Below are 51759 nucleotides of genomic sequence, written 5' to 3' on the forward strand. Positions count from 1 at the left end.
GTCGGCGAGGGCGATCGCGGTCCCAACACCGGCGGGATGGGCGCCTACACTCCGCTGCCGTGGTTGCCGCAGGCGATGGTCGACCGGATCGTCACCGAGGTGTGCGAGCCGGTGGCCCGCGAGATGGTCGCCCGTGGCTGCGGCTTCTCCGGCCTGCTGTACGCGGGGCTGGCGATCACCTCGTCCGGGCCCGAGGTCGTGGAATTCAACTGCCGCTTCGGCGACCCGGAGACACAGGCCGTGCTGGCGCTGCTCGAGTCGCCGCTGGGCGAGACCCTGCACTCCGTGGCCACCGGCCGACTGGCCGACCTTCCGCCGCTGGTGTGGCGTGACGGCGCCGCCGTGACCGTGGTCCTGGCAGCCGAGCACTACCCGGCGACGCCGCGGCGCGGTGACCTCATCGAAGGCGCCGAACAGCCGGGCGTGCTCCACGCCGGCACGGCCCGCGACGCGGAGGGCCGGCTCGTCTCCGCCGGGGGCCGGGTCCTGTCGGTCGTGGGCACGGGGGCGGACCTGACAGCGGCCCGGGCCGAGGCCTACCGGATCCTCGACGGCATCGAGCTCGGCGGCGGGCATTTCCGCCGGGACATCGGCCAGGCCGCCGAGGAGGGGCGCATCAGCCTCCCCGGCTGACGCGCCCCGCGCGATCAGCGCGAGTAGAGCTCCATCCGGGGCACCTGCGCGACCAACCACGGGCTGAAGGCGAACGGGGTGGCGTCGACCGAGGTGCGGACATCCGCCGGACGGGCCCAGTGGTGCGCGCACACCTCGTCGGCCCGCGGGTTCACCTCGGCGCGGATGCGGGCGGTGAACACCGGACAGATCTCGTTCTCGACGATTCCCGAGTCGTCGACGGCCCGATAGCGGAAGTCCGGTACCGCGGGTTCGATCGAGTCCACTCGGGTTCCGAGCTCCTGCTCGGCCCGCCGGACTATCGCCTCGACCGGATCCTCGCCCGGACCGGGGTGGCCGCAGAACGAGTTCGTCCAGATACCGGGCCAGGTCCGCTTGTCCAGAGCTCTCCGGGTGAGGAGCACGTGCCCCTCGTCGTCGACGACATGGCACGAGAACGCCAGGTGCAGCGGCGTCTCCGTGGTGTGGACCGTGGCCTTGTCGGCGGTACCGATCGGGTTGGCGTCGTCGTCGAGGAGGACGACGAGCTCGGTCGGCACGGACGGCGACCCGGCGGCGCGGGACCCGGCGGTGGCGGGGGGCTCGGAAGGGGAGGACATGCCGCCCAGCCTAGGCATTTCCGGCGGGCCCGGCCGCCGCGCGCAGCCGGAGGGCCGCCGCGCGGGGCGCCGCCGGCAGTCGATCAGCCCGCGAGGCTGCGGGCGATCACCAGCCGCTGGATCTGGTTGGTGCCCTCGAAGATCTGGGTGATCTTGGCCTCGCGCATGTACCGCTCGACCGGGAACTCGCGGGTGTAACCCACACCGCCCAGGACCTGCACCGCGTCGGTCGTCACCTTCATGGCGGCGTCGGTGGCGGTGAGCTTGGCGATCGAGGCCTCCCGCGAGTACGGGCGGCCGGCGTCCTTGCGGCGGGCGGCGTCGAGGTAGGAGGCGCGGGCCGAGGCCACCGCGGCGGCCATGTCGGCGAGGAGGAAGCCCAGCCCCTGGTGGCCGATGATCGTCTTGCCGAACGCCTCGCGCTCGCGGGCATAGGCGACCGCGTCGTCGAGGGCGCGCTGGGCGATGCCGGTGGCCACCGCGGCGATCCCGAGGCGGCCGGAGTCCAGGGCCGAGAACGCGATGCGCAGGCCGTCGCCCTCCGCGCCGAGCAGGCGGTCCGCGTCGACCCGGGCGCCCTCGTACGAGGCGGTGGTGGTGGGGACGCCGTTGAGGCCCATCTTGTCCTCGGGCTTGCCGAAGTGTAGGCCCTCGGTCTCGCGCGGAATGAGCAGGCACGAGATCCCACGGGAGCCCTCGCCGGTGCGGACGAAGGTGTTGTAGACGTCCGCGATCCCGCCGTGGGTGATCCACGACTTGGTGCCGTTGACGACGAACACGGAGCCCGGGCCGTCGCCCTCCCGCTCCGCGCGGCACCGCAGGGCGGCGGCGTCCGACCCGGCCTGCGGCTCGGACAGCGAGTACGCGCCGATCTGCTCGCCGGCGAGCATGCCCGGCAGCCACTCGGCCTTCTGCGCGTCGGTCCCGGCGGTGGCCAGCGGGAAGCAGGACAGGCCGTGCACGCTGGTCGCCACGGCGACGGCCGCCCAGCGGGCGCCGAGCTCCTCCAACACCTGGAGGTACACCTCGTAGGGCTGGTCGCCGCCGCCGAACTCCTCCGGGTAGGGCAGGCCCAGCAGCCCGACCTCGCCGAGCTGGGCGAACAGGCCCTCGGGGTAGGTGTGGTTCCGCTCGTGCTCGGCGGCGATCGGCTCGAGGAGTTTGTCCGCGACGGAACGCGTCATCTCGAGCAGTTCGTACGCCTCGTCGCTGGGGAGCAGGCGGTCCACGGCCATGGGGGTCCTCCGGGTGCGGGTGGGGGACCGTGCGGTCCCCGGGGTCGGTCGACTCCCATTAGAGTGCACCGCCACCACACGGACCGCCCAGCCCCGATAGTGGGGGTGCCCGTTGGTGGGTGCTGCTGGTGCGTCGTGGGTCACGTGCGACACAATCTGGCGGTATGACCGAGAACACCGCGTCCACGCCCCTGTCGCCGGAGCAGTTGCTGGCGATCTACGACGTCCCCGGTGCGAGCGCCGCGGAGTTCCTGTGCGACCGCCACGCCCCCGAGGCGGTCGCCTTCACCGTCATCGACGCCGACCTGTCCGGGCGGGACATCACCTACGGTGAGCTGCGGACCGAGAGCGAGAAGGTCGCCGCGGCGCTGGCCGAGCTCGGCGTGGGCGAGGGCGACCGGGTGGCCACGCTGATGTCCAAGTCCGCGGACCTGGTGTTCACCCTCATGGGGATCTGGCGACTCGGTGCCGTCCACATGCCGCTGTTCACCGCGTTCGCGTGGCCGGCCATCGAGATGCGTCTCACCGGTGGCGACGCCAAGGTGGTCGTCTCCGACGCGGACCAGCGAGGAAAGCTCGAGAGCGTCGCCGTCCCGGTGGTCGTCGCCGGCCTGGCGGACTGCCCCGAGGCCCGAGACGGCGACCTCGACCTGGCCGCGATCACCGCCGCCCGGCAGCCCGGCCTCGCCGCGGCGGTCACCGGCCCGGACGCCGGCCTGGTCATGCTGTTCACCTCCGGCACCACCGGCACCCCGAAGGGCGTCGTCGTGCCGGTGCGCGCCCTGGCCGCGTTCCACCAGTACATCGAGACGGGCCTGGACGTGCGGGCCGACGACGTGTTCTGGAACGGCGCCGACCCGGGCTGGGCGTACGGCCTCTACTACGGCATCCTCGGCCCACTGGCGGTCGGCCGTCGGAGCCTGCTGCTGCACGCCCGCTACAGCCCGGAGCTGGCGTTCGCGGTCCTGCAGTACTTCCACGTCACCAACTTCGCGGCCGCGCCGACGGTGTACCGCACCATGCGGGCCAAGCGGGACATCGCACCGGCCGACGTCACGCTCCGCCGAGCCTCGGCCGCCGGTGAGCCGCTCACCCCCGAGGTGATCGAGTGGTCGACCGAGCAGTTCGGCGTCGAGGTGCGCGACCAGTACGGGCAGACCGAGCACGGGATGTTCATCATCAACCCGTGGCATGACTCGCTGCGGGAGGACGTGCGCCCGGGCTCCATGGGCGTGCCGCTGCCGGGCTGGTCGTGCACCGTGCTCGCCGCGGACTCCGACGAGCCCGCCCCCGTGGGCGAGCTGGGCCGCGTGGCGATCGACGTCCCCGCCAGCCCCCTCATGTGGTTCACCGGCTACCACCAGGCCCCGGAGAAGACCGCCGAGCGCTTCAGCGCGGACGGGCGCTGGTACTACACCGGCGACGCCGCCAAGCTCGACGCGGACGGCCACTTCTACTTCTCGAGCCGCGACGACGACGTGATCATCATGTCCGGGTACCGCATCGGCCCGTTCGACGTGGAGTCCGTCCTGGCCAAGCACCCGGACGTGCTCGAGTCGGCGGTCATCGGCGTCCCCGACGACCTGGCCGGGGAGGTCCTCGAGGCGTACGTGGTCCTGCGCGACGGCGTGGAGGGTGGCCCGGAGGCCGAGTCCGGCCTGCAGAAGTGGGTCAAGACGGAGTTCGCCGCCCACGCCTTCCCGCGCCGGATCCACTTCGTCCGCGAGCTGCCCAAGACCCCGTCGGGCAAGATCCAGCGGTTCCTGCTGCGCAAGGAGCGCGCCGGACAGGCCTGAGCGCGCCGGACAGGCCTGAGGCGGCCCGCGCCGCACGCTGCCACCGCCGGATCCGCCCCGGCCGAACGCGGTGAACGGGGTTCACACACCCCGTGGCGGGTCTACCCTCAGCACATGAAACCGGCGGCGGCTGCCCGTGCTCTCGTGTCCGCGGCGCTCGTCGTCGTCGTCCCTCTCGCCTCGGCGACCACCGCGGCGACGGCGGCGGCCAACCCGGTGATCTCCTCGGTCGCCCCCGACCCCTCCGTGCAGCGCGGCGCCGACGGGGCGTTCCACGTCCACGCGACCTCGGACGACTGGGGCGACGGCGCCGGGTCCCGCCTCATCCCGCACTTCCGGTCCTTCGACCTGGTGGAGTGGGAGTACGTGGGCGACGCGTTCGCCGCCCGGCCCTCGTGGGCCCCGCCCGGTTCGTTCCTGTGGGCGCCCGACGTTCACCTCACCGCGACGGGCGCCGTCATGTACTACACGACCGGGGGCGCCGCGCCCTGTATCGGCCGGGCCACCGCGCCGGGCGTCGACGGCCCGTGGACGCACGATCCGGCGCCGATCGTCTGCCACGGCGCCCCGGAGCCGTATCAGGACCTGGACCCCATGGACCCCGAGGTGGTGGTCACCGACGCCGGCCCGGTCATGCTCATGGGGAACTTCGAGGGCATCCACGCGGTGCCGATGAACGCCACCGGCACGGTGCTGGACGGTGACCCCGTGCTCGTCGCCGGCACCGGCGTGGAGGCCCCGGCCGTGGTCACCCGTCAGGGGCGCACGCACCTGTTCACCAGCGCCGGGCTGTGCTGCGACGGGGAGGCCTCGCAGTACCGCGTGCTGGGCGGCCGCGCCGACGGACTGTTCGGGCCGTACGAGGACAGGACCGGGCGCCCGTTGGTGCAGGCGCCGGGCGAGCCCCTGCCCGGTGACGTCATCCTGCGCGGCGACGACGACTGGGTGGGCCCGGGGCACGTGGACGTGGCCACCGACGACGCCGGCGGGGACTGGATGCTCTACCACGCCGCGCCCCGCGGCAACGCGGTGCTGCCCAGCGGCGTGCAGCGGCGCTACCTCATGCTCGACCGGCTCGACTGGGTGGACGGCTGGCCGGTCGTCGGGGACGGCACGCCGCCGGAGACGCGGCCCGCCGATCCGGTGGTCGCGCTCCCCGTCCGCCTCACCGCGGTGGGGCAGGCCGCGCTGCGACCGGGCGACGACGGCACCGCCGACGGCGACGAGGTGATCGACCTGTCGGTACGGGTTGCCTCCACCGGCACGGCGTATTCCGGCGAGGTCCGGGCCACCATCACCGGCCCGGACAAGCGACGGCTCGCACTGCCGATCGTGACCGGCACCGGGGACCTGCCGGCCGTGCCGGTGAGCGTGGGCGCCGGGGCGGCGGTGGACCGCCCGCTGACGCTGCGGCCGGCCGCACCGCTCGCCCCGGGCCGCCACGAGCTGGTCATCTCGATCGGTGCCGCGGAGGGCGGCGCGGCACAGGAACTGGCGGTGTTCGGCCTCGAGGTCGCCCCGGACGGCACCCTGTCACTCGGATCGGGCGCACTCGGATCGGGCGCACTCGGATCCGCCCCGATCGGATCGACCGGCTCCTGATCGGATGTGAGGCCGCCGTCCCGGGGTTACCGTGATCGCCAGAGCACCCCGCTGGGAGGCGTCGGGGTGACCGGCGGAGGGAGCGGGCCATGACCGGCGGGGGCACGGACGCGGGCGGCACCGACGACCGCAGGATCGTGATGGCACCACACCTGAGGGGTCTGGAGCCGGACCCCGACCGCGGGATGGAGATCGACCAGAAGTCGCCCGGCGAGCTCGACCCCGCGGTGCCGCGGGGTGAGTTCGTCCGCAGCGTGATCGGCACCGTCGCCGGGCTGGCGGCGGCCGTGATCGTGTACCTGGTCATGCCGGGCGATCTCGAACACAACGCGCGCCTCACCGCGGCGGTGGCGGTCCTGCTCGGCATCTGGTGGATGACCGAGTGCATCCCCATCCCGGCCACCGCGCTGGTGCCGCTCATCGTGTTCCCCGTCCTGGGTCAGGACGTCTCGGTCAACGACGTGGGCGCCGAGTACGGCAACAACATCATCTTCCTGTTCATGGGCGGCTTCCTCATCGCGATCGCCATGCAGCGCTGGAACCTGCACCGGCGGATCGCCCTGCTCACCGTGCGCGCGATGGGTACCCGGTCGACCCGGGTGGTCGCCGGGTTCATGATCGCCACCGCCTTTCTGAGCATGTGGGTGTCCAACACGGCCACGGCGGTGATGATGCTCCCGATCGGGGTGTCGGTACTGATGCTCGCCTCCGAGCTCAGTGGGAAGGACCGTGCCGGTGGGAACGGCGGAGCCGGTGGGAACGGCGGAGCCGGTGGGAACGACGACGAGGACGCGATCCCCCGGATGGACTCCTCGTCCGATCCGCGTTCCGATCAGGTGAAGCAGGCCGTGATCCGGTCGAACTTCGGCACGGCGCTGATGCTGGGCATCGCCTACGCGGCGTCGGTCGGGTCGCTGGCGACCATCATCGGCACCCCGCCCAACACCCTTCTCGCCGGCTATCTGGAGGGTGAGCACGACATCGTCCTGGGTTTCGGTCGCTGGATGCTGGTCGGACTGCCGCTGGCGGTGGTCATGCTCGTGATCACGTGGTTCCTCCTCACCAAGGTCCTGTTCCGTCCCGAGATCGAGCGGATCCCCGGGGGTCGGGCACTGTTCGACGACGAACTGCGCAGGCTCGGCCCGACCTCGTCGGGCGAACGGCGCGTCCTGGCGGTGTTCGTCGCGGCGGCCGTGGCCTGGGTGGCCGTGCCGCTGGTGTGGGAGGACCCGCCGATCTCGGACGCCGGGATCGCGCTCATGGCCGGGCTGCTGCTGTTCCTGCTGCCGGCCGGCACCGAGCGCGGGGTGCGGCTGCTCACCTGGGACGCCGCGCTGGGACTGCCGTGGGGCGTGCTGCTGCTGTTCGGTGGCGGACTGGCACTGTCCGCGCAGTTCTCAGGTTCCGGACTCACCGGGTGGATCGGCGAGCAGGCGTCGGCGCTGGACGCGCTGCCGACCGTCGCGTTGGTGCTCGTCGCGGCCGCCGGGGTCCTGTTCCTCACCGAGCTGACGAGCAACACCGCCACCGCCGCCACGTTCCTGCCGGTGGCCGGTGGCGTCGCCCTCGGCCTGGACCTGGATCCGATGTTCCTGGCCGTCCCGGTCGCGCTCGCCGCCACCTGCGCCTTCATGCTCCCGGTGGCGACCCCGCCCAACGCGATCGCCTACGGCTCGGGATACGTGACCATCGGCCAGATGATCCGCGGCGGGATCTGGCTCAACCTGATCGGGTTGATCGCCATCACCGCGGTCACCATGACGCTGTTGGTGTGGGTGTTCGGGCTGACCGGCTGATCGTCTGACCGGCCCGCTAGCGTCGGGGGCATGCCCGTCGCACGCGAACCCTCCCGCCGCTCGGCCGTCGAGCCCTTCCACGTCATGAGCGTCCTCGCCGCCGCCGCCCGCCGGCAGGAGACCCACGGCGACGTCATCTCGCTGTGCGCGGGCCAGCCCTCGACCCCGGCCCCCGGCCCTGTACTCGCCGCCGCCCGCCACGCCCTGGACACCGAGATCCTCGGATACACCGAGGCGATGGGCATCCGCCCGCTCCGCGAGGCGATCGCGGGGTACCACCGGCGGCGGGACGGGGTGGACGTGACGGCCGACGACGTCGTCGTCACCACCGGGTCCTCCGGCGGCTTCACCGTGCTGTTCCTCGCTGCGTTCGACCCCGGCGACACCGTCGTGATGGCACGCCCCGGCTACCCCGCCTACCGCAACACCCTCCAGGCCCTGGGCTGCCGGGTCCACGAGATCGTCTGCGGCCACGAGACCCGGTACCAACCCACGGTCGCGCAGCTCGAGGCGGTCACGGCGGAACTGGGGCACGCGCCCGCCGGCCTCATCGTGGCGAGCCCGGCGAACCCCACCGGCACGATCATCGACGCGGGCGAACTCGAGGCCCTCGCGCGCTGGTGCGAGGCCCACGGCACGCTGCTCATCAGCGACGAGATCTACCACGGCGTCGCCTACGGCCGGGAGTGCGCGAGCGCGTGGCAGACCAGCCGCGAGGCCGTGGTCATGGGCTCGGTGTCCAAGTACTTCTCCATGACCGGCTGGCGGATCGGCTGGATGCTGCTCCCGCAGTACCTGCGCGACCCCGTGGACCGCATGATCGGCAACCTCACCATCTGTCCGCCCGCCGATGCCCAGTTCGCCGCCGTCGCCGCGTTCACCGAAGCCGCTGCCGCCGAGCTGGACGGCCACGTCCAGCGGTACGCCCGAAACCGCGACCTGGTCCTGCGCAGACTGGGCGAGCTGGGCGTGGGGGAGATCGCCCCTCCGGACGGCGCCTTCTACGCGTACTTCGACGTCTCACGCTGGACCGACGACTCGGTGGCGTGGTGCGCGGAGGTCCTCGAGCGAACAGGGGTCGCGTTGACGCCGGGCGTCGACTTCGACACCGTCGACGGTGGCCACACCGTCCGGCTGAGCTTCGCCGGCGGCACCGAGGAGATCGCCGAGGCGATGGACCGGCTGGAGGCCGTGCTCGCCCCGTAGGTACCGGCCCCGCGGGCGGCTGTGATGTACGGCCCCCGCCGGCGCCCGCGGAGCGCTACGGTCGGCGCATGGGTTCCGCCGAGATCATCACCGCCATCGTCTACGTCACCCGGCCGTGGCTGCTGGCGCAGGCTCCGCTCACGGTGGAGCAGGTCTACCTCAACGCCCGGGAGATCCTGGCCGGGTCCACCGGCGGCTCGATGATCTCCTGACCGGGCTGCGATACTGGGGGGCGTGACCGCCCAGAGCAGCAAGCCCCGCATCTCCAACGTCCTCGCCTCGCGCTACGCGAGCGCCGACCTGGCCACGCTGTGGTCCGCCGAGCACAAGATCGTGCTCGAGCGGCAGCTGTGGATCGCGGTGCTGCGCGCACAACGCGACCTCGGCATCGACGTCCCCGACGGGGTGATCGAGGCCTACGAGGCGGTGATCGACCGCGTCGACCTCGGCTCGATCGCCGATCGCGAGCGCGTCACCCGGCACGACGTCAAGGCCCGCATCGAGGAGTTCAACGCCCTCGCCGGCCACGAGCACATCCACAAGGGCATGACGAGCCGAGACCTCACCGAGAACGTCGAGCAGCTCCAGGTGGTGCGGTCACTCGAGCTCGTCCGCGACCGGGGCGTCGCCGCGGTCCGGCGTCTGGCCGAGCACGCCGTCGCCCACCGCGACACGGTGATGGCCGGGCGCAGCCACAACGTCGCCGCGCAGGCCACCACGCTGGGCAAGCGTTTCGCCTCCGCGGCCGACGAACTGCTGGTGGCGTTGGAGCGCGTGGAGTCGTTGCTCGAGCGGTACCCCCTGCGCGGCATCAAGGGCCCGATGGGCACGGCGCAGGACATGCTCGACCTCCTCGGTGGCGACGCCGCCAAGATGACCGAGCTCGAGGGGCGGATCGCCGAGCATCTCGGCTTCGCCCGCACCTTCGACTCGGTGGGCCAGGTCTACCCGCGGTCGTTGGACCACGAGGTCGTCTCGGCGCTCGTCCAGCTCGGCGCAGGCCCGTCGTCGTTGGCGCAGACCATCCGGCTCATGGCCGGGCACGAGCTGGTCACCGAGGGCTTCCAGCCCGGTCAGGTCGGCTCGTCCGCGATGCCGCACAAGATGAACACCCGCTCCTGCGAGCGCGTGAACGGTCTGCAGGTCGTGCTCCGCGGTTACGGCTCCATGGCCGCCGAACTCGCGGGCGCGCAGTGGAACGAGGGCGACGTCTTCTGCTCCGTGGTGCGTCGTGTCGCGCTGCCGGATGCGTTCTTCGCCCTGGACGGCATGTTCGAGACGTTCCTCACCGTGCTCGACGAGTTCGGCGCCTACCCGGCCGTGATCGACAAGGAGCTCCAGCGCTACCTGCCGTTCCTCGCCACCACGAAGGTCCTCATGGCCGCGGTGCGCGCCGGGGTCGGCCGCGAGGTCGCCCACGAGGCGATCAAGTCCAACGCGGTGGCGGTGGCGCTGGCCATGCGCGAGGAGGGCCGCGAACCCGATCTGCTGGACCGGCTCGCCGCCGACGACCGGCTGCCGCTGGATCGCGCCGCGCTCGAGGAGGCGCTCGCGGATCGTGCCGCGTTCGTCGGCGCCGCCGGCGACCAGGTCGACGCGGTCGCCGCCCGCGTCGAGGCGCTCGTGGCCCGCCACCCGGAGGCGGCCGGCTATGCGCCGGGTTCGATCCTCTGACAGCCTGTCCGTAACCCGCCGGGCCCCCCGCCCGATAAGTCCTGTACACCGACGGAGGCGGGGCCCTCCCGTCGCCGAGTGACAGGGAAGGACCACAGCATGGTCACGAGGCCCAGCGGCTCCCTCGGGGGCGCACTGTACGACGTGTTCGGGATGATCCAGGCCGGGCTCGCCACCGCCAGTTCGGCCGTCGGGATCGACCCGGGGGCGTTCATGCAGCAGTTCTACGTTCCGATCGCGTTCTCTCTGATGCCGCTCGGCGCCGGCAGCCTCATCTTGGACCAGCTCGGGATCTGAGGTTTTTGCCCGATCGGCCCCAGGCGATCGGCCTCGGCCCCGGGCGGGCTGGCACTAGTCTGTGCAGCATGCGCCAGACCCCCATCCCCGTCCCCGGCACCTCCGGCCTGCAGGCGACCCTGCACCACGCTGACCAGCCCCGGGCGTTGCTGCTGCTCGTGCACGGCTTCGCCGAGCACTCCGGCCGGTACGGGCGGACGATCCGCTTCCTCACCGACCGGGGGATCAGTGTTGCCTCCTACGATCTGCGCGGCCACGGCACGGCTCCCGGGCCCCGCGCCAAGGTGTCGATAGAGACGCACATCCGCGACAACCTCGCGGTGCGTGACGCGGTGGTGGAGTGGAGCCGGTCCGCCGAGGGCGGCGGGGCCGAGTCCCTGCCCCGGCTGCTGATGGGGCATTCGATGGGCGGGTTGATCGCGGGGGAGTCCGCGCTCCGGCGGCCGTGGGACCTCAAGGGCCTCATCCTCTCCTCGCCCGGGCTCGTCGTGGGCGAGGGGACACCGGCACCGCTGCGCGTGGCGGCGCCCGTGATCGCTCGTCTCCTGCCGTTCCTGCCGGTGGAGAAGCTCGACCCGCACGATATCTCCCGAGTGCCCGAGTACGTCGAGGACTACACCTCGGATCCGCTGGTCCACCAGAAGGGCGTGCCCGCGGTGACGGCGGGGACGATGCTCGCCGGCGGCCTCAAGTTCATCGAGCGGTCGCCGGCACTGCGGTTGCCGACGCTGATCCTCAACGGCTCGGCCGACACCATCACCTACCCGTCGGGCGCGCGGCGCTTCGCGCAGATCGCCGGTTCGGACCACGACCCGCGCCCGGAGATCACCTACCGGGAGTTCGAGGGCGGCCTCCACGAGCTGTTCAACGACCTGTGCGCCGAGGACGCGTACGCGGCGTTGGGGGAGTGGCTCGAGGCCCGACTGGGCTGAGTCCGACCAACCTCGGTTGGGGGCCGACGGTCTCGACTCGGGACGTGGGCGTCCGGCTACGCTGGCCGTCATGCGACCCGATCTCTCCTCTTACCGCCATCTCGTCTCCGGAAAGGTCCGCGAGCTGTACGAGATCGACGGTGAGACGCTCCTCCTGGTGGCCACCGACCGCATCTCCGCCTACGACCACGTCCTCGGCACGCCCATCCCGGACAAGGGCCGCGTGCTCACCGCGATGAGCGCCTACTTCTTCGACGCCCTCGACGTGCCCAACCACCTGGCCGGGACGCTGGACGACGAGCGCATCCCGCTCGAGGTGCTCGGCCGCGCGATGGTGGTCCGTCGACTCGACATGGTTCCGGCCGAGTGTGTGGCCCGCGGTTACCTGACCGGGTCGGGGATGACCGAGTACCGGGAGTCGGGGACCGTGTGTGGCATCGAGCTGCCCGGGGGCCTGGTCGAGGCCAGCCGACTGCCCGAGCCGATCTTCACCCCGGCCACCAAGGCGGCGGTGGGGGATCACGACGAGAACATCTCGTTCGATCAGCTCACCGGGATCGTCGGGGCCGAGCTGGCCGAGCAGCTGCGTACGGCGACGCTGGACGTCTACGCGCGGGCCGCGGAGATGGCGGCCGAGCGGGGAGTGCTGCTGGCCGACACCAAGTTCGAGTTCGGCCTGGTCGACGGGGAGCTGATCCTGGCCGACGAGGTGCTCACCCCGGACTCATCGCGCTACTGGCCCGCTGACGAGTATTCGCCGGGCCGTGTGCAACCGAGCTTCGACAAGCAGTACGTGCGGAACTGGTTGACGGGCCCGGAGGCGGGCTGGAACTCCGATGCCGACACCCCGCCACCGGCTCTGCCGCAGGAGGTCGTGGACGCGACCCGGGCGCGCTACATCGAGGCCTACGAGCGCATCTCGGGCCGCTCGTTCGCCGACTGGATCGGGGGCGACGCAGCGTGAGCTCCGCCGAGACGACCGACACCGACACCGCAGCCACCGACACCGCCGCCGCCGCGACCGCCACCACAGCCACCACCACGGGGCAGACGCCCACGCCGCCGCAGGCCGAGCGCCGGCCCCACCGTCGCGAGCACCACGGCCGCGTCTTCGTCGACGACTACGAGTGGTTGCGCGACAAGGACGCTCCCGCGACCCGTGCCTACCTCGAGGCGGAGAACGCCTACACCGATGCGATGACCGCCGACCTCAAGCCCCTGGAGGACGAGGTCTACGAGGAGATCCGCTCCCGCGTCAAGGAGACCGACATGTCGGTCCCGGTGCGCGCCAGCGGCTGGTGGTACTTCTCGCGCACCGAGGAGGGCCGCTCGTACGCCAGGCACTGTCGGGTCCCGGTCCCGCAGCAGTTCGTCGACGACCCGTCGGACCCTGCGGGCTGGGTTCCGCCCGAGGTCTCCCCGGACGTGGAGTTGCCGGGTGAGCAGTTGCTCCTCGACGGAAACGCCGAGGCGGAGGGTCACGACTACTTCGCGCTGGGCGCGTTCTCGGTCAGCCACGACGGCCGCGCACTGGCGTGGGCCACCGATACCGAGGGCGACGAGCGGTACACGCTGCGTTTCCGCTCGCTCGACCCGGACTACACGGCCCCGGACGAGGAGATCTCCGGGATCGCCGCCGGCGTGACCTGGTCCCGCGATGGCCGGTACGTCTTCTATGTCACGGTCGACGACGCCTGGCGGCCGGACACGGTGTGGCGTCACCGGCTGGGCACGACGAGGGACGACGACGACAAGGTCTTCCACGAGCCCGACGAGTCCTACTGGATCGGGGTCGGCGAGACACGCAGCGAGAAGTTCCTGCAGATAGCGGCGGGGTCCAAGATCACCACCGAGGTGTGGTGCCTGGACTCGAACGATCCCGCCGGCGAGTTCTGGTGCGTCCGGCCGCGGCAGGAGGGCGTCGAGTACGACGTCGAGCACGCGGTCGTCGGTGGCGAGGACCGGTTCATCATCACCCACAACGACGGCGCCCCGAACTACGAGGTGGTCGAGGCGCCTGTCGGTCCGATCGAGGGCGAGCTGCGGGATCTGCGCACGCTGGTGGCCCACCGTGACGACGTCCGGGTGGAGGGCGTGGACGCCTTCGCGCGCGTGCTGGTGCTGGGGTACCGCGAAGCGGCGCTGCCGCGGTTCGCGCTGATGCCGCTCGAGCAGGGGTCCACGGCGGGAGTCGAGGCGTACGGGCGGTTCGAGCCCGTCGAGTTCGACGAGGAGCTGTACACCTCCGGTCCGGGGTCCAACCCGGAGTGGGACTCGCCGGTCCTGCGGTTCGGCTTCGGTTCGTTCGTCACGCCGGGCCGGGTCTACTCGCTCGACCTCGCCTCGGGGGAGCGGACGCTGCTGCGTGAGCAGGAGGTGCTCGGCGGGTACGACCCGAGCGGCTACGTCCAGCGACGCGACTGGGCGACGGCAGCGGACGGCACCCGGGTGCCGATCTCGCTGGTGATGTCCACCGGCACCGCCGCCCGCGTCGATGCCGGCGAGCAGGTGCCGACGCTGCTGTACGGCTACGGCTCGTACGAGACCAGCATCGATCCCGCGTTCTCGGTGGCGAGGCTCTCGCTGCTCGACCGGGGGATGGCCTTCGCCGTGGCGCACGTGCGGGGCGGCGGTGAGATGGGCCGGCTCTGGTACGAGAACGGCAAGACGCACACGAAGCGCAACACCTTCACCGACTTCGTCGACTGTGCGCGACACCTGGTCGACTCCGGGCTCACCGCCCCGGACCGGTTGGTCGCCGAGGGCGGAAGCGCGGGCGGTCTGCTGATGGGGGCGGTCGCGAATCTGGCCCCCGAGTTGTTCGCGGGCATCCAGGCCGTGGTGCCGTTCGTCGACCCGCTCACCTCGATCCTCATGCCGGAGCTGCCCCTGACGGTGATCGAGTGGGACGAGTGGGGCGATCCGCTGCACTCCGAGGAGGTCTACGACTACATGGCCTCGTACGCCCCGTACGAGAACATCGAGGCCAAGGACTATCCGGCCATCCTCGCGGTGACCTCGCTCAACGACACCCGGGTGCTGTACGTGGAGCCCGCCAAGTGGGTGGCCAGGCTGCGGGCGGTGTCCCCGTCGGCCAACTCGGCGGATCGGCCGGTGTTGCTGCGCTGTGAGATGAGCGCGGGTCACGGGGGAGTGTCCGGGCGCTACGAGCGGTGGCGTCAGACCGCGTTCGAGTACGCGTGGACCCTCCGCACGGCGGGCGCAGGCTAGACCCGCCCGGCCCGCCCGGCCCGCCCGCTAGACCCGCCCGGCGCCCACCCGGAGTCGCGCCCACCCCACCCCGAGGATCCGCTACTCCAATTCGGGATCCGCTAGTCCCATCGGGATAGCGGATCCGGAATCGGAGTAGCCGATCTCCCGGGGGTCAGGCGGTGTGGTCGGCGGCGGGCCCGAAGTCGTCCCCGCTCTCGGGGGGCATGGTGCGGGTCATCGCGGCTGCGGGAATGACCGCCCCGGCCAGGAACGTGAGGATGCCGAGACCTCCCATCACGTAGGCGAGCCGGTGCCCGTCGCCGTTCTCGAAGCTCGAACCGAAGATCAGCACCATCGAGATCACGAACAGTCCGCCCGTGACCAGCGAGAGCGACTGAGAGCGGGCCTGCAGGAGCGTCGCCAGCTCGAACTCGTCCAGGTATCGGGCGGGGGCGGTGTCCTTGGAGTCGATGGTGATGCGCAGCATCGTCCAGACCATGCAGATCACCACGGTCATGGGGAGCCAGGCCAGGATGATCGGGAACCAGAAGTACCCCGCCACCGCGATCGCGGCCATGATCGCCAGGCTCGCCCAGTTCAGGCGGACGAGCAGTCGGCGACGTGCCGGGGTACGCCACGACGGGAGTCTGCCCTCCGTCCGGGTCTGCATCTTCTCGAATCGCTGCTCGGATCGGGTGAGGGTGTCGACGCGGTTGGAGGTCATGATCGGTCCTCTCGGGTGGGGCGGTAGATCTCGGCAGACATCGGTCGGAACTCCTCGCGGGAGAACACGGCCTCGACCGGCAGGTCGAAGACCGCGCAGATCCGGAAGGCCAGATCCAGGCTCGGGTAGTGGTCGCCTCTCTCGAGCGCCCCCACGGTCTGGGGGTTGACCTCGATCTGCTCGGCGAGCGCCGCACGGCTCAGGCGGCGCTCGGCCCGCAACACGGCGATCCGGTTGTGAATGGGGAGCTTTTCTCCCCGTCGGACTGGGCTCATGTATCTAAGTGTTGGGAAAACCCAACGATTTGTCAATGGTTCGTTGTGGGTAGGCTGGATCACATGAGTAGCGGAAGCATCCACGACATCTCGTTCACCACCATCGAGGGCGAGCAGGCCAGCATGGGCGACTACGCGGGCCACGCGGTCCTCGTGGTCAACGTCGCCAGCGAGTGCGGGCTCACCCCGCAGTACGAGGGGCTGCAGGAGTTGGCGGACGACTACCGCGACCGCGGCCTCTTCGTGATCGGGTTCCCCTGCAACCAGTTCATGGGCCAGGAGCCGGGTGACGAGGACGCCATCAAGGAGTTCACCTCCGGCAAGTACGGGATCACCTTCCCGCTCGCGGCCAAGGTCGACGTCAACGGGCCCGACCGACACCCGCTCTACGTCGAGCTCACCAAGGTGGCCGACTCCGACGGTGAGGCGGGGGACGTGCAGTGGAACTTCGAGAAGTTCCTGCTCTCGCCCGAGGGGGAGGTCGTCGGACGGTTCCGTCCCAAGGTCGAGCCCGGAGCCCCCGAACTGGTGGACGCGCTCGAGGAGGCACTTCCGATCTGACCGCGCCGGCGGGGATATCGGTCTCGGCACTGTGTCGCGCCGGCACTGTGTCGGTCTCGGTGCTGTGTGGGGCTCGGCAATCTGGAGTACACCTCGCCGTCGTCACCGCGTCATCACTCCCTGACACGATGCCCCCATGACCCCGCGCCTCATCGTCTCGGTCTCGGGACTCCGCGACACCACCCTCGACCACGCCGTCGACCTGGTCGGCGACCTCGAACGTCGATCCGTGCCGGTCTCGCTGCTCGTCGCCCCGCGGCGGGGGCGCGAGTACCGACTCGCCGACGACGACGGCACCCAGGAGTGGCTGCGGCATCGCCGGCGGCGCGGCGACGCCATCGTGCTGGGCGGTTACGACGACGCGGCGACCAGGCCCCGTAGGCCCGAGTTCGCCTCGATCGGACCCGCCGAGGCCGCCGTGCGTCTCACCGCCGCCGACCGGCTCATGGCGGAGATGGGCCTGCGGACCCGGGTGTTCGCCCCGCCGCGCTGGAACGCCTCCCCGGGATGCCTCAGGGCACTCCCCGGGGCGGGCTTCCACGTCTGTGCCGCGCTGACAGGAATCCACGACCTCCCGCGCGGCACCATCGAGCGGGGTCGGGCGCTCTCGATCGGCGAGGGGTTCGTCGCCGACGCCTGGTGGTGCCGGGCCCTCGTCGCCGCGGCCGGGCGCACCGCCGAGGCCGGCGGGACGGTCCGGCTCAACGTCGCGGCCGGGCAACTCTCGCGCCGGGCACCCCGGTCGGCGCTGCTCGACGCGGTCGATGCGGTGGTCGGCGAGCACGGTGCGCGGCCCGCCCGCTACGAGTGGTCTCCGGTCGCCCTCGTGGGTGCCGCGTGAGCTTTCGGTCCGGCGACCAGCGGCGGGTAGGATCGACCAGTGAGTCCCGGCCGGTCCGGGATCGTCCCGCGTAGCCGTCCGATCGAGGAGTTCCCACCGTGGCCCGAGTCGTCGTCGAAGTCATGCCCAAGGCCGAGATCCTCGATCCGCAGGGTCAGGCCATCCACCGAGCCCTCGGCCGTCTGGGCCACGGCGGAGTCACCGACGTCCGGCAGGGCAAGCGGTTCGAACTCGAGGTCGCCGACGGCGTGACGGAGGCCGAGCTCGAGGAGATCGCCTCGTCCCTCCTGGCTAACACCGTGATCGAGGACTGGAAGGTCGTCCGCGTGGACACCGCGGAGGCGGCCTCGTGACCGCACGGATCGGCGTCATCACCTTCCCCGGAACGCTCGACGACATCGATGCCTCCCGTGCCGTCACCCGGGCCGGGGCCGAGGCCGTCTCCCTGTGGCACGACGACGCCGACCTCAAGGGCGTCGACGCCGTGGTGGTCCCCGGCGGCTTCTCCTACGGCGACTACCTGCGTTGCGGTGCCATCGCGTCGATGGCCCCCGTCATGGGTGAGGTCATCTCGGCCGCGAAGGGCGGCATGCCCGTGCTGGGGATCTGCAACGGTTTCCAGATCCTGTGCGAGGCCGGTCTCCTGCCCGGCGCCATGGGCCGCAACCGCGACATGCACTTCATCTGCCGCGACGAGTGGCTGCGGGTGGAGAACAACGACACCGCCTGGACCTCCCGGTTCGAGCAGGATGCCGAGATCCTCATCCCGCTCAAGTCCGGCGAGGGCCGCTACATGGCCACGCCCGAGACCATCGAGCAGCTCGAGGCCGAGGGGCGCGTGGTCTTCCGCTTCTCCGGTGACGCCCCCAACGGCTCCACCAACAACATCGCCGGCATCAGCTCCGCCGACGGTCGCGTGGTGGGTCTCATGCCGCACCCCGAGCACGCGATCGACCCGCTGACCGGGCCCTCCGACGACGGACTGGGCCTGTTCCTGTCCGCGCTGGACTCGATCGTCAGGGTCTGATCAGCACGCTGCGCTCAGAGCGAAGGGCCCGCCGGGATTGCTCCCGGCGGGCCCTTCGGTGTTGCAGGGGTGGATCAGCCGAGCGGGCTGCCGAGGGTGCTGCCCAGGTCGCCACCGATGCCGGCGACGAGGCCGAGGATCGTCAGGGGCAGCTCGAGGACGAAGCCGAGGATGGTGTCCACGGCGGAGGAGCCGACGCCGTCGAAGCTGCCGAAGGTCTCGATGCTGAAGGGAACGGTGGCGTCTGCGATCGAACCGGTGAGGTCCATGGGGTCTCCTTTATGAAGTTTGCCCCGGGATAGCCGGGGCACGGTGCGGCGACCCGGGTGGTCGCGCGCGCGAGATGATTTTGCCCTTATCTGGTGGACAATGGTTCAACTTTCTTCACATTAGTGACAAAGGTCACTCGCGCCACTCGTGGTCGGCTGTGCCCCGTGCGTCGCCCGCCGACCGCGGCCGATGCGGTAGAACCGTGGGATGAGCGAAACCAGTAACCAGCCCGTCTCCGCCTCCGACAAGGCCGACCGGCCGTTCGACATCGTCCTCTACGGTGCGACCGGGTTCACCGGGGGACTGGTGGCCGAGTACCTGCTGCGGCACATGCCCGAGGGTGGTTCCTGGGCGGTCGCGGGCCGGAACCGGACCAAGTTGGACGCGATCGTCGCCCGACTGGCCACCGAGATGCCGGACGTCCCCGCGCCCGGGGTCGTCGTCGCGGACACCGACGACGCGCGATCGCTGGCGGAGATGGCGCGGTCGGCGCGCGTCATCATCACCACGGTCGGCCCGTACCTCGAGTACGGCGAGCCGTTGGTGGCCGCCTGCGCCGAGGCCGGAACCGACTACGTGGACCTGACCGGGGAGCCCGAGTTCGTCGACCGCATGTACCTCGAGTATCACGACGTGGCCGTGGCCTCCGGCGCACGGATCGTCCACGCCTGCGGTTTCGACTCGATCCCCCACGACCTGGGCGTGTTCTACACCATGAAGCAGGTGCCCGAGGGCGTGCCCGCGGTGGTGTACGGGGCCGTCCATGCGGACGCCCAGTTCTCCGGCGGAACCTTCCACTCGGCCATCGGCCAGTTCGCGCGCCTGCGGGACGCGGCGAAGACCGCCAAGCTCCGGCGACAGAAGGAGGGCAGGGTCTCCGGTCGGCGGATCAAGTCGGTCCAGGGCAAGCCGCACCGGGACAGCGTGCTGGGCCGGTGGCTCGTGCCGCTGCCGACCATCGACCCGCAGATCGTCCTGCGGTCGGCCGCAGCCCTCGAGAGCTACGGGCCGGACTTCACCTACTCGCACTACGCGTCGGTCGGCTCGCCCGTCACCGCCACGGCCGGCATGGTCGGTGTCGGCGCGCTCGCGCTCGGCTCGCAGGTCGGCCCCATCCGGTCGCAGATCCTCAATCGGATCGACCGCGGGGCCGGGCCGAGCGAGTCCCGCCGGGCCCGGTCCTCGTTCGACGTCACGTTCGTCGCGCTCGCCGGAGGACGTCGGATCGTCACCCGGGTCTCGGGGGGCGACCCGGGGTACACCGAGACGTCGATGATGCTCGCGGAGTCGGGTCTGAGCCTGGCGTTCGACGACCTGCCCGCGCTCTCGGGTCAGCTCACCACGGCCCAGGCCATGGGTGACGCCCTGCTGGACCGGGTCCAGCGCGGCGGCCTGACGTTCGAGGTCCTGTCGACGTAGGGCGGGCCCCGGGTGGCCCCGCACGAGGTGGGGCCGAAGGCGTCGATTCGCCACCCGGACGGGGCCGACTAGACTCGGCCCCGTGACCTCTCACGTGGACTCCATCTCGCACGCCTCCGACACCCCCGAGCTCGCCCAGCCGTGGGCGGAACTCGGACTCAAGGAGGACGAGTACGCCCGCATCCGGGAGATCCTGGGGCGCCGCCCCACGGACGCCGAGCTGGCCATGTACTCCGTCATGTGGTCGGAGCACTGCTCCTACAAGTCGTCCAAGGTGCACCTGAAGTACTTCGGGGAGACCACCACCGACGAGATGCGCTCGTCGATGCTCGCCGGCATCGGTGAGAACGCCGGCGTCGTGGACATCGGTGGCGGCTGGGCCGTGACGTTCAAGGTGGAGTCCCACAACCACCCCTCGTACATCGAGCCCTACCAGGGCGCCGCGACCGGTGTCGGCGGGATCATCCGCGACATCATGGCGATGGGTGCGCGGCCGGTGGCCGTGATGGACCAGCTTCGTTTCGGCCCCGCCGACGCCGACGACACGCACCGCGTGCTCCCCGGCGTCGTGGCGGGCGTCGGCGGCTACGGCAACTGCCTGGGCCTGCCCAACATCGGTGGCGAGACCGTGTTCGACGAGTCCTACGCCGCCAACCCTCTGGTCAACGCCCTCGGCGCGGGCGTCATGCGCGTCGAGGACCTGCACCTGGCGTTCGCCTCCGGCACTGGCAACCGGATCATCCTGTTCGGTGCCCGCACCGGCCTCGACGGGATCGGTGGCGTGTCGGTGCTCGCCTCCGAGACCTTCGACGTGGATGAGCACGGCGCGCCGGTCAAACCCCGCAAGCTCCCGGCCGTCCAGGTGGGCGACCCGTTCACGGAGAAGGTCCTCATCGAGTGCTGCCTCGACCTGTACCGCGAGGAACTGGTCGTGGGCATCCAGGACCTCGGCGGAGCCGGCCTGGCGTGCGCCACCTCCGAGCTGGCGGCGGCCGGCGACGGCGGCATGCACATCGTGCTCGACAACGTCCCGCTGCGTGCGGAGGGCATGACCGCCGCGGAGATCCTCTCGAGTGAGTCGCAGGAGCGCATGTGCGCCGTGGTGACGCCGGAGAACGTCGAGGCCTTCATGGAGGTGTGCCGCCGCTGGGACGTGCTGGCCGCCGACATCGGCGAGGTCACCGACGGCGACCGGCTCACCATCGAGTTCCGCGGCGAGACCGTCGTGGACGCCCCGCCGGAGTCACTGGCCGACGAGGGACCGGTCTACGAGCGCCCCGTCGAGCGCCCCGCCGACCAGGACGCTCTGCAGGCCGACACCACCGCGAACCTGGCCCGCCCGGCCACCGGTGACGAGCTGCGTCAGACCCTTCTGGACATGATCTCCAGCCCGGCGCTGTGCTCGCGCAAGTTCATCACCGAGCAGTACGACCGGTACGTCCGCGGCAACACGATCCTCGCGGAGGCCGCCGACGGCGGCGTCCTGCGCATCGACGAGGAGTCCGGTCGCGGCATCGCGCTGTCCACCGACGCCTCCGGTCGCTACACCAAGCTCGACCCGTACACCGGTGCCCGGCTGGCCCTGGCGGAGGCGTACCGCAATGTCGCCGTCACCGGCGCCACCCCGGTCGCGGTGACCAACTGCCTGAACTTCGGCTCCCCCGAGGACCCGGGCGTGATGTGGCAGTTCCGCGAGGCCGTCCACGGCCTGGCCGACGGGTGTGCCGAGCTCGGCATCCCCGTCACCGGCGGCAACGTCTCGTTCTACAACCAGACCGGCTCCACGCCGATCCTGCCGACGCCCGTCGTGGGCGTGCTCGGCGTGCTCGACGACGTCGCCCGCCGCACGCCCACCGCGTTCGGTGACACCCCCGGTGAGAGCATCTACCTCCTCGGCGAGACCCGGGACGAGTTCGACGGGTCCATCTGGGCCCAGGTCGCCCACGACCACCTCGGCGGACTGCCGCCCACGGTGGATCTGACGTGGGAGGCCACCCTGGCCCGCATCATGGCGACCAGCTCGAAGGACGGCCTCATCACCGGCGCCCACGATCTGTCCGAGGGCGGCCTCGCGCAGGCTCTCGTGGAGTCGGCGCTGGCGGGCGAGTGCGGCATCCGCGTCGTGCTGCCCGAGGGCGCCGACCCGTTCGTGTGGCTGTTCTCAGAGTCCTCCGGACGCGTGATCGTCTCCGTGCCGCGGGGCGAGGAGATCCGCTTCCAGCAGATGCTCACCGCGCAGAACATCCCGCACGCGCGGGTCGGCGTGACCGACCCCGACTCGGGCACGTTCGAGGTGCAGGGCCAGTTCACCCTCACCACCGACGAGTTGCGCGCCGCCCACGAGGGGACGCTGCCGGCACTGTTCGGCGTCGACCCCGTCTGAGTCGTCGGGGAGGACGGCCGGACCGGGGGCAGGCGGGCGGATGCGCGACCTGCGCGGGCGTGAGCGGGTCCTCGCGGTGGTGCTCGCCGCCACCGCGGGGTTCGTCGACGCCGTCGGCTTCCTCGTGGTGGGCGGCTACTTCGTGTCCTTCATGAGCGGGAACTCCACCCGCATGGTCGTCGATCTCTCGGGCGGTGACCTCGCAGGTGCCGCCATCGCCGCCGTCGTGCTGGTCTCGTTCTTCCTGGGGGCGGTCGGGGGCGCGGTGGTGACCCGACGCCGCAACCTCGACGACCGACCGGCGGTCCTGTCCCTCGTGGCGTTCCTGCTCGTGCTCTCGCTCGTCCTGCACTGGGCCACCACGGCCACGGTGCTCGGGGCGCCGGTGTCGGTCGCGGCGGCGGCGGCATCGATGGGGGCCATGAACTCCGTCTTCCACTCCCGTGGCGAGGTCTCGCTCGGCGTGACGTACATGACGGGCGCGGTGGTGAAGTCGGCCCACCGCCTGGTCGACGCGCTGGCCGGGGGATCGTGGGCCCCGTACCGCCAGCAGGTGGCCCTGTGGTCCGCGCTCGTCCTCGGTGGTGTCGCCGGCGCACTGCTGCACGTGGCCATGGGCGCCACCGCGCTCGCGCTGGCCGCGGCGGTCGTGATCGGCGCGGCGGTCGTGACCGTCCTGCTGCGCGCCCGGGACTACCGCACCCCCTGACGGCCCGTCAGGGCCCCGGGCCTACGGCAGCCCTCGTCGTCGTGCCCCCAGGTAGGCCTCCCGCGCGGCGAGGCCACGGACCACCTCGTCGAGCATAGGACGTACGAACCGTTCCTTGTGCGCGGCGTCGGAGGCCGCCGCGGCGGCCAGGTTGAGCGCGGAGAACGTCGCCAGCATCAGCGACACGCGCACGAGGGTGACGCTGACCGGGAGTCCGAACAGCAGCCCGCCCGGCTCGTCGGGAGGACGCAGCGTCCACCGGGTCTCGGTGATCTCGGGGACGGCGATCCACCCGAGGGTCACGAAGAACAGGAACACGAGCGTGGCGAACAGCGCCGCCTGGATCAGGGTCGCCAGCACGGGCACCAGCACCAGGTTCACCCGCTCGCCCGGACGCAGCGGGCGGTCCGGCGCGCGCCCGCCCAGGTCCTGGATGATGTCGTCGCGGGTGGAGATGCCCACCAGCAGCACGGTGAGCACCACCATGACGCCCAACACGGCGAACGTCCGCGGCCAGGACAGTTCGACCATGACCTGCCAGATCTCCACGCTGAAGAACAGGAACAGCACCGCCAGCATGAGGATCGGCAGCACCCTCGCCACCATCGGCCCCATGGTGGCCAGTTCCCGCCGCACGCGCCGCGCCGACCAGCGCATCAGCGAGCCCAGCCCCGTGTAGGTGCCCACCAGGACGCCCACCGCGAGCAGGACGGTGGTGCGGTACGAGGGGCCGTCGTGGGGGTCGAACACGACGTGGGGGACGACGACGAGGGCGATCAGTGCCCCGAGACCGATCGCCGAGCCGACCACCGGGCGCGCGCGACGGGCCGCCGTCGACACCAGCCATCCCACGAGTGGGGCGGCGACCCAGAGCGCGACCGCCAGCAGGAGGAGTTCGGCGATCGGCTCCGGGGCGTCGAGCAGATCCGGCTCCGCCCCCGGCCCGGCCCGCTCGAGCAACGCGATCATGTAGTCGTTCGACCGGTCCACGGCGGCGATCCCGGTGGCGGCCACCGCGAGCCCGGCGCCGAGGCCGGCGGAGCGGGGGAGCACCTCGCGGCGCCGCGTGGCCGGGGCGATCACGAGCGGCAACCCCAGGGCGCGCAGGTGGTCCTCGTGGGCGGTCAGACTGCTCGCGGGGGTGGGGTCGGGCGTGGGCACGCGCACATTCTCGCAGTGATCGGGCTCCGCACGGGACGGACCGGCGGCTATCGTCGATCCATGTCCACCAGCGAGCGCACGACGCCCGTCGCGGGCGGCGGCGCCGACCCGGCGGCTCCGGCCGTGACGGGAGTCCCCGTCGCGCCCGGCCGCCCGACCGAACCGCCCGTCTACGTCAGCCCGCCGACCAAGGTCCGCGACGACACGGTGCGGCCACCCCTGCCCGGGCTCGCGGTGGACACCGTGTTCTTCGCGGTCGCCACCCTGTCGGCGGGCTGGCTGGGCTGGCGGTTGCTGGGCGACGTCTGGCACCACACCTGGTGGCATCTGTTCCTGCTGATCCCGTTCTGGGCGCTGGTCGCCTACCTGGTGCTGCCGCGCCTGCAGACGCTCGTCACGTCGGTGTACGTGCCCGGGTACTTCATCGCCCGCACCCGCACCTCCGACGGGCTGCTGGGGGATCCGGTCAACCTCGCCGTCGACGGCACGGCCCGCCAGATCCACGAGGCGATGACCGCCTGCGGCTGGGTGCTGGCCGACGACATCACGGTCCGCTCCTCGTGGGGGATCATCATGTCCTCGGTCCTGCGTCGGTCCTACCCGTCGGCGCCGGTCAGTCCGTTGCGGCTCTTCGGTCGCCGGCAGTGCCTGGCGTATCAGCAGGAGGTCGAGGGCAACGCCGCGCAGCGCCACCACGTGCGCTTCTGGCGGTGCCCGGACGGGTGGCTGCTGCCCGGCGGGCACCGGGTGCAGTGGCTCGGCGCCGGCACCTACGACCGCGCGGTGGGCCTGTCGCTGTTCACCCTCCAGGTGACCCACAAGATCGACGCGGACATCGACGTCGAGCGCGACTACATCGTCGAGTCGATCCGGTACCACGTCCCCGGTGTGGGGGTCCGGGTGTTGGAGAACTTCTCGACCGGCTACCACTCCCGCAACGGCGGCGGTGACGCGATCCGCACCGACGGGGACCTGCCCGTGCTGGACCTGCGCACCGTGCCGGTGCCCGAGGCGTCGGCGGACGACCTGCCGCCGGGCGTGGTGCGCGCGGCCCGCGGGTTCGACGACCCGGTCGCCGAGGGCGGCGTCGCCTCGGGGGATCCGGACCGTCCGGCCGACGACGTCGCGCCCGACCCCGGCCACCTGCCGCGGCCGGCGGCGCTCACCGCGGGGTGCGCACTCGTCGCCGTCAGCGTCCTCGTGTTGACCGTGCTGGCGTTGCGCGACCTGCTGGGTGGGACGGACCTGGAGGAGTTCGCGGGGCTCGAGCAGTCCGAGGTGGTGCCGGCGGTCGTGGCGCTCGCGCTGTTCATCGGCGCGACCTACGGCGCGATGGGGGTTCTGGCACTGCTCACCTACCTGGGGTATGCCCGGCCGCGCGTGTGGTTGCTGACACTGACCGTGGTGAGCACCGTCTCCACCGAGTACGGGCGCGTGTCCACCGATGCCGAGCAGGACACGTTCCTCGGCGGGTACCCGGTCCTGGCGGTCAACGTCCTCATCATGTTGTTGCTCACGAGCCTGGCCGCGCGGACGTGGAGTCGGCGCACCGCCCAGGACCGTCGCGACCGCCGTCGGGGCGTGCGCACGGGCGCGCGGGGACTGCCGGCTGCCGAGGGCCCGGTCACCGTGGCGGCGGGGGATCCGACGTGAGCCGCGTCCCCGACGCCGCGGCGGTGCGCGCGGCCGTCGAGGCGGTGACACCGTGGCTCGACGACGACGACGAGGTGGCCGCCAGACCTGGTCGGTCCGCGTTGGCGGCGGCGGTCCGCGGCACCGTGGAGATCCTCGCGGCGGAGCTGCCGGGACGGTCGGTCGAGGTCCGGGTGCCGCCGTTCGCCGCGGCGCAGTGCGTGGAGGGGCCCCGGCACACCCGCGGCAGCCCCCCGAACGTCGTCGAGACGGACCCCCGCACCTGGCTGGAGTTGGCGACGGGCCGGCTCGACTGGGACTCGGCGATCTCCGAGGGCCGGGTGCGCGCCTCGGGGACCCGGGCGGCGGCGGTCGCCGCGGGGCTGCCGGTCGTCCGGCCGGGGTGAGGGGCCCGACCGGGTGCGGGGCTCAGCCGGGGGGTGGGGCTCGGTCGGGTGCCTCGTGACGGGGCGGGCGCGGACGCCCGGCGGAGGGGGGCTGCGCGCCGGACTTTGGGGCCGCGGGGGTCGGTGACCGTAGACTTGCAGGCGCACCGCCGGGGTCCGTCCGGGCGGACCGCCCCGAAAGTCGCGAGGGAGCACCAGCAGGTGGAGAGTACGTCGTCACGACCGGCACCGTCCGGGTCACTCCGCCGTCCCGGTGGCAGCTCCGCCGTCGGGCTCGGGCTGCCCGATCCGTCCGCCCCCGGCCCCGCAGGCCTGCCCGTCGACGCCGAGCGCATCGGCCCGGTCGAGGAATGCGGCGTCTTCGGCGTGTGGGCCCCCGGCGAGGACGTCGCCAAGCTCACCTACTACGGCCTGTACGCACTCCAGCACCGTGGCCAGGAGGCCGCCGGGATCGCCGTGGCGGACGGTGAGCAGGTCCTGGTCTACAAGGATCTCGGCCTGGTCAGTCAGGTCTTCGACGAGCAGACCCTCGAGTCGATGCACGGTCACGTGGCGATCGGCCACTGCCGCTACTCCACCACCGGCGCGGCGAGCTGGGACAACGCCCAGCCGATGTTCAGGCCGATCATCGACGGCGGTTCCGTCGTCCTCGGCCACAACGGCAACCTCGTCAACACGCAGGAACTCAAACGGCACGCGACGGACCTGGGGATCGGCGGGTACTCGGAGGAGAGCACCCACTCGGACTCCGACATCGTCTCGACCCTGCTGGCCCACGAGGCGCGCGACGGGGGACTCGAGGAGGCCGCGGCCCGTCTGCTGCCCCGGCTGCGCGGTGCCTACTGTCTCACCTTCTCCGACGAGAACACGCTCTACGCGGCCCGAGACCCGCACGGTGTCCGCCCGCTGGCGCTCGGCCGCCTCGAGCGCGGCTGGGTCGTCTCGTCGGAGACGTCGGCCCTGGACATCGTCGGCGCCTCGTTCGTCCGCGACATCGAGCCCGGCGAACTCATCGCGATCGACGCCGACGGCGTACGGTCCCGCAAGCTCTCGCCCCCGACCCCCAAGACGTGCGTGTTTGAGTACGTCTACCTCGCCCGTCCCGACTCGGTGATCAACCAGCGCCTGGTCAACTCCGCGAGGGTGGAGATCGGGCGCCGCCTGGCCCGCGAGCATCCCGCCGAGGGCGATCTGGTGATCCCGGTACCCGAGTCCGGCACCCCGGCCGCCGTCGGTTACGCGCAGGAGTCCGGGATCCCGTTCGCGCAGGGGCTGACGAAGAACGCCTACGTGGGCCGTACGTTCATCCAACCCAGCCAGACCATCAGGCAACTGGGGATCCGGCTCAAGCTCAACCCGCTGCGTGAGGTGATCCGCGGGCAGCGGCTCGTGGTGGTGGACGACTCGATCGTTCGGGGCAACACCCAGCGCGCCCTGGTCCGCATGTTGTACGAGGCCGGAGCCCGTGAGGTGCACGTCCGGATCGCCTCGCCGCCGGTGCGCTGGCCGTGCTTCTACGGGATCGACTTCGCCAGTCCCGCCGAGCTCATCGCCAACGGCGTCGATGCCTCGGACGGGATGCTCGAGGGGGTGCGCCGCGCCATCGGTGCGGACAGCCTCGGTTACGTCTCCGTCGAGGGGATGATCGAGGCCAGCGGCCAACGCGGCGACGAACTGTGCGCAGCGTGCTTCGACGGGCACTATCCCATCGAGCTTCCCGACGACTCGCCCATGAGCGCGGCCGTGCGCGCGCTGGCAGCCGAGGTCGACGGCCTCGAGGCCGATCGCTTCCCGGTCCGCAGTGACATCGCGGACCCCGTCCGCCGACCCTGAACGGGCGCCCGACCAGGGGCGCCGACGAGGAGAAACCACATGACCGACAACTCACACCCCCCGACCGGCGCCTCGTATGCCGCCGCGGGCGTCGACATCGACGCCGGCGAGCGCGCGGTGGAGCTGTTCGCCCCCCACGCCAAGCGGGCGACCCGGCCGGAGGTGATGGGAGGCCTCGGTGGATTCGCCGGCCTGTTCTCGCTGAAGAACACCTACCGGCAACCGCTCCTCGCGTCGTCCACGGACGGCGTCGGGACCAAGATCGCCGTCGCGCAGGCGATGGACGTCCACAACACGGTCGGTATCGATCTCGTCGCCATGGTCGTCGACGACCTCGTGGTGTGCGGTGCCGAGCCGCTGTTCCTGCAGGACTACATCGCCATCGGCAAGGTCGTCCCCGAGCACGTCGCGGACATCGTCGAGGGGATCGCGGAGGGCTGCGTCCGGGCCGGGTGCGCGCTGCTGGGCGGGGAGACGGCCGAGCACCCCGGTCTCATGGCCCCGGGGGAGTACGACATCTCCGCCACCGGTGTGGGGATCGTCGAGGCCGACGAGATCCTCCAGGCCGAGAAGGTCCGCCCCGGCGACGTGATCATCGGCATGGCCTCCTCGGGGCTGCACTCCAACGGGTACTCGTTGGCCCGGCACGTCCTCCTCGAGCTCGCCCGACTCCCGCTCGAGGGGCACGTCGAGGAGTTCGGACGGACCCTGGGTGAGGAGCTGCTCGAGCCGACGCGTATCTATGCGCTCGACTGCCTGAGCCTCATCGCGGAGACCGACGTCCGGGTCTTCAGCCACGTCACCGGCGGCGGGCTCGCCGAGAACCTCGCCCGGGTGATGCCCCGCGGCCTGGTCGCGCGCCTCGACCGGGGGCGCTGGCCCGTTCCCGCCGTCTTCGGCACCATCGCCCACCACGGCCGCGTCGAGCAGGCCGAGATGGAGCGCACGTTCAACATGGGGGTCGGGATGGTCGCCGTCCTGCCCGAGGAGGACGTGGACCGGGCCCAGGCCGTCCTCACCGCACGCCACGTCGAGAACTGGGTGATCGGGCGCGTGGAGAAGGCCGGCGAGGACGCCGACGCCCCCCGCGTGACACTCGAGGGTTCACACGCCCGATTCTGACCGTTCGCAGACGACAGCGACCCGGCCGGGGCAGTTCCGGCCGGGTCGCTGTGTCGTAGTGCGGTGTCCCGGCCAGTGTGACACGCGTGAGCCGGGCATCCTCGGGGATGCCCGGCCCACGTGGGTCTACCGGGAACGGGGGATGATCAGTACCTGGTGTCGCCGTCGGACCATGACCCGTAGGGGTCATCGTCCTCATCGGTGCTGAGCCGCGTCGGCGACCCTCCACCCGACAACTCCTGCTGGAGACGTTCTAGGTCCGTCTGCGGAGTGTTGTACTTGAGTTCGCGAGCGACCTTGGTCTGCTTCGCCTTCGCGCGGCCTCGGCCCATTGACCTGACCCCCTCGGAAACGGTGCTGGGCCACCTCGGGGGTGCCCATTGCAAGTGTGAGTATCTGCCTGTCCACAGGATAGCGTGCCCGGCGCGGAATGTCCGCCCGGGTGTCGAGGGAGTCGTCTCCGGCAGTGACCCGCGGGGGTGATCCGACCCCCGCGGGGGTGTCAGGCCTGGCCGCGGAGTCGGCGGATGGCCTCTCGTCCGGCCTGGGTCCCGGTGTCCTCCGGGGCGCTGTCCGGGTCGACGGCGGCGAGGACCCCGTCGATCTCGAGGGCGGCGTCGACGGCCACGGACCGCTTGAGCAGGGCGAGGGCCACCGGGCCGTCCTCGTGGTGCTGGACCACGGTCCCGACGCGTCCGACGGGGCGGCCGGCGGCGCGGACCTCGGCGCCCGGCACGGGCAGTTCGTCGCTGGCGGAGCCGTCCAACTGGAGTCGGACCAGGACCCGGGGCGACCGTCCGAGGTTGTGGACCCTGGACACGGTCTCCTGGCCGCGGTAGCACCCCTTGTCCAGGTGCACGGCGCCGCGCTGCGCCACATCGCCGATCCAGGTGGGGAGCTCGTGGGGGATGGTCTTCTCGTCGGTGTCCACCCCGAGGCGGCCGCGCGGCGGGGTCGTCCCCGCCGCCCGTAGGGCCTCGAACGCCCACGAACCCGCCGGACGCGCTCCCGCGGCGACCGCCGCGTCGAACCACGCGCTCAGTTCGGAGCGCGGGACCAGCAGGTCGATCGATCCGGTCAGGGGCCAGGGCATCCGCCGGGCCACACCGCCGCCCGGCAGCGGGATGCCGGCGTAGTCCCCGACCGGCAGGGTCACCTCGGTGCCGTCCGGGGCCTCGAGGGTGGCGGGGAGGGCGGCGCCGGTGAGGGTGAGGACGGCGAGGTCCGCGGTCTCCGGTGTCGCGTCGGCCCAGAACACCATCTTGGTGAGGAACTGCAGCAGGTCCGCTCCCCGGCCGGGTTCGGTGTCCACGACGAGCGTGCCGGCGACGTCGGCGAGGACCGCGTGGTGTTCCACCCGCCCGTTCGCGTCCAGCACCAGCGTCTCGGCGCCGCCACCGTCCGGGATCTCGGACACGTGCTGGGAGACGAAGCCCTCCAGCCAGGTCAGCCGCTCGCCGCCACCGATGGTCAGGACGTCCCGGTGGGAGCGGTCGACGACCACCGGCGCGGAGTCGGCCGCGCGCTGCTCCCCGAACGGGTCGCCATAGTGGTACGGCACCCCGACGTCGGGGGAGGTGTCGGCCTGGTTCACTGCTCCGGGGCGGGTCAGGATCGGGCTGCGGTAGCCGCTGTCGGTCCGCTCGGGCACAACTGGGTCGGTCACGATCGCGAGTCTACGTACCCCGCCGTAGTGTTGGGCGGCATGGGCACAGCAGTGGAAACGGGTACCGATCGGACTGACGACGCACGGGTGGTCGTCCTCGTCGCGGGCGGTCCGGAGGGGCCGCGTCCCCGGGTCCACCCGTCCGATCAGCCACTGTTGTTGGCCGACGACCTGGCCGCCGTCCGTGGCGACGGTTGCTTCGAGACACTCCTCGTCGTCGGTGGCCGCCCCGCCAAGCCGGAACGTCACCTGGCGAGACTCGCCAGATCAGCGGCCTCGCTGGGGCTGACCGGGCCGTCCCCGGAGCAGTGGCTGGCGGGCATCGACCTGGCCGCGCGCCGGTGGGGGCGGGACTCGGAGGCGATGCTGCGGTTGGTGCTGTCCCGCGGGCCCGAGCGCGGCGGGCGGGAGACGGCCTACATCACCGTCGCGCCCGTGAGCGGGGTGGCCCTGCGGGCGCGGGCCGAGGGAATCGCGGTGACGGCCCTCGGTCGGGGGTATGCGTCGGACGTCGCCGCGTCCGCCCCGTGGCTGCTGCTCGGATCCAAGACGCTGTCGTATGCGGCCAACATGGCGGCGCTGCGGCACGCCGCCGCGGCCGGGTTCGACGACGTGGTCTACCTGTCCTCCGACGGTGAGGTGCTGGAGGGCCCCCGTTCCACCGTGGTGATCGCCCGCGGCGGTGAGCTGGTGAGCCCTCCGGCGGAGGTGGGGATCCTCGAGGGCACCACCCTGGCGGCCATGGCGGAGATCGCCGGGGCCGAGGGTGTGCGCGTGCGGCGGGAGCGGCTGCTGCTGACCGACCTGTTGGCCGCGGACGCGGTGTGGCTGTTGTCCTCGGTGACCCTGTGTGCGCGGGTCCGCAGGGTCGACGATGTGACGCTGTCGACCGGGGACCCCGGGATCGATGTCGTCGGCATGGTCGACCGCGCGGTCGGCCGCGGGTGACGGGCCCCGCCACCCGGGCGGGGAACCGCTAGCCGGCTATCCGACGCAGTCGCGCGGACATGTGGGGCACCAGGCCCCGCTCCGGGTGGACGCGCTCCTCGACCCAGCCCAGGTCGCCACCCTCGACGATCCCGTAGATGCGCTTGGCGCCGCCACGCTTGGGTCCGGTGGGGGACGCGAGGACCACGTCGGTGGTCATCTCCCAGGCCGACTGACTGATCGGTGCGCCGTAGTACATCTCGATCACGCCGGACGCGTGGGCCACGAGGAACTCGAGCTGGTCATCCGCGGAGATCCGCCAGAATCCCGTCTCCCGGTAGGCCGCGTCGTCCACGGCGCCACCGGCGTCGAAGGTCCAGGCGCGGGAGGTCCAGGTCAGGTAGTTCTCGCCGTCATGGGCGACGATGAGTTGTTGGCCGAACCGGTGCTGGCCGCGGTCCTCGGTGTCGGCCTCGCCCTCACCCTCCCAGACGCCCACGAGCGGCAGCAGGGCCAGCAGACCCGGGTGCAGATCGGGGCCGAAGCGCAGGTTGGCGGTGTCCTCGGGGACCGGGAGTTCGGAGAACGGGGCGATGTTGCGACGGGCGGTCTCCTCCGACCGCTCCGCCGCGGCGTCGACGGCCGCGTTTCCGGATCCGGGCACGACCGACCGGCCGCCTCCCCCTGAGGGGGTGGGCGGCGCGGGGTCACCGGTGTTCGGCTGGTCGCGTTCCGTCACGACTCGTCGGTGACCGTGCGGTACACGATGTAGCAGGTGGCCCACAGGATGGCCAGCGTGCAGAGGACCAGGAGGATCTCGAAGAAGAGCACCATGGCCCAATCCTAACCCCGAGCCTCTCAGCCGAGTGAGACGCGGGCCTCGATCGAGTGGATGAGGCAGTCCTCGGAGGGCACGACGAAGTCCTCGCTGACCCGCGCGGTGACGCCCACGACGGTCGCCAGGGTGAAGTCCGCGTGCACGACGCCCTCGCGCCCCGGGGGGTCGACGGTGATGACGATGTCGCGGACCTCGCGGATCACCGAGTACTGCAGGTGCAGGTGGAGGTCCCACCGGAGCTGGTCCGCCCCGAACCCGGTCTTCAGGCCGTTCTCGCGACGGACACAGTCCTTCGCGAACGGCACACGGAACGCCGCGGCCGGGACCGTGAGCGCGGTGAGGTACATCCGAACGGCTGCCTCCCGCTCCTCGGGGGAGTAGGGGCCGGGGTGATCGGGCACGGCCGGGGTCGCCCCACGGCGTTGATCGATTCCCACGAGGACGGTGGAGGCGACCGCGGCGCCGACGGCGACGACGGAGGCTCGCCCGGCCATACCGAGCGCACGCGACAGGAGAGACATGGGATCGAGATTAGCCAGTCCCGCCGGCCGCCGGGGTGAACACGCGGCTCACCGCTCGACGGGGACCCCGATGAGGGAGCCGTACTCCACCCAGCTGCCGTCGTAGTTGACGACGTTCGGTTGATCGAGGAGCTCGTGGAGGACGAACCAGGTGTGGCTGGACCGCTCGCCGATCCGGCAGTACGTGACGACGCGCTGCCCGGGGGTGCCGAGAAGATCGGCGTAGATCTCGCGGAGCTCGGCGTCGGGCCGGAACGTACCGTCGCGGGTGACGGCTCGGTTCCACGGAATGCTCACCGCGCCGGGGATGTGCCCGCGCTGTCGGCCGCCCTCCTGGGGCAGGCCGGCCGGTGCGGCGAGCCGGCCGGTGAACTCGTCGACCGATCGCACGTCGACGAGCGCGTCACTGCCGAGGCCCGAGAGCACGTCCTCGCGGAACGCCCGGATCGACAGGTCCTGGGGCTCGGCGACGTACTCGGTCGCCGGGCGCTGCGGCAGCTCGGTCTCCAGTGGCAGGCCGTCCCGTTCCCAGCGCATACGGCCACCGTCGAGGAGGCGGACGTCGGGGTGCCCGTACAGCCGGAGGTACCAGTAGGCGTAGGCGGCGAACCAGTTGTGATTACCGCCGTAGACCACCACGGTGTGCTCGCGGGTGATGCCCCGAACGGACAGGAGTTCGCCGAACCGCTCACGGTCGACGAGATCGCGCGTGTACTCCTGCTGGAGTTCGGTTCGCCAGTTCAGCGCGACGGCACCGGGGATGTGCCCGTCGGAGTGGTAGGCCGTCACGTCCTCGTCGACCTCGAGGAAGACCACCGAGTCGTCGGCCAGGCGCGAGGAGGCCCAGCGGGTGCTGACCAGTACGTCGTCGCGACTCATGGGCCCGAGTCTAGAGGTCCGTCCGTGCGAGGCCGTCGAGCGGCGCGGTGCCGGGCCCGCCCTCACCGGCGGCGGTGATGGTGCCGCCCGTGATGCTGAGGGTCTCGACCGCCACGCCCAGCGGGAGGACGTCCGGTTCCAACGTCAGTGCCGTGCGGCGCAGGGCCAGCTCGCCGTCGCCGTCGGGGAACCCCGCCGGCCCGGTGGCGGGTGCCACGGGGACGAGGCGCGCGCCGAGGTCGTCGACGACGAGGTCGACGAACGCCGAGATGCGGACGTCGGATCCCTCGAGTGTCCCGGTGACCCGGGCCCGGGTCTCGGTACCCCCGGCGAGGCTCGGATCATCGGCCGCGCCGACCAGCACGTCCCGCATCCCCAGGGCCGGGCCGAGCGAGGCGCCGGTGATCTGCACCGAGACCGTCACCTCGCCGGCGGTCAGCGGTCCGGACGGGTCCTCCGGCACGGAGACGTCGGTGGCCACGGCCTCCACCGCGACGGGCCCGAGCCCGGGCCGGTCGACGCCCTCGACGCGGACCATCGCCGAGACGAGGGTGTCCGGGCCGGACCACCGCGATCCCGGCGACCCGCCGATCGTCACCGACGGGGGCCCGACACCAGCGGTTCCCGGGTCGATCCGGCCCGACAGGTCGGCCTCGATCCGTGAGGCGGACACCGTCTCCACGGTGAAGGCGCTGCCGGCCACGACGGCCACGGCGACAGCCGCGATGACGACGGGGCGGGGGAGTCTCATGGCCTTCAGGTGTACTCCAATCCCCGTTTCGGGGGTGCGGGTCGCTAGTATCGTCTCGGCCCCCGGACGGAGAGGAAGCGACATGGACGTAGTGCTCCTCGCAGCTGAAGCAGACCCGGAGGCGGTCATCCCCGCGCTGCCTCTACTCCCCCACTCGGTGCGTGTACTCCCACCGCTGGCGTCCTCGCTGGGGGATCTCTCCGGTGCGGCACTCGCGCTGGTCGACGCGCGGAGTGATCTCGCAGCGTCGCGGGCACTGTGCAGGCTGCTGTCCGGTGGCGGGGACCTCGCCGTCATCGCCGTCGTCTCCGAGGGTGGACTGATCGCCGTCAGCGGGGACTGGGGCCTCGACGACATACTCCTGCCGACCACCGGGCCGGCGGAGGTGGACGCCCGGTTCCGCCTCGCCGCCGCGCGACACTCGTCCCAGGGCGAGGCGGACGGTGGCCTCCTCACGGTCGGCGAGCTCGTCATCGACGAGGAGACCTACGTCGCCCGCGTCAAGGGGCGACCCCTGGATCTGACCTACAAGGAGTTCGAGCTCCTCAAGCACCTGTGCCAGCATCCCGGCCGGGTCTTCTCCCGCGCGCAGCTGCTCCAGGAGGTGTGGGGTTACGACTTCTTCGGCGGCACCCGGACCGTCGACGTCCACGTCCGACGACTGCGCGCGAAACTCGGTCCCGATCACGAGTCGCTCATCGGCACCGTCCGTAACGTCGGGTACAAAGCGGTCCGGCCGTCGGATCGCAGGGAGGACGGAGGCGACGCATGACAGTCACCGAACGCGCACCGGACGCGGGCGCCGCCGACCTCATCGAGGCGATGGCCCGGCAGGCGGAGTGGGTCGACGGGGTCGCACCCCTCGGTGAGCAGCCCCTCCGGGCCCTCCGCGGGTCGACCGACGGGGTTCGTCACTTCCTCGCGACCGCCGCCGACTCGCCCGCCGCCGACTCGGCCGGTGCCGCCACGGGCGGGGGTGCCGTCGACCCCGTGATCGTCGGCTACGCCCAGCTCGTCGGCGCGGGGGACGAGGCCACGGCGGAACTGGTCGTGGACCCCTCGCACCGGCGCCGGGGGCACGGGAGCGCCCTCGTCCGCGCGGTCCTCGAAGCCGAGCCCGGCGCCGCGATGTGGGCGCACGGTGACATGCCGTCCGCGCGGGCCCTGGCAGAGGGCCTCGGGCTGGCGCGGACACGCGAACTGCTGAAGATGCGCCGGCGCGCCGCCGGCGGGCCCGCGCTTCCGGATCCGCACCCGCCCGGGGGGATCGAGACCGGAACCCTCGCCGAGGCCGCGTCGGAGGGCGGGTCGCGGTGGCCGGGGATGGACACCCGGGAGGAGTTCCTCCGCGTGAACAACGCCGCGTTCTCGTGGCATCCGGAACAGGGGGGCTGGACGCGAGAGCAGCTCGACGACCGGCTCGGCGTCGACTGGGTGGATCCCGGCGCGGTCTTCCTCGCCGTGGATGCCGCGGGCGAGACGCCGCGGCTGGCCGGGTTCCACTGGACGAAGACCGTCGCCGAGCCCGGGCAGCCGGTCGAGGGCGAGGTCTACGTGGTCGCCGTGGACCCGTCTGACCAGGGCAGGGGCCTGGGCGGTCTGCTCACCGCCGTCGGGGTCGAGCACCTCGAGGGCCGGGCCGGGGCGGAATCGGTCGTCCTCTACGTGGAGGGCGACAACCTCCCGGCCATCCACACCTACGAGAGGCTCGGTTTCGCCGTCGAGCACCGAGACGTGACGTACGCCTCACGCTGAATTCCGCGGCGGTCCGGAGACGAGATCTCAGGATCACCCCAGGTGGGGTACCGCGGGGGGGAGAAACGTCTGTCCGGGTGAACAACCCATGACCAGGGAGTTCATCTCGGGTTCACCTACGTCCTCGGCGTTGTTCACGTCCGCACCCTAGGTTCTCTCCACGTCGGATCGGCGCGTCCCGGTCCGGCCCTGCGACCCAGTCGCCGACAACGTGACCCGGTGGAGGTCTCCACCGGATGAACCAAGGAGATTTTGTGGACCTCAAGCGCACCGGTGCCCTGCTCGGGCTGGCCGCCCTGACGACGGCCGGACTGGCCGCCTGCTCCGATGACAACGCGGGGACCAACGACACCGCCCAGAACGTCGCGGGCGTCGAGTGCGAGGGGAAGCCCAACCTCAATGCCTCGGGATCCTCGGCGCAGAACAACGCCATGACGATCTTCGCCAACTCCTACGCCACGAGTTGTGAGGGACAGACCATCGACTACAACTCCAACGGCTCCGGCGCCGGCGTGAAGGAGTTCATCGGTGGACAGACCGACTTCGGCGGTTCCGACTCGGCGCTGAAGGAGGACGAGTACCCCCGGGCCGAGCAGCGCTGTGAGAGCCCCGCGTGGAACCTTCCGGCGGTCTTCGGTCCGATCGCGGTGGCCTACAACCTCGACGGGGTCGAGCTCAGCCTGTCGGGCTCCACCATCGCCCAGATCTTCAACGGCGAGATCACCACGTGGAACGACCCGGCCATCGCCGCGGAGAACGAGGGAGTGGAGCTCCCCGAGCAGGACATCACCGTGATCTTCCGCTCCGACGAGTCGGGTACGACCGACAACTTCCAGAAGTACCTCGTGGCCGCGTCCGACGGCGCGTGGACCCAGGAGGCCGGCAAGACGTTCAACGGCGGCGTCGGCGAGGGCGCCAAGGGCAACGAGGGCGTCTCGGCCGCGATCGGCCAGACCCCGGGGACCATCACCTACACCGAGTGGTCCTACGCCAAGAACCAGGGCCTGTCGATGGCCAAGGTCATCACGCCGGCGGACGCCGAGGGCGTGGAGCTCAACGCCGAGACCGCGGGCACGACCATCGACTCCGCCAAGCTGCAGAACGAGGGGACCAACGACCTGGTGATCGACACCTCGTCCTTCTACGTCCCGGAGGCCGCGGGGGCCTACCCGATCCTCATGCCGACCTACGAAATCGTCTGCTCCGAGTACCCCGACGCCGAGACCGCTGCTGCGGTCAAGGCCTTCCTGAACGTCGCCGTCTCCGAGTCCGTGCAGGGTGAGCTCGAGGGCGAGGGTTACATTCCGGTTCCCGACGCCTTCCGTGGCAAGCTGACTGACGCGATCGACGCGATCAAGTGATAGCCCGGTCGCTGTCCCCGTCCGCGGACGGGGACAGCGACCGACCTCATACAGACCCCCGGAAGACTGAAGGTCCCATGACTGTGCACGACTCCGTCGAACGAGACGTCGACAAGACCGCCGGCCGCCGCGGTGAATGGTCGGAGGACGACCACCCGGGGGCCGGGGGCCGGGGAGACGGCCCACGGGGCCTGCTCACCAACGGGTCGTCCCGGAATATCGACTCCGTCTTCCGGTCGGTCACGGTCGCGGCGGGCGCGATCATCGTCGGGCTCATCGCGCTGATCGGCATCGTGCTGGTCCTCCAGGCGGTGCCCTCCATCCTCCAGGACCAGGTCAACTTCTTCACCAGTTCCGAGTGGAACACGACCGATCCCGACAACCTGAGGTTCGGCATCCTCGACCTGTTGAAGGTCACGGTCCTGAGCTCGGTCTTCGCACTGCTGCTCGCGGTGCCCGTCGCGATCGGGATCGCGACGTTCCTCGTCCAGTACGCGCCACCCCGGATCTCCCGGGCGCTGTCGGCGATGATCGACCTGCTGGCGGCCGTCCCGTCGATCGTGTACGGGATGTGGGGACTCATCGTCCTCGGCCCGTGGATCACCCCCTTCGCCACCTGGCTCAACGAGAACCTGGGGTGGTTCTTCCTCTTCGCCGACGGGAACGTCTCGATCGCCGGAGGCGGGACCATCTTCACCGCGGGCATCGTGCTCGCGATCATGATCCTCCCGATCATCACCTCGATGTCCCGCGAGACGATCCGTCAGACCCCGTCGTTGCACCAGGAGGCCGCTCTGGCACTCGGCGCGACGAAGTGGGAGAAGATCCGGATGACGTGCTTCCCCTACGCCAAATCGGGCATGATCGCCGGGTCGATGCTCGCCCTCGGCAGAGCGCTCGGTGAGACGGTGGCGGTGCTCATCATCCTCCGTGCCTCGAGCTCGGCCAGCGGCCTCTCCCTGTTCGACGGGGGCTTTACGTTCGCGTCCAAGATCGCTTCCGGGTCCGCGGAGTTCAACAACCCGATGTCGACCGGGGCCTACATCGCCGCCGGGCTCGTGCTCTTCCTCCTCACGTTCATCGTCAATCTCATCGCGCGCTCGGTGTCCGGTGGAAAGGTCAACGGCTGATGTCCCAGGTAACCCCCGACCTCGCACGGCCGGCCAAGCCGTCCGAGACCTTCCTCCCCGTCTCCGGTGGGCGGAAGGCGAAGAACTCCGTGGCGACGGTCGTGTTCACCCTGTCGTTCATCGTCGCGGTGATCCCGTTGATCGCGCTGCTCTACAAGGTGGTCTCCGCGGGGGCCGAGGCGATCATCAACCCGAACTGGTGGACGAACTCGCTCTTCCTGGTATCGCCGTCGTCGCTCGCCGGCGGCGTCGGTCACGCCATCTACGGCAGCCTCGTCCAGGCGCTCATCGCGGCCGTCATCTCGATCCCTCTGGGTATCGCCGCCGGCATCATGCTCGTGGAGTATCCCGACTCCACGCTGGCGCGACCCACCACCCTCATGGTGGACGTCCTCGCCGGCGTCCCCTCGGTGGTCGCGGCGATCTTCATCTTCGGCATCTGGATCACGATGCTGCAGTTCGAGTTGAGCGCCTTCGCTGTGGGACTCGCGTTGGTCCTGCTCATGATCCCGCTGATCGTCCGCTCCACCGAGGAGATGCTCAAGCTCGTCCCGGATGAGTTGCGTGAAGCCTCGTACGCGTTGGGGGTGCCCAAGTGGAAGACCATCACCAGCGTGGTCATCCCCACCGCGCTGTCGGGGATGATCTCGGGCATCTTCCTGGCGCTCGCCCGGGTGATGGGGGAGACCGCGCCCGTGCTGATCCTGGTGGGGTACACCGCGAGCTACAACTACGACCTCTTCCAGGGCAACATGGCCTCGCTGCCACTGCTGATCTACAACCAGCTGTCCAACCCCAACGACGCCGGTCAGTACCGCATCTGGGGCGCGGCCCTCACGCTCATCCTCATCATCGCGCTCGCGAACGTTCTCGCGGCGTTCGCTTCCAAGGCGCTCGCGCCGAAGACCAAGTAAGGACACATCGGTTCAGATGGCAAAGCGACTCGACCTCGAGAACGTCGATATCTTCTACGGTGACTTCCACGCGGTGAAGGACGTCGACCTCCACGTCCCGCCCCGGTCCGTGACCGCGTTCATCGGCCCTTCCGGATGTGGCAAGTCCACCGTCCTGCGCTCCCTCAACCGGATGCACGAGGAGATCGCCGGGGCCTACGTCAAGGGCTCCATCAAGCTCGACGGTGTGGACATCTACGACAAGAAGATCGACCCCGTCGCCGTCCGGCGGACCATCGGGATGGTCTTCCAGCGCCCCAACCCGTTCCCCACGATGTCGATCAAGGAGAACGTGGTCGCGGGGCTCAGGCTCCAGGGCGTCAAGAACAAGAAGACCCTCGACGAGGTCGCCGAGAAGTCGCTGCGCGGTGCGAATCTCTGGAACGAGGTGAAGGACCGCCTCGACAAGCCCGGTGGTGGGCTCTCCGGCGGCCAGCAGCAGCGTCTGTGCATCGCCCGCGCGATCGCCATCGAGCCGCAGGTACTGCTGATGGATGAACCCTGTTCCGCGCTGGACCCGATCTCGACACTGGCCGTGGAGGACCTCATCGCCGAGCTCAAGAACGAGTTCACGATCGTGATCGTCACCCACAACATGCAGCAGGCCGCCCGCGTGTCCGATCAGACCGCGTTCTTCTCCCTCGAGGCCACCGGCATGCCGGGTCAACTGGTCGAGGTCAACTCCACGGAGAAGATCTTCTCCAACCCGGACAACAAGCAGACCGAGGACTACGTGTCCGGCCGTTTCGGCTGACCCGTCCCGGCGCTCACACGGACGTCACTGCCCCGGTACAGGCCTTGAGGCCGGCACCGGGGCAGTGACGTTCCCCCACGTCAGGTCGCGGTGTGTCAAGAGTCCCCGGCGGTGCCGTCCCGGCCCGTGGCCTCGTGGCGGGCGATGCGCTCCTTGAAGGTCCGGTCCGTCTCGTTGAACTGGCGCACCAGTTCCTCGCTGGAGGGGGAGGGGCGCTCGGGGTCGTCCTCGGGGACGGTGGCGTACTCGCCGGTCGCCAGGAAGATCACGCGCTGGGCGACCTCTACGGCGTGGTCGGCGAAGCGCTCGTAGTACCTGCCCAGGAGGGTGACGTCGACCGCGCAGGCGACGCCCCACTTCCACTCCCGGACGGTGAGCAGGGTGAACAGATGGCGCCGGAGGTCGTCGACGGCATCATCCTGCCGTGCCAGCGTGGCCGCCTGCTCGGCATCACGGTTGAGGAGGACCTCGGTGGCGGAGCGCCCCAGTGAGACCGCCACCCGGCCCATCTCGGCGAGGTAGCCGTTGACGGGCTCCGGCAGGACCGGCTCGGGATGGCGACGGCGGACGATCTTGGCGACGTGTCCGGCGAGGGTGCCCATCCGGACGAGGTCCTGCACGAGCTGGATCGACGTGACCACCTGTCGCAGGTCCCGCGCGACGGGCGCCTGGAGGGCGAGCAGGGCGAAACCCCGCTCCTCGTTCTCGGTCGCCAGCCTGGACATCTCCGTCGCGGACTCCAGGACCTTCTCCGCGGCGACGAGGTCGACCTGGAGCAGGGCGTGGGTCGCCAGCTCCATGTCATCGGTCGCGAGGGAGCACATCCGGGCCATGGACGTGGCCAGGCCCGCGAGTTCTTCGGAGTAGACAAGACGCATGTTGCCAGAATACGCGCATGTCAGGGCGGTCACCGCCGGTGCGGTGAACGACCGGTGAACATTCGTCCGCGGCGGGCTCAGCCGCCCGAGTTCTCGGCGTCCGCGCCCTCGAGCGCGGTGGCGTCGTCTTCCGGGTCATCGAGCCAGCCCTCGGGCAGCAGCACCTTGGAGGGGGAGCCCTGACGCCCCCGCGGTCCGTACCCGTCGGCCGGGAAGGGCTCGTCGGCGGGAAGGTCCGCGAGCAGCTCGGCCAGGTCGTCCAGGGTGCGGACGGCGGACAGGCCGACCCGTTTCTCCGATCCGGCCGGGAAGCCCCGGAGGTACCACGCGACGTGCTTGCGGATGTCGCGCATCCCCTTGTTCTCGCCGTGGTGCTGCGCGAGGAGTTCGCCGTGGCGGTACATGATGCGCGCGACCTCGCCCAGCGCGGGCGGGGTCGGCGCCTCACGACCGTCCAACCGTGCGGCCAGTTCGGAGAAGAGCCACGGACGGCCGAGGCAACCGCGGCCGATCACCACGCCCGCGCAGCCGGTCTGTTCACGCATCCGCACGGCGTCCTCGGCGGAGAAGATGTCGCCGTTCCCCAGCACCGGCACATCCGAGACCGCGCCGACGTGCTCGACGAGCCGGGAGATCTGCGACCAGTCCGCCTCCCCGGAGTACCGCTGGGCGGCCGTCCGTGCGTGGAGCGCGACGGCCTGCGCGCCCTCCTCGACGGCGATGCGGCCGGCGTCGAGATGGGTGTGGTGGGCGTCGTCGATGCCGACGCGCATCTTCACCGTCACCGGGATGTCGGTGCCCTCGGTGGCGCGGACCGCCGCGGCGACGATCGAGCGGAACAACCGGCGCTTGTAGGGGATGGCGGACCCGCCACCGCGTCTGGTGACCTTGGGCACGGGGCACCCGAAGTTGATGTCGATGTGATCGGCCAGGTCCTCGTCGACGATCATCTTGGCGGCCGCGTAGGTGTACTCGGCGTCGACCGTGTACAGCTGCAGACTGCGCGGCGACTCGTCCGGGGCGAAGGTGGCCATGTGCAGCGTCCCGGGCTGGCGTTCCACCAGGGCGCGGGCGGTGACCATCTCGCAGACGTACAGGCCGGACACCGAACCCTGCTGGTCACGCTCGATCTCGCGGCAGAGCGTGCGGAACGCGACGTTGGTGACCCCGGCCATCGGCGCCAGGACGACGGGGGACGCGAGCTCCAGGGGGCCGATGCGCAGTGCGGGGGCCGCGGCGGCGGTGGGTGCGGACATGACCCCGATTCTCCCAGCGGGGCGCGAGCAGGTCCAATGGGCCCGCGCGCCGGGCGGTACATGGTGCCCCCAGTCGGGCTCGAACCGACGACCTGCGGATTAAAAGTCCGTAGCTCTACCAACTGAGCTATAGGGGCGAGGGTCACGATACCGTCCTCGTGTGCGGTTGGTTTATCCGCCCGGTGGGCGGTGCCCTACACTGGACCCCGCTGCGGACCGGGGCACCCGGACGTGGCGTGGGCCCCCTTCGTTTAGCGGCCTAGGACACCGGCCTTTCACGCCGGCAGCGCGGGTTCGAATCCCGTAGGGGGTACACATGGTCGAGGTCCCGGTCACCGTCAGGTGGCCGGGACCTCGTGCATTCATGGCCCGCGTGCTTCTGTCGCGACTCTGACGTGTTCGGATACGGCTGGCAGGGGGCCGATTTGCGCAAAGGTCGGGCGGTCCACTAGTGTTCTTTCTCGTGCGAAGAGCACGGCCCTGTGGCGCAGTTGGTTAGCGCGCCGCCCTGTCACGGCGGAGGTCGCGGGTTCGAGTCCCGTCAGGGTCGCCAGAGACATACCGGCGCATTCGGTGTTCACCGGGTGCGCCGGTGGTCTTAGGGCCAGGTAGCTCAGTTGGTACGAGCGTCCGCCTGAAAAGCGGAAGGTCGTCGGTTCGATCCCGACTCTGGCCACAACACCGACGAACGCGTCGGAGGGAACCCCCTCCGGCGCGTTCGTCGTTTCGGGGAACGTCCTCCCCTCGTTATAGCGTGGACGCCATGCCATCGACTGCCGCCGAGGTCCCTGACGTGCCGGAAAAGTCCCGTAGGGGACCTCGGTGGGGGATCGTCGCCGCCGTCAGCGGACTCGTCGGCATCCTGCTCGCGATCATCGTGCCGCTGCTGCCGGTCACGCAGACCACCTCCACCGTCAGCTGGCCCGAGGCGGGCACCCTCGAGCCGGTCACCGCGCCGCTCGTCGCGTACTACCCGCTCGACCTCACCGTCGAGGTGCCGTGCACGGCCGTCGGGCAGTTGCCCGACGGCCGCGAGGACGGCGTGCTGGTCTCGACCGCGCCCCGCGAGGCGGGGGAGAACGCGGCGGCCCGCGCGCTCATGGTGTCCGTGGCCGGCCCCGACGTGGAGGTCCGCAGCCGCAACGCGCTCGTCGCCTCCGCGCCCACCGACGCGGTCGCCGCGCCCGGCGCGTGCTCCACGATCCGCGTCACGGCCGACTCCGGCTCGATCGGTGCCGAGTTCGTCGGCCTGGAGATCGACGGGCAGGGCGTCGGGGGCCGGATCGACGCGGACCTCCGTCCACAGGTGGTCGGGGTGTTCACGGACCTGGAGGGCGCGGCACCGGAGGGCATGGCCGTCGACATCACGGTCGACTCGCGCTACACCACGCAGGCGACCGCCATCAAGCAGATCGCGATCGTCGTGGGCATCCTCGCGATCCTCGTGGCACTCGTCGCGTTGCACCGGCTCGACCTGCGGGACGGGCGGACCGCGCGACGCATCCTCCCACCGGGCTGGTGGAAACCGCGTCCGCTGGACCTGCTGGTCGTGGCGACGCTCCTGGTGTGGCACTTCATCGGGGCCAACACCGCCGACGACGGCTACATCCTCACCGAGGCGCGCGCTGCCGTCTCCAGCGGCTACATGCCCGAGGTGTTCCGCTACTACGGGGCCCCGTACGCGCCGTTCGGCATGCCGTACTACCTCTACACAGCGATGAGCGCCATCTCGCTGGGCAGCGTCTGGCTCCGACTGCCCGCGCTGCTGCTCGGCATCGCCTCGTGGATCCTGCTGTCCCGGGAGGTCATCCCGAGGCTCGGCATCGCCGCCCGCCGCGCCGCGGCCGTGCGGTGGAGCACCGCCGCGGTCTTCCTCGCGTTCTGGCTCACCTACAACAACGGCCTCCGGCCCGAACCGATCATCGCCTTCGGTGTCCTGGCCACCTGGGTCTCGCTCGAGCGGGCACTCGCGACGGGACGGCTGCTACCCGCGGCGACCGGGTTCATCATCGGTGGGCTCACCCTGTCCGCAGCGCCCACGGGAACGTTCTGCATCGCGGTCATCATCGCCGCGTCCAGGCCACTACTGCTGCTCGTCATCCGGCGCGCGAAGCGCGACGGCTGGGTACCGACCGTCGCGCCGCTGCTGGCCGCCGGACTGGGCGTGCTGCACCTCATCTTCCTCGACCAGCCGCTGGTCACCACGCTGCAGTCGTCGGCGCTGCTCGGGGATGTCGGCCCCTCGGGCAGCTGGTACGAGGAGGTGTGGCGCTACGAATGGCTGATGAACCCCACCCCGGACGGCTCGCTGGCCCGCCGTTTCGGTGTACTCGCCATGCTCCTGTCCCTCATCACCTGCGCGGCGATCCTGTTCCGTAAGGGCCGGATCCCCGGGGTGTCGGTGGGCCCCGCCCGCCGCATCGTGGGATTGGCGGCCATCTCGATCGCGTTCATGGCGCTCAACCCCACCAAGTGGACCCACCACTTCGGCGCCTTCGCCACCATCGGCGCGGCGCTGGCGGCGCTGGTGACCATGGCGGTCCTCCCGGCGGCGACCAGGTCGCTGCGCAACCGCATGCTCTTCCTCGCCGGCGTCCTGTTCGTCCTGGCGCTGAGCTTCACCTCCACCAACGGTTGGTGGTACATCTCCATCTACGGCATCCCGTGGGGCGGCACCCAGCCCACCATCGCCGGGATCACCCTGTACTCCGTGTTCCTCGGGCTGATGCTCGTGGCACTCCTCGCCGCCCTGGTCTTGCACTACCGGGAGCCGTTCATGACGCGCACCGGGCAGGAGCGGGACGGTGGCGACCGCGGCCCCCTGCTCCGGTTCGCCCGTGAGGTCTCCCACGCCCCACTCGGGCTGGCCGCGGCCCTCGTCGTCGTCGTCATCGTCGCCTCCATGGCCGCAGCGGTCCGCAACCAGTACCCCGCGTACTCGGTGGGTCTGCAGAACCTCCGCGCTCTCTCCGGCGAGCCGTGCGGTATCGCCGACGTGGTGCTCGCCGAGCCCGACGCCAACGCCGGCCTGCTCGCCCCCGTCGGCGAGCCCCGGGACCAGCTCGAGGCCGGCGGCGAGACGGTCGTGTTCGACCCCGACGGGATCCCGACCGACCTCACCGCCACGCAGGCGGCCGATACCGACACCCCCGGCACCGGCGAGGGCTCCGACACCACGTCGACCACCGCCGGCACCGAGGGCGGCGTGCGCATCGGGGAGGGCATCAACGGCAGCCACGCAGTCCTGCCGTTCGGACTCGACCCCGCCCGCGTGCCGGTCCTCGGCAGCCACCAGTCGGGTGCGCAGTTCAACGCGGAGACGACCACCGACTGGTACCGGCTCCCCGAGGGGGCGGGGGAGAACGACCGGAAGAGGGAGGACCCGCTCGTCACGATCGGCGTGGCCGGGTCCTTCGCTCCCGACGCGGTGCTCGTCGAGTACTCCACCGGTGGCGGGGAGTTCGAGGTGGCGGGCTCGGTCCTGCCGATCGACATCGGGCCGGCTCCGTCCTGGCGCAACCTGCGCGTACCGACGGACACCCTGCCCGACGACGCCACGGCCATCCGGTTGGTCGTCCGCGACCTCGACCCGGACCCGTCGCGGTGGATCGCGTTCACCCCGCCGCGCATGCCGGAGCTGGTCACCATGCAGCAACTGGTCGGCGACTCGAGGCCGGTGCTGCCGGACTGGGCGGTCGCGTTCCACACCCCGTGCCTGCGCCCGTTCGACGAGTACGCCGGCGTCCACGAACTGCCCGAGTACCGCGTCCTGCCCGATCGGGGACTGGCCGTGAGCTCCACCAACACGTGGCAGGCGTGGGACGGCGGCGGCCCCATCGGGTTCATCGAGCTACTGCTCGAGGGCGAGACGGTGCCGACCTACCTCGAACACGACTGGGACCGCGACTGGGGATCGCTCGTGCGGTACACCCCGCTCGTGCCCGAGGCGCGCGAGGCGACCGTCACCCACGACCAGGCCGTACGGTCGGGACTGTGGAACGGTGGGCCGCTCGCGCGGTGACCGGCTAGCATCGGCCCCGGAGCTATTACAAGGACTTCCAAGTAATGGCGCACAGGCACCTGACGACGACAGACTGGAGACACGCATGTCCGTGACGGAGAAGCAGTTCGAGAACATCCTGGTCGAGCAGACCGACCGGGTCGCGACCATCACGCTCAACCGCCCCAAGGCACTCAACGCGCTGTCCAGCGGCATGGAGAAGGAGGTCGTCGAGGCCGTCGAGGCGTTGGACGGCGATCCCGGGGTCGGGTGCATCGTCATCACCGGGTCGGAGAAGGCCTTCGCGGCCGGCGCCGACATCAAGGAGATGAAGGACAAGAACTACCCGGGCATCTACCTCGAGCGGTTCTTCCACGACTGGAAGCGCCTCACCGCCGCGCGCACGCCGATCATCGCCGCCGTGTCCGGTTTCGCCCTGGGCGGCGGCTGCGAGCTGGCGATGATGTGCGACATGATCATCGCCGGCGACAACGCCAAGTTCGGCCAGCCCGAGATCACCCTCGGCGTCATCCCCGGCATGGGCGGTTCGCAGCGCCTCACCCGTGCGGTGGGCAAGGCCAAGGCCATGGACCTGTGCCTGACCGGCCGCCAGATGGACGCCGACGAGGCCGAGCGCTCCGGCCTGGTCGCGCGCGTCGTCCCCGCGGCCGAGCTGCTCGACGAGACCATGAAGGTCGCCACCACGATCGCCTCCATGAGCAAGACCACGGCCATCGTCGCCAAGCAGGCGGTCAACCGTTCCTTCGAGACCACCCTCGAGGAGGGCCTGCTCGCCGAGCAGAACGCCTTCTACGCGCTGTTCGCCACGGAGGACCAGACGGAGGGCATGTCCGCGTTCGCGGAGAAGCGGAAGCCCGAGTGGCGTCGCTGAACGACGGACTGAGGCACGGGCACCTCGCCGGGGGCGGTGGCGGGACGCACGACGCGCACCGCGCCCCCGGTGAGCCCCTGCCCGTGCTCGTCCTCACCGGGTACCTGGGCGCGGGCAAGACCACCCTGCTCAACCACCTGCTGTCCGGCGCGCCGGGGCTGCGCATCGCCGCGATCGTCAACGACTTCGGCGAGATCGACGTGGACGCCTCCGCCGTCGCCGGGCGGGTGGACTCCATGGTCTCGCTCGCCAACGGCTGCGTGTGCTGCGAGGTCGACGCCGGTGAGCTCGGCGAGACCCTCACCCGGCTCGCGGGTCCCGAGCTGGGCCTGGACCTCGCGGTCATCGAGGCCAGTGGCCTGGCCGAGCCGCCCGTCCTGTCGCGGATGGTCCACGACGTGCCGCGGGACGTGGCGCGCCACGCGGGGATGGTCCAGGTGGTCGACGCCGAAGGTCTCGACGACGCCCTGACGCGTCACCCGCGACTCGCGTCGCACCTGGCAGAGGCGGACCTCGTCGTCGTCAACAAATGCGACCTCGTCACCCGCGAGCGGTTCGGTGAACTACGCGCGACGATCCGCACCCACGCCCCGCGCGTGGCCGTGCTCCCGGCGGTTCGCGCCGCGGTCCCGGCCGGGTTGCTCCTGGACATGGCCCCCGACGGCTCACCGACCGCCGCGCCCGCCGCGACGTCCGGCGGCACCCACCGGCACGGCGAGCACGGACACCACGAGCACGGACACGGTGACCACGGACACGGCGAGCACGGACACGGTGACCACGGACACGGCGAGCACGGACACGGCGAGCACGGACACCTGCATGACGGCTACACGGCTGTCACCGTGACGCCGGCCGGTCCCCTGCACCCGCGCCGCTTCCTCACCGCGGTCTCGGCGCCGCCGGCCGGCGCCTACCGCGCCAAGGGCACGTTGACCCTGGCAGGCGCGGACGGCCCCCGCCGCTACGAGGTGGCTCTGGTGGGTCGCCGGTTGGAGCTGCGCGCCGGGGGAGAGGGGCCGGAGGGTCTGGTGGTGATCGGCGTGGAGATGGACGACGACGAGGTGGTCCGCTTCCTCGACGAGGCCGTGCTGGACACCGGGGAGACGGTTGACGCCTCGGCCATGCTGGGCCTGCACCCGTACCTCGTCGGCGACCCGGACTCCAGCGACGTCGAGGAATGGATCTACGACGAACAGCGCGCGGCGCCCGTCACCGGGGTCGCCGCGATGTTGGCCGATCCCGAGGATCCGGAGGCATTCGATCCAGCTTTCACCCCCTGACCGCGGTGCGGGGACGAAGCTGCGGCCGGTACCCCCGACGACCTGACGCCTCTCTCATGTTCTGGTTCGGCGTCACCCCGACCACGTGCGTATAGTGGCGCTGACGACGCCGAAGTGTCGCACCGGCAGGGGGGCCAACCGCCCGCGGCGGGGGTGCTGCACGGACGAGGGAGGAGACCTCGTGGACGAGGACAACACCGGCCACGGCCCGAGCGGCGCCGGGGACTCCCAGCGACGCAAGCGTGACCTCGCCTCGGTGCGTAGCGCGATCGCGGCGCTGCGGGAGGCCACGGGAATCCCCGTGACGATCGGTGGTGTCGTCGGGGAGGGCCACACGTTGGTCCTGTCCGAGTCCCTCGGGATGCGGACCTCGGCGATGAAGGACCTCAAGGTCCACTACGGGGCCGGCGTGGGCGGTCGGGTCATGGCCACCGGCAAGCCGGTCGGCGTGGCGGACTACCCGCGAGCCGGGGTCATCACCCACGAGTACGACCTGCCGGTGCTCTCCGAGGGGCTGCGGTCGATGGCCGCGATCCCCGTCGTGGTGGGCAAGGACGTACGCGCGGTGATCTACGCCGGTGTCCACTCCTCGGTCCGGTTCGGCGAGAAGGTCCTCAACCAGATGGCGGCCACCGCCCGCGCCCTGGAACAGGAGATCGCGGTCAACGACGCACTGGCGGCCCGCGGCGCCGCCCCGGTCGGGCCCGGCTCCGGCGAGGGCCGGTGGGACGACGTGCTTTCCAACGAGCGGATGCGCGAGACCCACGCCCGCCTGCGGATGCTCGCCTCACGCACCGAGGACCCGGACGTCCGCGTGGAGCTCGAACGCATCTGCGCCGAGATGGTCTCCCCGCCGCCCGAGATGCCCACCGCGCGGTTGTCCCGCCGCGAACTCGACGTGCTGGCGTGCGTCGCCCAGGGAAAGACCAACATCGAAACCGCCGCCGACATGGGCATCGGTGCCGAGACGGTGAAGAGCTACCTGCGGTCGGTGATGCGGAAACTCGACGCGCACACCCGGTTCGAGGCGGTCAACGCAGCGCGCCGCATGGGCGCGCTGCCCTGACCCGCCCCGCTCCGGCCGGTCGCGGTCCGGTCAGCCACGCTCCGTCCGCTGAGCTCCGGTCAGCCGCGCTCCCCGCCGGGCACCCACAGGACGTCGCCCTCCGGGTTGGCGACCCGGCCCAGGACGAACAGCAGATCCGACAGCCGGTTGAGGTACTTCGCCGGCAGGACCGAGGTCGTCTCCGGGTGCGCCTCGACGGCCGCCCATGCCGAACGCTCCGCCCGTCGGGTGACGGTGCGGGCGACGTGCAGGTACGCACCCCCCGGGGTCCCGCCCGGCAGGATGAACGATGTCAGGTCCGGCACCTCGGCGTTGAACTGGTCGATCCAGCTCTCGAGGCGATCGATATAGGCCTGCTCGATGCGCAGCGGCGGGTACTTGGGGTCCTCGACCTCCGGCGTCGACAGGTCCGCGCCGGCGTCGAAGAGGTCGTTCTGCACGGTCCGCAGTACCGCGACGACACGGTCGTCCAGGCCTCCGAGCGTCACGGCCACGCCGATCGCCGCGTTGGCCTCGTCGCAGTCCGCGTACGCCACCAGTCGGGGATCGTTCTTGCTCACGCGCGAGAAATCGGAGAGGCCCGTGGACCCGTCGTCGCCGGTCCGGGTATAGATCTTGGTCAGGTGAACAGCCATGTCGGCCAACCTACGCTGCCGCGGGGCCGCAGCCGGAGCGGATCCCTCCCTCCTCTCGCCTAGGGTGGAACCGTGAGCGCTAATCCCACGTCCCGCGAGGAGAGCTTCCTCGTCCGCGGCGGTACCCGACTGTCCGGCGAGATCTCCGTATCAGGCGCCAAGAACAGCGTGCTCAAGCTGATGGCGGTGGCGCTCATGGCCGAGGGGCGGACGACGCTGACCAATTGCCCGACGATCTCCGACGTCCCCGCGATGGCCGATGTGCTGCGCCACCTCGGGTGCACGGTCGAGGTCTCCGGCGACACCGTCGTGATCGACACCCCGGCCGAGTTGGGGCACGTGGCCGATGACAAAGCGGCCCAGCGCCTGCGCGCGTCGGTGTGCATCCTGGGACCACTGGTCGGCCGCCATCATCGCGCCGTGATCGCGATGCCCGGCGGAGACGCGATCGGAAGCCGTCCCCTCAACTGGCACCAGAACGGACTCAACCGGCTCGGCGCCCGCACCCGCATGGACCACGGCCGACTCGTCGCCGACGCGACCGAGCTCCGGGGCGCGGACTACGAATTGAGCTTCCCGTCCGTCGGCGCGACCGAGACCTTCGTGACCGCGGCGGTCCTGGCGGAGGGCACCTCGGTTCTCAAGAACGCCGCGCGCGAGCCGGAGATCGTCGACATCTGCGACCTGCTCAACGAGATGGGGGCACAGATCAGCGGCGCGGGGACGAGCACGATCACCATCCGCGGCGTCGATGAGCTGACGCCGGTCAGTCACCGGGTGGTCGGGGACCGGATCGTCGCGGCCACCTGGGCCATGGGTGCGGTGATGACCCGGGGCGACGTCACCGTCACCGGCATCGACCCCATG

The 51759-nt window shown here is 71.2% G+C and carries 49 protein-coding genes and 4 tRNA genes (2 of these 53 running past the window's edge); 37 read left to right on the plus strand and 16 right to left on the minus strand.

Features of this window, described 5'->3' with window-relative positions; all coding sequences use genetic code 11:
• A protein-coding gene (purD, locus tag AB5G72_RS03860) for a phosphoribosylamine--glycine ligase (RefSeq protein WP_069390242.1) crosses the window boundary here: on the plus strand, window positions 1-633 show its 3' portion. It extends 624 nt beyond the left edge of the window; 633 of the gene's 1257 nt are visible here — the last part of the coding sequence; its start codon lies beyond the left edge, outside the window; its stop codon occupies window positions 631-633.
• 14 nt (window positions 634-647) lie between these two features.
• Here purD and idi read toward each other — a convergent pair whose 3' ends face one another.
• Window positions 648-1232: an isopentenyl-diphosphate Delta-isomerase gene (gene idi, locus AB5G72_RS03865; protein WP_119191922.1), complete on the minus strand. Its 585-nt coding sequence runs from the start codon at window positions 1230-1232 to the stop codon at window positions 648-650.
• An 83-nt stretch (window positions 1233-1315) separates the two neighbouring features.
• Window positions 1316-2467, minus strand: a complete 1152-nt coding sequence (locus tag AB5G72_RS03870) for an acyl-CoA dehydrogenase family protein (protein WP_119191923.1) — start codon at window positions 2465-2467, stop codon at window positions 1316-1318.
• Between the two features lie 164 nt (window positions 2468-2631).
• Between AB5G72_RS03870 and AB5G72_RS03875 the strand changes: the two genes are divergently transcribed.
• From AB5G72_RS03875 to AB5G72_RS03920, 10 genes are all read left to right on the plus strand, one after another.
• Entirely contained in the window at window positions 2632-4263 is a 1632-nt protein-coding gene (locus AB5G72_RS03875; protein ID WP_440221047.1) for an AMP-binding protein, read from the plus strand.
• A gap of 114 nt (window positions 4264-4377) precedes the next feature.
• On the plus strand, window positions 4378-5865 hold the full coding sequence (locus AB5G72_RS03880; RefSeq protein ID WP_440221048.1) for a family 43 glycosylhydrolase: 1488 nt from the start codon (window positions 4378-4380) through the stop codon (window positions 5863-5865).
• Window positions 5866-6170: 305 nt separating this feature from the next.
• The gene (locus AB5G72_RS03885) at window positions 6171-7661 is read left to right on the plus strand and encodes an SLC13 family permease (protein WP_422110379.1); all 1491 of its coding nucleotides are present in this window, start codon (window positions 6171-6173) and stop codon (window positions 7659-7661) included.
• 30 nt (window positions 7662-7691) lie between these two features.
• Window positions 7692-8867 carry an aminotransferase class I/II-fold pyridoxal phosphate-dependent enzyme gene (locus AB5G72_RS03890; RefSeq protein WP_440221049.1) on the plus strand — a complete coding sequence of 392 codons (1176 nt, stop codon included), beginning with the start codon at window positions 7692-7694 and terminating at the stop codon, window positions 8865-8867.
• Window positions 8868-8935: 68 nt separating this feature from the next.
• Window positions 8936-9079 carry a hypothetical protein gene (locus tag AB5G72_RS03895; protein WP_156776009.1) on the plus strand — a complete coding sequence of 48 codons (144 nt, stop codon included), beginning with the start codon at window positions 8936-8938 and terminating at the stop codon, window positions 9077-9079.
• A gap of 22 nt (window positions 9080-9101) precedes the next feature.
• Window positions 9102-10541, plus strand: a complete 1440-nt coding sequence (purB, locus tag AB5G72_RS03900) for an adenylosuccinate lyase (RefSeq protein ID WP_120284489.1) — start codon at window positions 9102-9104, stop codon at window positions 10539-10541.
• Between the two features lie 99 nt (window positions 10542-10640).
• A complete protein-coding gene (locus AB5G72_RS03905; protein WP_069389286.1) occupies window positions 10641-10838 on the plus strand; it encodes a hypothetical protein in 198 nt (65 codons plus the stop codon).
• A 68-nt stretch (window positions 10839-10906) separates the two neighbouring features.
• Entirely contained in the window at window positions 10907-11770 is an 864-nt protein-coding gene (locus AB5G72_RS03910) for an alpha/beta hydrolase (RefSeq protein ID WP_120284487.1), read from the plus strand.
• Window positions 11771-11840: 70 nt separating this feature from the next.
• The gene (locus tag AB5G72_RS03915) at window positions 11841-12734 is read left to right on the plus strand and encodes a phosphoribosylaminoimidazolesuccinocarboxamide synthase (protein WP_067711957.1); all 894 of its coding nucleotides are present in this window, start codon (window positions 11841-11843) and stop codon (window positions 12732-12734) included.
• On the plus strand, window positions 12731-15001 hold the full coding sequence (locus tag AB5G72_RS03920; RefSeq protein ID WP_440221050.1) for a S9 family peptidase: 2271 nt from the start codon (window positions 12731-12733) through the stop codon (window positions 14999-15001). The genes AB5G72_RS03915 and AB5G72_RS03920 overlap by 4 nt, the downstream gene beginning before the upstream one ends.
• A 154-nt stretch (window positions 15002-15155) precedes the next feature.
• Here the strand turns inward: AB5G72_RS03920 and AB5G72_RS03925 are convergent, their stop codons facing one another.
• Together AB5G72_RS03925 and AB5G72_RS03930 are read right to left on the minus strand one after the other, a co-directional pair.
• On the minus strand, window positions 15156-15707 hold the full coding sequence (locus tag AB5G72_RS03925) for a hypothetical protein (RefSeq protein WP_440221051.1): 552 nt from the start codon (window positions 15705-15707) through the stop codon (window positions 15156-15158).
• Entirely contained in the window at window positions 15704-15982 is a 279-nt protein-coding gene (locus tag AB5G72_RS03930; RefSeq protein WP_069389637.1) for a helix-turn-helix transcriptional regulator, read from the minus strand. The genes AB5G72_RS03925 and AB5G72_RS03930 overlap by 4 nt, the downstream gene beginning before the upstream one ends.
• Window positions 15983-16045: 63 nt before the next feature.
• Here AB5G72_RS03930 and AB5G72_RS03935 point away from each other — a divergent pair, with 63 nt between their 5' ends.
• The 4 genes from AB5G72_RS03935 to purQ all read left to right on the plus strand — a co-directional run bounded on the left by AB5G72_RS03935 (window position 16046) and on the right by purQ (window position 18411).
• On the plus strand, window positions 16046-16543 hold the full coding sequence (locus AB5G72_RS03935; RefSeq protein WP_120284478.1) for a glutathione peroxidase: 498 nt from the start codon (window positions 16046-16048) through the stop codon (window positions 16541-16543).
• Between the two features lie 136 nt (window positions 16544-16679).
• Entirely contained in the window at window positions 16680-17384 is a 705-nt protein-coding gene (locus tag AB5G72_RS03940; protein WP_096905979.1) for a DUF2334 domain-containing protein, read from the plus strand.
• A gap of 98 nt (window positions 17385-17482) precedes the next feature.
• Window positions 17483-17737 (plus strand): phosphoribosylformylglycinamidine synthase subunit PurS, encoded by a 255-nt coding sequence (gene purS / locus AB5G72_RS03945; RefSeq protein WP_067711971.1) that lies wholly within the window; start codon window positions 17483-17485, stop codon window positions 17735-17737.
• Window positions 17734-18411 carry a phosphoribosylformylglycinamidine synthase subunit PurQ gene (gene purQ, locus AB5G72_RS03950; RefSeq protein WP_120284476.1) on the plus strand — a complete coding sequence of 226 codons (678 nt, stop codon included), beginning with the start codon at window positions 17734-17736 and terminating at the stop codon, window positions 18409-18411. The genes purS and purQ overlap by 4 nt, the downstream gene beginning before the upstream one ends.
• 74 nt (window positions 18412-18485) lie before the next feature.
• Here the strand turns inward: purQ and AB5G72_RS03955 are convergent, their stop codons facing one another.
• On the minus strand, window positions 18486-18680 hold the full coding sequence (locus AB5G72_RS03955; protein ID WP_069388990.1) for a hypothetical protein: 195 nt from the start codon (window positions 18678-18680) through the stop codon (window positions 18486-18488).
• A 208-nt stretch (window positions 18681-18888) separates the two neighbouring features.
• On the opposite strand from AB5G72_RS03955, the gene AB5G72_RS03960 reads away from it, so the two are divergent.
• From AB5G72_RS03960 to AB5G72_RS03970, 3 genes are all read left to right on the plus strand, one after another.
• On the plus strand, window positions 18889-20100 hold the full coding sequence (locus AB5G72_RS03960; RefSeq protein ID WP_440221052.1) for a saccharopine dehydrogenase family protein: 1212 nt from the start codon (window positions 18889-18891) through the stop codon (window positions 20098-20100).
• A gap of 82 nt (window positions 20101-20182) precedes the next feature.
• A complete protein-coding gene (gene purL, locus AB5G72_RS03965; protein ID WP_440221053.1) occupies window positions 20183-22483 on the plus strand; it encodes a phosphoribosylformylglycinamidine synthase subunit PurL in 2301 nt (766 codons plus the stop codon).
• 40 nt (window positions 22484-22523) lie between these two features.
• On the plus strand, window positions 22524-23192 hold the full coding sequence (locus AB5G72_RS03970) for a YoaK family protein (protein WP_440221054.1): 669 nt from the start codon (window positions 22524-22526) through the stop codon (window positions 23190-23192).
• A gap of 21 nt (window positions 23193-23213) precedes the next feature.
• Here the strand turns inward: AB5G72_RS03970 and AB5G72_RS03975 are convergent, their stop codons facing one another.
• Window positions 23214-24353: a hypothetical protein gene (locus AB5G72_RS03975; RefSeq protein WP_440221055.1), complete on the minus strand. Its 1140-nt coding sequence runs from the start codon at window positions 24351-24353 to the stop codon at window positions 23214-23216.
• Between the two features lie 60 nt (window positions 24354-24413).
• On the opposite strand from AB5G72_RS03975, the gene AB5G72_RS03980 reads away from it, so the two are divergent.
• From AB5G72_RS03980 to purM, 4 genes are all read left to right on the plus strand, one after another.
• Window positions 24414-26006, plus strand: a complete 1593-nt coding sequence (locus AB5G72_RS03980) for an LssY C-terminal domain-containing protein (RefSeq protein ID WP_440221056.1) — start codon at window positions 24414-24416, stop codon at window positions 26004-26006.
• Window positions 26003-26392: a sterol carrier family protein gene (locus AB5G72_RS03985; protein ID WP_096905973.1), complete on the plus strand. Its 390-nt coding sequence runs from the start codon at window positions 26003-26005 to the stop codon at window positions 26390-26392. The genes AB5G72_RS03980 and AB5G72_RS03985 overlap by 4 nt, the downstream gene beginning before the upstream one ends.
• Window positions 26393-26593: 201 nt before the next feature.
• A complete protein-coding gene (gene purF / locus AB5G72_RS03990) occupies window positions 26594-28225 on the plus strand; it encodes an amidophosphoribosyltransferase (RefSeq protein ID WP_069388590.1) in 1632 nt (543 codons plus the stop codon).
• A 39-nt stretch (window positions 28226-28264) separates the two neighbouring features.
• Window positions 28265-29347 carry a phosphoribosylformylglycinamidine cyclo-ligase gene (gene purM, locus AB5G72_RS03995; RefSeq protein ID WP_067712004.1) on the plus strand — a complete coding sequence of 361 codons (1083 nt, stop codon included), beginning with the start codon at window positions 28265-28267 and terminating at the stop codon, window positions 29345-29347.
• 146 nt (window positions 29348-29493) lie between these two features.
• On the opposite strand, the gene AB5G72_RS04000 is transcribed toward purM, so the two are convergent.
• A complete protein-coding gene (locus tag AB5G72_RS04000) occupies window positions 29494-29679 on the minus strand; it encodes a DUF3073 domain-containing protein (RefSeq protein WP_067712007.1) in 186 nt (61 codons plus the stop codon).
• A gap of 170 nt (window positions 29680-29849) precedes the next feature.
• Window positions 29850-31013 carry a CAF17-like 4Fe-4S cluster assembly/insertion protein YgfZ gene (gene ygfZ, locus AB5G72_RS04005; RefSeq protein WP_185951252.1) on the minus strand — a complete coding sequence of 388 codons (1164 nt, stop codon included), beginning with the start codon at window positions 31011-31013 and terminating at the stop codon, window positions 29850-29852.
• Between the two features lie 39 nt (window positions 31014-31052).
• Between ygfZ and AB5G72_RS04010 the strand changes: the two genes are divergently transcribed.
• Window positions 31053-31961, plus strand: a complete 909-nt coding sequence (locus AB5G72_RS04010) for an aminodeoxychorismate lyase (protein WP_440221057.1) — start codon at window positions 31053-31055, stop codon at window positions 31959-31961.
• Between the two features lie 28 nt (window positions 31962-31989).
• Here the strand turns inward: AB5G72_RS04010 and AB5G72_RS04015 are convergent, their stop codons facing one another.
• The 4 genes from AB5G72_RS04015 to AB5G72_RS04030 all read right to left on the minus strand — a co-directional run bounded on the left by AB5G72_RS04015 (window position 31990) and on the right by AB5G72_RS04030 (window position 34929).
• A complete protein-coding gene (locus AB5G72_RS04015) occupies window positions 31990-32679 on the minus strand; it encodes an FABP family protein (protein WP_374210689.1) in 690 nt (229 codons plus the stop codon).
• A gap of 119 nt (window positions 32680-32798) precedes the next feature.
• Window positions 32799-33299, minus strand: coding sequence for a hypothetical protein (locus AB5G72_RS04020; RefSeq protein WP_404850981.1), 501 nt, complete (start codon window positions 33297-33299; stop codon window positions 32799-32801).
• Between the two features lie 48 nt (window positions 33300-33347).
• The gene (locus AB5G72_RS04025) at window positions 33348-34178 is read right to left on the minus strand and encodes a sulfurtransferase (protein ID WP_067712016.1); all 831 of its coding nucleotides are present in this window, start codon (window positions 34176-34178) and stop codon (window positions 33348-33350) included.
• A gap of 10 nt (window positions 34179-34188) precedes the next feature.
• Window positions 34189-34929: an LmeA family phospholipid-binding protein gene (locus tag AB5G72_RS04030; protein ID WP_440221058.1), complete on the minus strand. Its 741-nt coding sequence runs from the start codon at window positions 34927-34929 to the stop codon at window positions 34189-34191.
• An 82-nt stretch (window positions 34930-35011) separates the two neighbouring features.
• On the opposite strand from AB5G72_RS04030, the gene AB5G72_RS04035 reads away from it, so the two are divergent.
• From AB5G72_RS04035 to pstB, 6 genes are all read left to right on the plus strand, one after another.
• On the plus strand, window positions 35012-35701 hold the full coding sequence (locus tag AB5G72_RS04035; protein WP_067712021.1) for a winged helix-turn-helix domain-containing protein: 690 nt from the start codon (window positions 35012-35014) through the stop codon (window positions 35699-35701).
• Window positions 35698-36684 carry a mycothiol synthase gene (gene mshD, locus AB5G72_RS04040; RefSeq protein ID WP_440221059.1) on the plus strand — a complete coding sequence of 329 codons (987 nt, stop codon included), beginning with the start codon at window positions 35698-35700 and terminating at the stop codon, window positions 36682-36684. Before AB5G72_RS04035 ends, mshD begins: the two co-directional genes overlap by 4 nt.
• Before the next feature lie 254 nt (window positions 36685-36938).
• A complete protein-coding gene (gene pstS, locus AB5G72_RS04045) occupies window positions 36939-38045 on the plus strand; it encodes a phosphate ABC transporter substrate-binding protein PstS (RefSeq protein WP_440221461.1) in 1107 nt (368 codons plus the stop codon).
• 77 nt (window positions 38046-38122) lie between these two features.
• Window positions 38123-39175, plus strand: a complete 1053-nt coding sequence (pstC, locus tag AB5G72_RS04050; protein ID WP_082923668.1) for a phosphate ABC transporter permease subunit PstC — start codon at window positions 38123-38125, stop codon at window positions 39173-39175.
• Entirely contained in the window at window positions 39175-40089 is a 915-nt protein-coding gene (pstA, locus tag AB5G72_RS04055; RefSeq protein ID WP_067712026.1) for a phosphate ABC transporter permease PstA, read from the plus strand. The genes pstC and pstA overlap by 1 nt, the downstream gene beginning before the upstream one ends.
• A gap of 16 nt (window positions 40090-40105) precedes the next feature.
• Window positions 40106-40882, plus strand: a complete 777-nt coding sequence (gene pstB, locus AB5G72_RS04060) for a phosphate ABC transporter ATP-binding protein PstB (RefSeq protein ID WP_067712029.1) — start codon at window positions 40106-40108, stop codon at window positions 40880-40882.
• 95 nt (window positions 40883-40977) lie between these two features.
• Here the strand turns inward: pstB and phoU are convergent, their stop codons facing one another.
• From phoU to AB5G72_RS04075, 3 genes are all read right to left on the minus strand, one after another.
• Window positions 40978-41760, minus strand: a complete 783-nt coding sequence (gene phoU / locus AB5G72_RS04065) for a phosphate signaling complex protein PhoU (RefSeq protein WP_067712032.1) — start codon at window positions 41758-41760, stop codon at window positions 40978-40980.
• A 77-nt stretch (window positions 41761-41837) separates the two neighbouring features.
• The gene (gene dusB / locus AB5G72_RS04070; RefSeq protein WP_440221060.1) at window positions 41838-43016 is read right to left on the minus strand and encodes a tRNA dihydrouridine synthase DusB; all 1179 of its coding nucleotides are present in this window, start codon (window positions 43014-43016) and stop codon (window positions 41838-41840) included.
• Window positions 43017-43077: 61 nt separating this feature from the next.
• Window positions 43078-43153 (minus strand) — tRNA-Lys (locus tag AB5G72_RS04075).
• 103 nt (window positions 43154-43256) lie between these two features.
• On the opposite strand from AB5G72_RS04075, the gene AB5G72_RS04080 reads away from it, so the two are divergent.
• The 7 genes from AB5G72_RS04080 (at window position 43257) to AB5G72_RS04110 (ending at window position 50257) form a co-directional block, all read left to right on the plus strand.
• Window positions 43257-43329 (plus strand) — tRNA-Glu (locus AB5G72_RS04080).
• Between the two features lie 163 nt (window positions 43330-43492).
• Window positions 43493-43569 (plus strand) — tRNA-Asp (locus tag AB5G72_RS04085).
• Window positions 43570-43618: 49 nt separating this feature from the next.
• Window positions 43619-43692, plus strand: a tRNA-Phe gene (locus AB5G72_RS04090).
• A gap of 87 nt (window positions 43693-43779) precedes the next feature.
• A complete protein-coding gene (locus AB5G72_RS04095) occupies window positions 43780-47037 on the plus strand; it encodes an arabinosyltransferase domain-containing protein (RefSeq protein ID WP_440221061.1) in 3258 nt (1085 codons plus the stop codon).
• Window positions 47038-47122: 85 nt separating this feature from the next.
• Window positions 47123-47908 carry an enoyl-CoA hydratase gene (locus tag AB5G72_RS04100; RefSeq protein ID WP_067712041.1) on the plus strand — a complete coding sequence of 262 codons (786 nt, stop codon included), beginning with the start codon at window positions 47123-47125 and terminating at the stop codon, window positions 47906-47908.
• Window positions 47896-49191: a CobW family GTP-binding protein gene (locus tag AB5G72_RS04105; RefSeq protein WP_440221063.1), complete on the plus strand. Its 1296-nt coding sequence runs from the start codon at window positions 47896-47898 to the stop codon at window positions 49189-49191. The genes AB5G72_RS04100 and AB5G72_RS04105 overlap by 13 nt, the downstream gene beginning before the upstream one ends.
• Before the next feature lie 181 nt (window positions 49192-49372).
• The gene (locus AB5G72_RS04110) at window positions 49373-50257 is read left to right on the plus strand and encodes a LuxR C-terminal-related transcriptional regulator (protein WP_069388705.1); all 885 of its coding nucleotides are present in this window, start codon (window positions 49373-49375) and stop codon (window positions 50255-50257) included.
• 59 nt (window positions 50258-50316) lie between these two features.
• On the opposite strand, the gene AB5G72_RS04115 is transcribed toward AB5G72_RS04110, so the two are convergent.
• Window positions 50317-50892 (minus strand): cob(I)yrinic acid a,c-diamide adenosyltransferase, encoded by a 576-nt coding sequence (locus AB5G72_RS04115; RefSeq protein WP_069388706.1) that lies wholly within the window; start codon window positions 50890-50892, stop codon window positions 50317-50319.
• A gap of 72 nt (window positions 50893-50964) precedes the next feature.
• On the opposite strand from AB5G72_RS04115, the gene murA reads away from it, so the two are divergent.
• On the plus strand, window positions 50965-51759 hold the 5' portion of the coding sequence (gene murA / locus AB5G72_RS04120) for a UDP-N-acetylglucosamine 1-carboxyvinyltransferase (protein ID WP_120284445.1). 489 nt of this gene lie beyond the right edge of the window; the window shows 795 of its 1284 coding nt (coding positions 1-795); it begins with the start codon at window positions 50965-50967; the stop codon falls past the right edge of the window.

This window comes from Dietzia sp. MNB45 (assembly GCF_051994785.1).
GTDB lineage: Bacteria > Actinomycetota > Actinomycetes > Mycobacteriales > Mycobacteriaceae > Dietzia > Dietzia kunjamensis.

Bases quoted from the DNA above. Each gene is read 5' to 3' on its own strand.
- AB5G72_RS03910 (WP_120284487.1), top strand. From the start codon at position 10,907: ATGCGCCAGACCCCCATCCCCGTCCCCGGCACCTCCGGCCTGCAGGCG.
- dusB (WP_440221060.1), bottom strand. From the start codon at position 43,016: ATGTCCGCACCCACCGCCGCCGCGGCCCCCGCACTGCGCATCGGCCCC.
- mshD (WP_440221059.1), top strand. From the start codon at position 35,698: ATGACAGTCACCGAACGCGCACCGGACGCGGGCGCCGCCGACCTCATC.
- AB5G72_RS04030 (WP_440221058.1), bottom strand. From the start codon at position 34,929: ATGAGACTCCCCCGCCCCGTCGTCATCGCGGCTGTCGCCGTGGCCGTC.
- AB5G72_RS03980 (WP_440221056.1), top strand. From the start codon at position 24,414: ATGTCCACCAGCGAGCGCACGACGCCCGTCGCGGGCGGCGGCGCCGAC.
- AB5G72_RS03885 (WP_422110379.1), top strand. From the start codon at position 6,171: ATGCCGGGCGATCTCGAACACAACGCGCGCCTCACCGCGGCGGTGGCG.
- purM (WP_067712004.1), top strand. From the start codon at position 28,265: ATGACCGACAACTCACACCCCCCGACCGGCGCCTCGTATGCCGCCGCG.
- AB5G72_RS03970 (WP_440221054.1), top strand. From the start codon at position 22,524: ATGCGCGACCTGCGCGGGCGTGAGCGGGTCCTCGCGGTGGTGCTCGCC.
- AB5G72_RS03890 (WP_440221049.1), top strand. From the start codon at position 7,692: ATGCCCGTCGCACGCGAACCCTCCCGCCGCTCGGCCGTCGAGCCCTTC.
- AB5G72_RS03925 (WP_440221051.1), bottom strand. From the start codon at position 15,707: ATGACCTCCAACCGCGTCGACACCCTCACCCGATCCGAGCAGCGATTC.
- pstA (WP_067712026.1), top strand. From the start codon at position 39,175: ATGTCCCAGGTAACCCCCGACCTCGCACGGCCGGCCAAGCCGTCCGAG.
- AB5G72_RS03905 (WP_069389286.1), top strand. From the start codon at position 10,641: ATGGTCACGAGGCCCAGCGGCTCCCTCGGGGGCGCACTGTACGACGTG.
- AB5G72_RS03960 (WP_440221052.1), top strand. From the start codon at position 18,889: ATGAGCGAAACCAGTAACCAGCCCGTCTCCGCCTCCGACAAGGCCGAC.
- AB5G72_RS03870 (WP_119191923.1), bottom strand. From the start codon at position 2,467: ATGGCCGTGGACCGCCTGCTCCCCAGCGACGAGGCGTACGAACTGCTC.
- AB5G72_RS03915 (WP_067711957.1), top strand. From the start codon at position 11,841: ATGCGACCCGATCTCTCCTCTTACCGCCATCTCGTCTCCGGAAAGGTC.
- AB5G72_RS04035 (WP_067712021.1), top strand. From the start codon at position 35,012: ATGGACGTAGTGCTCCTCGCAGCTGAAGCAGACCCGGAGGCGGTCATC.
- pstB (WP_067712029.1), top strand. From the start codon at position 40,106: ATGGCAAAGCGACTCGACCTCGAGAACGTCGATATCTTCTACGGTGAC.
- AB5G72_RS03935 (WP_120284478.1), top strand. From the start codon at position 16,046: ATGAGTAGCGGAAGCATCCACGACATCTCGTTCACCACCATCGAGGGC.
- AB5G72_RS04010 (WP_440221057.1), top strand. From the start codon at position 31,053: ATGGGCACAGCAGTGGAAACGGGTACCGATCGGACTGACGACGCACGG.
- phoU (WP_067712032.1), bottom strand. From the start codon at position 41,760: ATGCGTCTTGTCTACTCCGAAGAACTCGCGGGCCTGGCCACGTCCATG.
- AB5G72_RS04020 (WP_404850981.1), bottom strand. From the start codon at position 33,299: ATGTCTCTCCTGTCGCGTGCGCTCGGTATGGCCGGGCGAGCCTCCGTC.
- idi (WP_119191922.1), bottom strand. From the start codon at position 1,232: ATGTCCTCCCCTTCCGAGCCCCCCGCCACCGCCGGGTCCCGCGCCGCC.
- AB5G72_RS04025 (WP_067712016.1), bottom strand. From the start codon at position 34,178: ATGAGTCGCGACGACGTACTGGTCAGCACCCGCTGGGCCTCCTCGCGC.
- AB5G72_RS03880 (WP_440221048.1), top strand. From the start codon at position 4,378: ATGAAACCGGCGGCGGCTGCCCGTGCTCTCGTGTCCGCGGCGCTCGTC.
- pstC (WP_082923668.1), top strand. From the start codon at position 38,123: ATGACTGTGCACGACTCCGTCGAACGAGACGTCGACAAGACCGCCGGC.
- AB5G72_RS04115 (WP_069388706.1), bottom strand. From the start codon at position 50,892: ATGGCTGTTCACCTGACCAAGATCTATACCCGGACCGGCGACGACGGG.
- AB5G72_RS03875 (WP_440221047.1), top strand. From the start codon at position 2,632: ATGACCGAGAACACCGCGTCCACGCCCCTGTCGCCGGAGCAGTTGCTG.
- AB5G72_RS03930 (WP_069389637.1), bottom strand. From the start codon at position 15,982: ATGAGCCCAGTCCGACGGGGAGAAAAGCTCCCCATTCACAACCGGATC.
- AB5G72_RS03895 (WP_156776009.1), top strand. From the start codon at position 8,936: ATGGGTTCCGCCGAGATCATCACCGCCATCGTCTACGTCACCCGGCCG.
- AB5G72_RS04100 (WP_067712041.1), top strand. From the start codon at position 47,123: ATGTCCGTGACGGAGAAGCAGTTCGAGAACATCCTGGTCGAGCAGACC.
- AB5G72_RS04000 (WP_067712007.1), bottom strand. From the start codon at position 29,679: ATGGGCCGAGGCCGCGCGAAGGCGAAGCAGACCAAGGTCGCTCGCGAA.
- AB5G72_RS03955 (WP_069388990.1), bottom strand. From the start codon at position 18,680: ATGGACCTCACCGGTTCGATCGCAGACGCCACCGTTCCCTTCAGCATC.
- AB5G72_RS03940 (WP_096905979.1), top strand. From the start codon at position 16,680: ATGACCCCGCGCCTCATCGTCTCGGTCTCGGGACTCCGCGACACCACC.
- AB5G72_RS04095 (WP_440221061.1), top strand. From the start codon at position 43,780: ATGCCATCGACTGCCGCCGAGGTCCCTGACGTGCCGGAAAAGTCCCGT.